This is a genomic window from Nonomuraea sp. NPDC047529 (genome assembly GCF_040642995.1).
In the GTDB taxonomy this organism is placed as follows: domain Bacteria; phylum Actinomycetota; class Actinomycetes; order Streptosporangiales; family Streptosporangiaceae; genus Nonomuraea.
Genome location: NZ_JBEYTJ010000002.1, coordinates 226,242 through 280,396, shown reverse-complemented (window position 1 = coordinate 280,396; position 54,155 = coordinate 226,242). Strand labels below are relative to the sequence as shown.

The window sequence follows — 54,155 nt, the reverse complement described above, 5'->3', positions numbered from 1 at the left end:
CGGTCAGCAGGGAACCCTCCCTGACCACCACGATCCGGACGGGTTCCGCCGAAGGGTCGTGGGTGAGCGCGTTGGTGGCCAGTTCCGAGACGAGCAGCTGCGCCGTCTCGACGGCCTCCATCAACGCTTCGTGGTCGGTGGCGAGGTCGCCGACGAACCGCCGGACGGACGAGACGCATCCGGGATGCCGGGGCATCCACCGCTCGCCGAGGACCGTGTCCGGCAGGGGCCGCCGGTCGGCGAGCGTCACGGCGGGACTTTCGGGTTTCATGTGGCCAGCGTGACGCCACTTGACTACGGTCGGTAGTGGCCCGGTCGCAAGGAGTGGACTTTGAAGTCCGGGCCGTCGGCGTTGAACTCGGGCGAGGGGAGGGCGAGATGGTCGACTTCTACGCGCCCCAGGCGATCTGGGGCAGAGAGCTACGGCACTACCGGAAGGCGGCGGGCCTGACGCAGGGGCAACTCGCTGAGCGCATCCATTTCAGCGAGGGCCTGATCAGCGGCGTCGAGACCGGCCAGCTCCCGGCCAGCCCCGAGTTCGCCGAGTCCTGCGACAAGGCCCTGGCCACCGGCGGAGCGCTGCGCCGCCTGCTCGACTGGCGCAAGGGCCAGATCTTCCCCTCCTGGTTCGGCAAGTGGCACGAGAAGGAGCAGGCGGCCCTCACCCTGCGGACCTACGAGCCGCTGCTGGTGCCGGGCTTGTTGCAGACCGAGCAGTACGCCCGCGCCGTGCTGCGCGGCAACGAGGCCGCGGTGGCCGCCCGTTTGGAAAGACAGGCGATCCTCGCCCGCGACGACCCGCCGTCGTTGCGCTGCGTCCTCGACGAGGCGGTGCTGTTCCGGCCCATCGGCGGCCCGGAGCTGATGAAGGGGCAACTACGACGGCTGCTCGACGTGGTCACCCCCCGGCTCAGCATCCAGGTCCTCCCGCACGGGTTGCACTCCGGCCTGACGGGTGGTTTCGTGATCGCGACCCTGGACGGAGGCTCCGAGGTGTTGTACGCGGAAACAGCGGTGCGCGGCATCACCACGAGCGATCATGAGGACGTCTCGGCGGCCGTGGAGCGGTTCGAGGCCATCCGTACCGAGGCGCTGCCCTTGAGCATGTCCCTTGAAACGATAAAGAAAGCCATGGTGGAACGATGGACCTGAGCTTCGCCCGGTGGCAGAAGTCCAGTTTTTCCGGTGACAACGGCGGCAATTGCGTCGAGATCGCCGAGCTCAAGAACGTTCATGGCGGCCCTGAGCACAAGGTCGGGCAGGACGAGCTGGTCGTCGTGCGTGACTCCAAGGACCCCGACGGACCCAAGCTGTTCTTCACGCCCGCCGAGTGGGACGCGTTCCTGGCGGGCGTGAAGGCGAGAGAGTTCGACCGCGCGTGACGGCGGGGTTCAGCAGGTGGCCGGACCGGCGTCCCGCTGGACCTCGATGGAGGGCGTCTCGCCCTCGTGCGGCGGCATCGCGGACGCGGCCACGAGTGGATCGCCCGGGGTGCCGCCGACCTTCTCCAGGAAGTCGCTCCACTCGGTCGGCACGGCGAGCGCGGTGATCGAATACCACTCCCCGGCCATCGCGGGGTCGCCGCCTTCGAGCGAGACGGGCACGTCCCACTGGCCGGAGGCCCGTACGGTGTCGACGCGGTAGAAGCGGGTGCGTCTGGTGCGCGGGGTGCCGGTCGTCCGGCGTACCCCGACCAGCAGGGACGTGCCCTCGGGCAGCGTCGCGGTGCCTCTCACCAGCGGGCAGGGCGGCGCGGTGGCCCCGGGGCCGGTGACGGGCGCGGTGATGGCGAGCCGGGGCGTCTCCCGCTCGCTCTGCGCCTGGCTGTACTTCGCCACGACGCCGGGCAGGCCCACCAGCGTCGTGGCCATGCCGACGATGGCGGTCGCCCACTTCCTTCTGGCGCTCCATACGCGTGGAGCGGACCCGGCGCTGTGGCCGAGCTTTCGGTTCTTGGCCATGTGCGATATTTCCCCCGATCGTGCGCCGCGAGATGGATACGCGGAAACGCGACGTGTCCCATTTTTTCGGGATAAACGTCGAATTGGAGTGTTTTACTCAACGGGGTGGAAGGGTGTCGGCCTGCACCCGATTTCGGGTGATGCCGTTTCCCCTGCTCATACCCTTGATCGTCCGCGTAACCCCCGGCCGAGGGTGTTTTTGAGATCAACTTGACGGTCGTTCACCAAGCGTGAATCAGGGTTTATTGGCCCAAATACGCGCTGACTGCACGATTTCCTCAAGGCTGTCGCTGTGCGCGCCCTTCCAGTAGACCTGGCCGCAGTCGCCGCACCGGCCGTAGGCGTCATAGCTGCGCCGGGTGCCCGCCTCCAGCAGCGGTTCGACCTCCTCCTTCGGCACCGGCACGAGCACGCCGTTGCAGGCCGTGCAGCGCGTCCAGGGGGCCAGCGGCGGCGCGAACCGTTCGAGCACGTCGCGCAATTGGTCGGCGGGGCGCGAGCCGCGGACGTAGGCCCCCAGCCACAACGCGCGGCGGCGCAGCAGGCCGCGGTCCTGGGTGAGCAGCACCCGCCGCTCCTCGTTGGCCTGGACCACCAGCGCCGGGTCGTCCATGTCGTTGTGGTAGGCGGTGTCCACGCCGAGCAGGCGCAGCCGCCGGGCCAGCGTGCCGAGGTGCACGTCGAGCAGGAACCGCGGCTCGGCGGGCAGCGGCTGCGGGCGGGGAATCGGCCGCACCTCGACCGCCTCGCCCGGCGCGAGCAGGTGGGAGGGGGGCACGCCGCGGCCGTCCGACACCATCGGGCCGACCTCGGTCAAGGGGATGCCGAGCGACTCCACGTGATGGCCGAGCGTCGAGGTGCCGTCGGTGGTCACCCGATGCCACTCGCGCCGGCGGCTCACGGGCAGGAACATCCTCAGCTCAGCGGCGATGCGCAGGCGTGCGTCCCGTTCGGTCACGCTGTCCATTCTGCGGGACCGGATACCGTGAAATCATGCCCATCTCCCGCCGAGCCTTCCTCGGGCTCGCCGCGCTCGCGGCCGGCTGCTCCACGGCCAGGCCCGCCGAGCTGCGGCTGGTCACCGGGCTGGCGGGCGGCCCGTACGGCGCGCTCGGGCAGCGGCTGGCGGGCGAGCTGCGGCACGACGGGCTGACCGTGCGGGTGGTGGAGACCGCGGCCAGCGTCCAGAACCTCACCATGATGGCCGGCGGCCGGGCCGACGTCGGGTTCGCGCTGGCCGACAGCGCCGACGACGCGGTCCGGGTGCGCCACCAGCCGGTCTCCGCGCTGGCCCGGATGTACATGAACTACGTGCATCTGGTCGTGCGCGAGGGCGCGCGGATCACCGGCGTCGGCGACCTGGCGGGGCGTCCGGTGTCGATCGGGGTCGAGGGGTCGGGCACGGCGGTGACCGCGACGCGCGTGTTGGCGGCCGCCGGGCTGCGCACCCCGCCGGAGATCACCAGGCTCGGGCTCGACGCCTCCGTCACCGAGCTGCGCGACGGCCGCATCGAGGCGTTCTTCTGGTCCGGCGGCGTGCCGACGCCCGCGCTCGCCGCGCTCGACGACATCGCGCTGGTCCCGCTGGAGTCGCTGGTGCCGGTGCTGCGCCGCCGCTACGGGCCGGTCTACGAGCACGCCGCCGTGCCCGCGGGCGCGTACGGGCTGGCCAGGCAGGTGCCGACCGTCGGCACGCCGAGCTACCTGATGTGCCGGACGACGCTCCCCGACGAGCTGGCCTACACCGTCACCGAGACGCTCTTCCGCGCCCGCGACCGCCTCCAGGCCCCGTCGGCCCCCGGCGGCCGACTCGACCGGCGCTACGCCATCGGCACCGGCGTCGTGCCCCTGCACCCGGGGGCGGCCCGCTACTACCGCTCGGTCTACGGCTGACCCGGCGCCAGCTCGACCACCAGCCCGTGCGGCACGGCGGGCAGCAGCCGCAGCGTGGCCCCGCACGCCTTGGCCAGCTCGGCGGCGATGGCGAGCCCGAGCCCGCTGCCCGGGACGTTCGCGTGCGCCCCCGACCGCCAGAACCGCCCGAGCGCCTCGGCCCGCTCCTCCTCGCCCAGCCCCGGCCCGTCGTCGGCGACGCGCAGGACCCCGCCGTCGAGCGTGACCGTCACCGTGCCGCCCTCGGGGACGAACTTCTGGGCGTTGTCCAGGGCGATGTCGGCGATCCTGGCCGCCGCCTCCGGCACCAGCGCGCCCGCGGGGACGTCGGCCACCAGGCACACCCCCTTGGCCGCGTAGACCTCGCGCCACACCGCCAGCCGCCCGCCGAGCGCGACCTCCTTGCCCGCCAGGCCCGCGCCCGCCTCGACCGTGGCCAGCGCCAGCAGGTCCTCCACCAGCAGCGCCAGCCGGTCGAGCTCGGACATCGCCTCGGCGTACTCGGCCGTGCCCTCCTCGCGCAGGTGCGGCTCCAGGTTCTCCAGCCGCAGCCCGAGCACGGTGAGCGGGGTGCGCAGCTCGTGCGAGGCGTCGGCCACGAACGCCCGCTGCCGTTCCATCGCCGCCGAGACCGCGTCGGCCATCGCGTTGAAGCGCTCCTCCAGCCGCCGCAGCTCCGACGGGCCCACCCCGGGATGCGCCCGCGCGTCGAGCTGACCCTGCGCGATGGCCCGCGTGGTGCGGTCGAGCTCGGTCACCGGCCGCAGGATCCAGCGGGCCAGCCGCCGGGCCGCCAGCGCCGAATAGGCCAGCGCGACCAGCGCCCCCGCCGCCAGCGCGCCCCACACCAGCGACACGTCCAGCCGGGCCTGGCCGGTCGGGGCCTCCAGCAGCACCACGCCGGACAACTGCGCGTCGCGTCCGGCGGGCTCGGCCAGCAGCACCGTGGCCGGGCCGAACGGGCTGACCGTGGGCAGGTCCTCGGTCGTGCGGCCGGACAGCGCGAGCCGGGTCGCCTCCCGGTCGTCGGCCTCGAAGCGGCCGGCCGAGACCAGGATCGAGCCGTCGCGGTCGCGCACCCGGACGGCCGCGCCGTACAGGTCGGCGTACCGGGAGACCTCGGTGATCAGGCCCGTACGGTCGTCGTCGCGGGCCGCCGCGTCGGCCAGCTCGGCGAACCGGGTGGCGTCGGCGCGCCGGTCGAGCAGCAGGCGGTTGGTCCGGTGGGAGGCGTAGGCCAGGCCGAGCGGCACCGCCAGCGCCGCGATCAGGAAGACGATCAACGTGGTGAACGTGACCACCAGACGCGTGTTCATCCCGTCGAGCCCAGCCGGTAGCCGGTGCCGCGCAACGTCTCCACCAGCCCCGGACGCCCGGTCTTGGACCGCAGCCCCGCCACGTGCACGTCGAGCGACCGGGACGCCGACAGCAGCGGGTCGCCCCAGACCTCGTCGAGGATCTCCTCCCGGCTGCGCACCACGCCCGGCTCGCGGGCCAGCAGCGCCAGCACGTCGAACTCGCGCCTGGTCAGCGTCACAGGCTCCCCGGCCACCGTGACCTGCCGCGACTCCAGGTCGATGCGCACGTCGCCGACGCACACCACGTGGTCGCGCACCGGCATCGGACGCGTGCCGCGCCGCATCACCGCCTCCATGCGGGCCATCAGCTCGACCGTGCGGAACGGCTTGACCAGGTAGTCGTCGGCCCCCGAACGCAGGCCGCGCAGCACCTCGCGCTCCTGCGTGCGCGCGGTGACCACGATGAGCGGCACCGCCGAGACGCGGCGCAGCCGGCGCAGCACGTCGAGCCCGTCCATGTCGGGCAGGCCCAGGTCGAGCAGCACGAAGTCGACGCCCCCCGCCAGGCGGAGGGCGTCGACGGCCAGGCCGGCGCGGGTGACCGAGTGGCCGTGCCGGGCCAGCGCCGTGGTGAGCGCGGAGGCGAGACGATCGTCGTCCTCGACCAGGAGAACCCGCATATGGCCAGGTTAGACGCGGGCGGTGACCGGATCCGACGGCTCGGCGCCTTCGCTGCGGGACAGCGCCACGTCGCGCGTCTCGCGCATGGTCAGGTAGACGACCAGGGACACTGCGGCGCAGGCGGAGACGTACCAGAAGTAACCGGACTCGATGTCGTGGCGCTTGAACCACAGGGCGACGTACTCGGCGGTGCCGCCGAACAGGGCGTTCGCGATCGCGTACGGCAGCGCCACCCCCAGGGCGCGCACGTGCGTCGGGAACAGCTCGGCCTTCACCACGGCGTTGATCGAGGTGTAACCGGTGACGATGACCAGGCCGGCCAGCGACAGGACGAGCGCGCCCCCGAAGCCGCTCGCCCCGCCCAGCGCGCTCATCAACGGCACGGTCCCCAGCATCGACCCGATCCCGAACGTGATCAGCAGCGGCCTGCGCCCGATCCGGTCCGACAACGCCCCGGCCAGCGGCTGGATGCACATGAAGATGAACAGCGCGCAGAAGCTGACCAGCGTCGCGGTCTCCTTCGCCAGACCCGCGGTGTTCGACAGGTACTTGGTGAGGTACGTCGTGTAGGTGTAGTACGCGACCGTCCCGCCCATGGTCAGGGCGATGACCAGCAGCGCCTCCTTCTTGTGCGCGAGGAGCTGCCTGATGGTGCCCTTGTCCCGGCGCTCCTCTTCCTCCTCGCCGTACACCTCCGTCTCCAGCAGGCTGCGGCGCAGGTAGAACACGACGGCGGCGGCCACGGCCCCGACCACGAACGGGATGCGCCAGCCGTAGGAGTTCAGGGCCTCCTTCGACATCGTGTTCTGCAGGATGATCTGCAGGCCGAGGCCGACGAGCTGGCCGGCGGTCATGGAGACGTACTGGAAGCTGGAGGCGAAGCCGCGCCGGCCGCGGGGGGTGGCCTCGGTCAGGTAGGTGGCGCTGGCGGCGTACTCGCCGCCGACCGACAGGCCCTGGAGCAGCCGCGCGACCACCAGGACCAGCGCGCCGGCGTAACCGACCGACTCGTACGTCGGGGCGACGGCGATGAGCAGCGCGCTGGCCGACATCAGCGTGACGGTGAGCGTGAGCGCCGCCTTGCGGCCCCGGCGGTCGGCGTAGCGGCCGAGCAGCCAGCCGCCGAGCGGGCGCATGAAGAAGCCGACGGCGAAGATGGCCGCGGTGTTGAGCAGTTTGGCCGTGTCGTCCCCGTCAGGGAAGAACGAAGCGGCGAAGTACACGGCGAAGCTGCTGTAGACGAACCAGTCGTACCACTCGACCAGATTGCCGACGGAGCCGCCGATCACTGCCTTCCACGGCACGCGCGCTTTGTTCATGTAGGACCTCCTGGGGGGAGTGGATGCAGGCCAGAGCCTCTCCCCAGAAGGTTGTTCGGACAAGGTCGGCGGCTCAGATCTAACGTGCGCTTAACATCGGGTTCTTCTCAGCGCAACGGAGGCTGCGCGTTCCTGGCGCGTTCGAGCGCCAGATCGGCCCACCACTCGCCGCTCTCCGGGGCCACCACGCCGCGCTCGGGGTCCTTGTCGCCGTTCGTGCCGCGCCGGCAGCGTCCGCCGGAGCTGCCCGCCCGGGTGATCCACAGGTAGGCGTCCGCGAGCTCCTCGCCGGTGTCGGTCGTGGGCCGTTCGCCGACGCCCCGGCCCGGCGGGTTGCACCAGACCTGCGGGTCGGCGTACTTCTTCGTCGGCGTCCACGAGCCCTGGCCGTTCCTGGCGGTGTCCACCACGAAGTGCGGCAGGTCGCCGCCGGGGTCGGCGTCCTTCGGGCAGGTCGTGCCGCCCGTCCTGCGCATGACGGCGACGCAGGCCGACAGCGACTTGCCGTACTCGACGGCCTTCGGGGTGCGCTGGAAGGAGGCGGTGTTGACGAAGAACCCGTCGGCCTGGTCGATCCCCGCGCCGATCAGGCGCCGGGCCATGATCTCGGTGCCGGGGTAGAGGTCCTGGCTGCCGTCGAGGTAGACGGCCGTGCCGGGGTGCCCGGTCCTGAGCGACCGCACGGCCTCGCGCAGGTCCCGGTAGCGCTGCTCGGCCGTGCCGGCCAGCTTGCAGTCCTTGGTGCCGGGGAGGTTGACCAGGCTGGAGGGCTCCAGGATGATCACGGCCTTGCGGTCGCCGATCTGGCGGGCGACGCCCTTGACCCACTCCTGGTAGACCCGCATCTCGCCCGCGCCGACGGCGGCGCAGTCGCCGCCGCCCGGCATGTAGTTGATCAGGAGCACGGGCACGCCGCCCGCGTCCTGGGCGGCGGTCACGGCGGTCTCGACCGTGGCCCTGACCTCGGGCTGGTTCAGGCGGACGGCGTGCGGGACGGCGGCCAGCCGGTCCATCAGGGCGGCGTCGGCCGGGCGGTCCTTCCGCCACACGGCGGCCTGGCGGGCGGCGGCCTTCTCCTTCTCGGAGTAGAAGGTGACGCCGTTCTCGCGGAGGGGGTTGCGGGGGGGCGTCGTTCGGGCGGGGGTTCCCTGGTCGGTGGTGGGCGTGGTCGTACGGGGGGTGGCGGTGTCGTGGCGGGTCCACAGGAGGGCCGTGGTGATGCCCGCGGCCAGCACGACGGCCGCGGAGGCCGCCAGCAGCCTCGTACGCCGCCTTCCCGCCGCCGTCCCGTCCGTCCCTTCGGGGGGAGCCGTCCCGTCCGTCCCTTCGGGGGGAGAAGGGGGAAGGGTGCGCCGCCCGTCGGTGGTGGGTGGGGGAAGGGGGTTCCGGGTCTCGGAGGGGGGTGGGGTGGGGAGGGCGGTTGCGGGGGTGGTGGTGCTGAGGTGGTCCATCAGTTGCTGGGCCGTGGGGCGGGTGGCGGGGTTCTTGGAGAGGGACGCCGTCACCAGGTCCAGCAGCGGCCCCGACAACCCGCGCAGCTCGGGAGCCTCGTTCACGATGCGTAACAGGATCGTCGGCACCGACCCCGCCCCGAACGGCGGCAGCCCCCCGGCGGCGAAGGCGACGGTGCAGCCCCACGAGAAGACGTCCGAGGCCGGCCCGACCGGCGAGCCCGCCACCTGCTCGGGCGACATGTACGACGGCGTCCCCACGATCGCGCTGCTCATCTCCGCGTCCGCCAGCCGCGCGATGCCGAAGTCGATGACCTTGGGTCCCACCTGGGACAGCAGCACGTTCGACGGCTTGAGGTCCCGGTGCACGACCCCGGCCCCGTGGATGGCGCGCAACGCCATCGCCATGGCCGCCGCGAGCCCGTCCAGCGCCGAGCCCTTCAGCGGCCCGGAGTCGCGCACGGCGTCGTCGAGGCTGGGCCCCTCGACGTACTCGGTGACCAGGTACGCCACGTCCGCCCGTACGTCGGCGTCGAGCACCGGGGCGGTGCAGAAACGGGCGACCCGCCGGGCGGCGGCCACCTCGCGGGCGAACCGCCGCCGGAAGTCGGGGTCGGAGGCCATCCTGGCGTGGATGAGCTTGACGGCCACCCGCGTGCCGCCGGGGTCCTCGCCCAGGTAGACGACGCCCATGCCGCCCTCGCCCAGCCGGCCCAGCAGGGCGTAGCGCCCCACCTGCCGCGGATCACCGTCCCTCAGCGCCTCCGACGTCATGACTCGTCAGGTTACTCGGCGCGGGGTCGGACCGTCAGCCGCCATTCGTCCCACTCGTCGAGCAACTCGAAGCCCATGGCCTCGTTGATGGCCAGCATGTGGGCGTTGGACGTGGCGTTCCAGGTGATGATCCGCTCCAGGTGGGGCTCGCGCTCGCGCAGCCACAGCAGGTTGGAGATCTTGAGCAGCAGGCCCAGGCGATGGCCGCGGTGCTCGCGCAGGACGGTGGTGTCGGTCTGGTGGCCCCAGCCGTCGGAGCGATCGGCGGCGAGGTAGATCCGCGTGTAACCGGCGGGCGCGCCGTCGGAGTCGCGCCTGGCGATCATCGTGTAACAGGTCTCGCCGCCGACCGTGACGCGCTCCTCGCGCAGGCGCAGGCGGTCGAGGCTGAAGGTCATGTCCTGGACGTCGGCGTCGCGCGGGGCGTCGTTCATGCCGCTCATCACCGTGGCGAGGTCGGCCAGCAGCTCCGGCCCGGCCGGACCGGCGAAGCGCTCGACGGTGTAGCCGGGGACCTCGGGCAGCATGCCGCGCAGCGCGTCCCAGTCGGTCGTGCGCAGGTCGAGCGTGCGGCGGGCCTCCTGGAGAGCGACCGTCATCCCGTGGGCGCGGGCGAAGCGGGCGCCGACGCCGGTGGTGGGGGTCTCGGTGAGCAGCAGGGTGCGGCCGTGGGCACGCATCCGGCCGAGCGCGTGCTCGAACAGCTGGGTCCCGAGGCCGCGGCCGCGCAGCTCGGGCCGGACCACGAGCGGGAAGATCCAGCCCATGTGCCGGTTGTCGTGCTGAGGGAGCGCCAGGCTGTAGCCGCCGGCGACCTCGCCGCCGTCGGTCAGGACCCAGGTCTCGACCCGGTCGCCGGGAGGGCCCAGGCGGGCGATGACGGACAGGCGGAGGAGTGACAACTTGGGGCCGGGCTCGTGCGCGTGGGCGGCCAGGTAGGCGTCGTACAGGCCCGTCATCAGCTCGCCCGGCCGGTCGAAGTCGATTGGCTGGATGTGCATCCGTCCAGCCAATCGCATCGGCGCCGCCTCCGGCCAGCCGTTTTACCGCCGGTGCCCCTACTGCCGGTAGTTCTCCACCTCGCCGGCAGGGCGGACGGCCGCGCCGTCGGGGTCGTCGCCCGCGCCGCGCCTGGCCCGGCGCTGCCGGAGCAGGTCCCAGCACTGGTCGAGCGCCACTTCCAGTTCCTTGACGCGCGCGTGCTCCTCGTCGGAGGTGACCTCGCCCGCCGACAGCCTGCCGCGCAGTTCGTGCTCTTCGGTGACCAGAGCGCTGATCCTGATGAGAATCTCGTCGTCCCGCATGCCCAAGACTCTAACGACTGCGTGATAGAACACGCCCTATGTCTGGTATCGCGCTGGTAAGGAAGCCCGGCCCCCGGATCGCCGAGGGCATCGTCACGCACATCGAGCGCGAACCCGTGGACCACGAGCGTGCACGTCACCAGCATGACGCCTACGTCGCGGCGCTGGCCGCCGCCGGATGGCGGCCCGTCTACGCCGAGGACGCCGACCACCTGCCCGACGCGCCGTTCGTGGAGGACGCCGTGGTGGTGTCGGGACGGCTGGCCGTGCTCACCCGGCCGGGCGCGCCGGACCGGCGTCCCGAGGTCGAGTCGGTGGAGCGGGCCGTACGGGAGCTCGGCCTGAAGGCCGTCAGGATCGCCCGCCCCGGCACCCTGGACGGCGGCGACGTGCTCCAGGTCGGCCCCACCGTGTACGTCGGCAGGTCGGGCCGGACCAACGACGAGGGCGTCGGCCAGCTCGCCGCCCTGCTGCCCGAGCGCCGGATCGTGCCGGTGGGCCTGCGCGGCGTGCTGCACCTGAAGTCGGCGGTGACCGCCCTGCCCGACGGGACGCTCATCGGCGATCCCGGTCGCGTCGAGCTGCCGGGCCTGCTGGAACCACCGGAGGAGCCGGGCGCGCACGTGGTGCCGCTGGGCGGCGACCGCGTCCTGCTGGCCGCCTCGGCGCCGGGGACGGCGGCGATGCTGGAGCGGCGCGGGCTCGCCGTGACGACGGTGGACATCTCGGAATTCGAGCGGCTGGAGGGCTGCGTCACCTGCCTGAGCGTGCTCATCCCGGACTAGAGGACAGGGCGAGCCGGAATTTCACGGCCCCCACCAGGCGTTTTCCCATTGGTTGACCGATCGGCTCTCATGATGTGAGATCAAGGGCGGCGTATCCCGAGACGTCTGGTAGCGTGCTTGGCATGCTGCGCGGGCTGCTTCTTAGCTGCCGCGGCGAGGGCCTGTAAGGCCGGCTCCCTCGTCGCGGAGCCAGTCATGCGCGTCGGCCGCTTTCACTCGACCGACGAGGAGCAGCAGACATGAACGCCCAGCAGCCCAGCCCCATGCCGGCCCATCGTTACGAGCCGTTCCAGCCGATCAGGCTGACCGATCGCACCTGGCCCGACCAGGTCATCACCAAGGCGCCCCGGTGGTGCGCGGTAGACCTGCGAGACGGCAACCAGGCCCTGATCGACCCGATGGACTCCCACCGCAAGCTCCAGATGTTCGAGCTGCTGGTGCGCCTGGGCTACAAGGAGATCGAGGTGGGCTTCCCGGCCGCCTCCCAGACCGACTTCGACTTCATCCGGCAGATCATCGACGAGGGCCGCGTCCCCGACGACGTCGCCATCCAGGTGCTGACCCAGGCCAGGCCCGAGCTGATCGAGCGCACCTTCGAGGCGATCGAGGGCGCCAAGCAGGCCATCGTCCACCTGTACAACTCGACCTCCACCCTCCAGCGCCGCGTCGTGTTCGGCCTGGACCGGGAGGGCATCACGGCCATCGCCGTCGAGGGCGCCAAGCTGGTCAAGAAGCTGGCCGACGCCACCGACGTCGACGTGCGCTTCCAGTACTCGCCCGAGTCGTTCACCGGCACCGAGCTGGAGTACGCCGTCGAGGTGTGCGACGCCGTCAACGAGGTGTGGCAGCCCACCCCCGACCGCAAGGTCATCATCAACCTGCCCGCCACGGTCGAGATGGCCACGCCCAACATCTACGCCGACCAGATCGAGTGGATGCACCGCAACCTCAAGCACCGCGACTCGATCGTGCTGTCCCTGCACCCGCACAACGACCGCGGCAGCGCCGTGGCCGCCGCCGAGCTGGGCTACATGGCGGGCGCCGACCGCATCGAGGGCTGCCTGTTCGGCAACGGCGAGCGCACCGGCAACGTCTGCCTGGTCACGCTGGGCATGAACCTGTTCTCCCAGGGCGTCGACCCCGAGATCGACTTCAGTGACATCGACGAGATCCGCCGCGTCACCGAATACTGCAACCAGCTGCCGGTGCACCCGCGTCACCCGTGGGGCGGCGAGCTGGTCTACACCGCCTTCTCCGGCTCCCACCAGGACGCCATCAAGAAGGGCTTCGAGCACCTGGAGCGCGACGCCGCGGCGGCCGGCACGCCGGTGGCCGAGTTCACCTGGGCGGTGCCCTACCTGCCCATCGACCCGAAGGACATCGGCCGCTCCTACGAGGCCGTCATCCGGGTCAACAGCCAGTCGGGCAAGGGCGGCGTGGCCTACATCATGAAGGCCGACCACCAGCTCGACCTGCCGCGCCGGCTGCAGATCGAGTTCTCCAAGGTCGTGCAGGCCCGTACCGACTCCGACGGCGGCGAGATCAGCCCCGCCGCCATGTACGAGATCTTCCGCGACGAATACCTGCCCAACCCCGCCAACCGCTGGGGCCGCCTGAGCCTCATGGCCCACCGCCACGAGTCGACCGTCGACGACAAAGACCGCATCGGCGCCGACGTGCGCCTCGACGGTGAGATCCGGGAGATCTCGGGCGTGGGCAACGGCCCGATCTCGGCGTTCATCGACGCCATCGCCGGGGTCGGCATCAAGGTGCGGGTCCTCGACTACGTCGAGCACGCGATGAGCGCGGGCAGCGACGCCAAGGCCGCCTCCTACCTGGAGTGCGAGGTCGACGGGCAGGTGCTGTGGGGTGTGGGCGTCGACGCCAACACCACGACGGCCTCGCTCAAGGCGATCATCTCGGCGGTCAACCGCGCCGCGCGCTGAACCGTCCGGTCGTGCGGAGAAGGGCAGGAGCACCGCGCTCCTGCCCTTCTCCGTGTCGTGGCGGCGTGCCGTTCACGTGGCGAGCCCGAACTCCCCGGCGGCCAGGCGCAGCGCGTGGTCGAAGGCCGCCCACCGGTGCTCGATCGTGTTGTTGAACTGGCCGAACACCTCGAAGTTGACCCAGCCGTAGAGCGTCGCCCAGGACGCCATCGCCCGCCACACCACGTCGTCGGGCACGCCGGACATCAGGGCGCGGATGTTGTCGGCGTCCGCGGCCACCTCGGCGGGCGGCTCGGGAGTGGCCGGCGGGTGCAGCGCGCCGGCGTTCCAGGCGTCGGCGACGATCGCGCCGAGCACGGTGACGTCGCGCAGGCGGGCCACGACGGTGTCCTGCGGCGCCTGGTAGCCGGGCACGGGCGAGCCGTAGATCAGCGCGTACTCGTGGGGGTGGGCCACCGCCCAGTCGCGTACGGCGTGGCCGGCGGCCAGCCAGCGGTCCAGGTGGGCCGTCCGCGAGCAGGCTGCCTCGGCCTGCTCGACGGCCTCGCCCAGCGCGTTGTAGCCGTCGATGATCAGGGCGGTCAGCAGGTCGTCGCGGCTCGGGAAGTAGCGGTAGATGGCCGAGGAGACCATGCCCATCTCCCGCGCCACGGCCCGCAGCGACAGGCCGCCGGCGCCGTCGGTGGCCAGTTGGCGGCGGGCGATGTCGGTGATCTCCCTGGTGAGCTCGGCTCTCACGCGTTCTCGCGCGGTACGGGTGGCTGTCATGGACAGCAGATTATCAGAGCACTAGCAAAAAACGAGAGCACTGCTCTTGACGATTGCCGCTCTCTTGAGAGAGCATTGCTCTCGTAAGCGAACAGCGCACCCCCACAGGAGACCCCCATGCTCGCCCTCGCCAAGAACGCCAACGCCGTCCTGATGTTCTTCCTGGAGCTCGGCGTGCTGGGCGCGGTGGCGTACTGGGGGTTCACGCTCAGCCCCAACTGGCCGATCAAGCTCCTCGCCGGGCTGGGCGGGCCGGCGCTGTTCATCGCCGCGTGGGCGCTGTTCGGCGCGGGGGGCGGCGCCAACGCCACGATCCCGCTGACCGGTCTGGCCCGCGCCGTGCTGGAGATCCTCTGGTTCGGCGGCGGCGCGCTCGCGCTCTACGCCGCCGGCCGGGTCACCCCGGCGATCGTCTTCGCCGCCGTCTTCGTCGTCAACGCGGTGCTCCGCGTCATCTGGAAGCAGGTCTGATCATGGGTAAGCACGTCGTCGTGGGGTCCGGCCAGGTCGGCACGCATCTGGCCACCAAGCTCGCCGCTCAGGGGCACGAGGTCGTCGTCGTGACCCGCTCGGGCCGCGGGCCCGAGGGGACGGTCAGGGTGGCCGCCGACGTCGCCGACAAGGCCCGGCTGTCCGAGCTGAGCAAGGGGGCCGACGTCCTGTACAACTGCGTCAACCCGGCCTACCACCGCTGGCTCACCGACTGGCCGCCGATGGCCGAGTCGTTCCTCGCCGCCGCGGAGTCGAGCGGGGCCGTGCTCGCCATCCTGGGCAACCTCTACCCGTACGGGCCCGTCACCGGCCCGATGACCGAGGACCTGCCGCTCGCCTCCACCACCCCGAAGGCCCAGGTGCGGGCGAAGATCTGGCACGACGCGCTGGCCGCCCACCGGGCCGGGCGCATCAGGGCGACCGAGGTGCGCGGCTCGGACTTCTTCGGCCCAGGCGCCACCGACCAGTCCCACCTGGGCACCCGCTTCATCCCGGCGCTCAGGGCGGGCAAGACCGTCCGGCTCGTCTTCCCGGCCGACGTGCCGCACAGCTGGACCTACCTGCCGGACGTGGCCGACGCCCTGATCACGGCGGGCGCCGACGAGCGGGCCTGGGGCCGCCCCTGGCACGTGCCCACCGACGACCCGATGACCTTCCGCGAGGTCGGCGCGCGGATGGCCGCCCTGCTGGACCTGCCGGCGCCGAAGATGAGCACGCTGCCGTGGCCGCTGCTGCGGGTGTCCGGGCTGTTCTCGCCCATGATCGGCGAGCTGCGGCACGTGCGCTACCAGTTCACCGCGCCGTTCGTGCTCGATTCCTCGGCGTTTCAGCAGGTCTTCGGCGTCGCGCCTACGCCGATGGAGGCCGCGCTGAGGGCTACGCTCGACGGATGAAGATAGCCATGATCGGCCTGGGCGACATCGCGGAGAAGGCGTACCTTCCCGTGCTCGCCGCCCAGTCCCTCGACCTCCACCTCTGCACCCGCAACACCGCGCGGCTCGACCGGCTCGGGGACGCCTACCGCGTCGCCGACCGGTCCACCAGCGTCGACGAGGTGATCAAGGCAGGGGTCGACGCCGCGTTCGTGCACGCCGCGACCGAGGCGCACGCGGAGATCGTCGAGCCGCTGCTCAGCGCCGGGATCCACGTCTACGTCGACAAGCCGATCGCCTACAGCCTCGCCGAGTCCGAGCGCCTGGTGCGCCTGGCCGAGTCCGAGGGCCGGTCGCTCATGGTCGGGTTCAACCGTCGCTTCGCCCCCGGCTACGCCGGGCTCCTCGCCCTTCCCCGCCACCTCGTGCTGATGGAGAAGAACCGCGACAACTACCCCGACGCGCCCCGGCGGGCCATCTTCGAGGACTTCATCCACGTCGTGGACACGCTCAGGTTCCTCGCCCCCGGCCCGGTCACCGAGACCAGGATCCGCACCCGCGTCCGCCGCGACCTGCTCGAACACATCGTCCTGGAGCTGTCGGGCGCCGGGTTCACCGCGATCGGCGTCATGAACCGGGTCAGCGGCGCCGGCGAGGAGACCTGCGAGGTCATGGGCGACGGCATCAAGCGGCGCGTGGTCAACCTCGGCGACGTCCTCGACTACGAGGGCGGCGAGACGCTCACCCGGCGGCCCGACTGGGTGCCGGTCGCCCGGCAGCGCGGCATCGAGCAGATCTGCCAGGAGTTCCTGCTCGCGGTCCGCGAGGGCCGGGTGATCGGCGCCGACGACGCCCTGATCACCCACGCGATCTGCGAGGAGGCCGTCAGCCTGGCTTCCTGACCCGCATCGACTCGTCGGCCCTGGCGAACATGCGGTCGAACGTCGTCCCGCCCAGCCGGGCGAGCACCGTGTAGCCGTCGGTGTCGCTCAACGGGCTGGAGGAGGAGACCACCCCCGCCACCGAGTCGCCGTACAGGACCGGGCCGCCGCTCCCCCCGGCGGCGGCGTGGCAGTTGCGGGTGACCATCACCCCGGGGCCCACCGTCGAGCCCTCCACCGCGTCGCCCAGGCATCGGTACATCTGCGTGCCCGGGTAGCGCTTGCCCGCCGGATAGCCGAGCAGTTCGAGCCCGCGCAGCCCGGCGCCCCGGCCCGTGCGCAGCGGCGGCAGGCCCTGGCCGACCACCGCCTCCAGCGGGCGCTTGCCCTTGACGACCCCGACCAGGCCGACGTCGTACGGGAGCACGTCGGGGGAGTCGGGGGCGGCCTTCCAGCGGTCGGGCACCCAGGTCCGCACCGCGGACCAGACGCCGAGCCGCGGGTTGCCCCGGTCGAAGCCGGGCATGAAGGCCAGCCGCCTGAGCGGCCGGCCGTCGTGGTAGAGACAGTGCGCGGCCGTCAGCACCAGGCTGCGGCTGCGCGAGCCGATGACCGCGCCCCCGCACCACACGTCGGTGCGGGTGACGGGATCATGGCCGAGCAGCACCCCGGTCAGCCGCCGTGCCCCCGTGTAGGGGCGCGGGACCGGCGCGTAGCCCAGGCGGTCGCCGTCCGGGGTCAGCACCTGGGGGACGGGGACGCTGCGCTGTGAGACATCGGTGACGCCAGCCGGATCGAGCAGGACCAGAGACAGTACCAACCTGAGCACCTTCCCACTCTACGGGGAAGATGATCAATGCTCTGACCTGCGACACCAAGGTTTACCTAAGTGGGGGATTGTCATGCGTCGTACTGGGCGCCCAGGGCCCGCAGGCGGGCGTGGACGTCCTCGTACACCGAAGGGGCTCCCAGGTAGGTCTTGGGCAGCTTGGCGACCATGGTGTAGTTGGTGTCGCACACGTTCCCGACCGGCGCCTGGCCCGCCTGGCTGACGAGCTGGTACGCGTCCAGCGTGTCGAGGCCGGTCAGCTCCGACGTCCAGGTCACCAGGTCGTGCTGGCTGATGCGGTAGGCGTCCTCCAGGGGCCTGGCCGAGCCGGTGGACATCAGGTGCAGGTCGTCCTCCAGCCGGGGCCACGGCGTGGCCACGCCCTTGATCAGCTCGACCGCGACCACGGTGTTCATGGCCGACTCCACGGCCGTGCCGCAGACCTCGCCGTGCCCCTGCAGACCATGGCCGTCACCGATCGAGAACATGCCGCCCTCGACGTTGACGCCCAGGTAGACGGTGACGCCCGCGCGCAGCTCCGGGGTGTCCATGTTGCCGCCGTGCGCGTCGGGGGTGATGGTCATGCGGGCCTCGTTCGCGCCCGGGGCCACGCCCACCGTGCCGTGCATCGGGTCGAGCGGCAACGCGACGCTGAAGTCGCTGTTGCGCGCGTGGTAGACCGCCACGCCCTTGTCCACGTCGATGTCGTAGCGCCACACCCGCTCCTCCAGCGGCGGCTGGAGCGTCGCCGTGGTGTGGGTGCCGGTCAGCGCGCCGAAGTGCGGGAACGTGGTCGAGACCGCCCAGTCGCGGGCGGGCGTGATCTTGACGAAGTGCAGCGCCAGCGTGTCGCCGGGCTCGGCCCCCTCCACGTGGAAGGGGCCGGTCACCGGGTTCAGGTACGGGAACTCGCAGACCCGCGACGGCAGGTCCTCCACGGTCCGCACCCGGCCGCCGAAGCAGTCCTCGGTGTACAGCTCCATCACCGTCCCGGGCCGCACCCTGCCCAGGGCGGCACGGCCGCCGAAGGTGTAGCTGAGCTCCTCCGGCGAGGGGTGGTAGGAGACGACGTTCACTTGACCTCCGAGGGAAGAACGGGCCTGCGGCCCATGCGGTAGGCGATGCCGAGGCCGAAGATACCGAGCAGCAGCCAGATGCCGCCTACCCACTGGGCGGCCACGTTCTGGTTGTACACGACGGCCACCAGGACGACGAACCCGATGACGGGCACCACGAGGTGCATCAGCAGGTTACGGCTGCGCCTGCGGAAGACGTAGTGCACGACCACGGCGATGTGCAGCAGCAGGAAGGCGGTCATGGCGCCGAAGTTGACCAGCGAGGCCAGCTCGCCGATGCCGTTCTTCCGCGTGCTCATCCAGATGCCGAGGGCCAGGGAGATCGCGGCCACCAGCAGGGTCGCGTTGACCGGGACCTTGTGCCGCGGGTCGACCTTGGACAGGAACGAGGGCAGCATGCGGTCGCGGGCCATCGCGAACAGCAGCCGGGAGGTGGCCGCCTGGGCGACCAGCGAGTTGGCGAAGCCCCACGCGACGGCGGTGGCCACGGCCGTGAGCACGGACAGCCAGTGGCCGCCGGCGAACTCCGCGGTGTCGTAGAACGCGTTGCCCGTCGTGTCGCCCGCGGAGATCAGGGTCTCCCGGTTGGGCGTGAGCAGTGCGGCCACCCAGGTCTGGACCACGAACAGGACGGCGGCCAGGCCGAGCGCGGCCAGCATGGACCGGCCGAGCCGGGCGCCGCCCTCGCGGTTCTCCTCGGCCAGCGTGGAAATGCCGTCGAAGCCCAGGAACGACAGCACCGCCACCGACGCGGCGCCGAAGACCACCGTCCAGGTGAACGAGGAGGACTCGAAGATCGGGGTGAACGCGCTGGTCTGGGCCTTGCCCTGGGCCAGGGCGATGACGCCGACCACCAGGAAGATCGCCAGCACGATCAGCTCGGCCACCAGCATGACCCTGGTGATCCTGGCCGTCATCTGGATGCCCAGGTAGTTCACCACCGTGTTGAGCAGCACGAACACGACCAGCCAGCCCCAGATGGGGATGCCGGGCACGAACGAGGTCATGGCCGTGCTGGCCACCAGGTAGAGCAGCGCGGGCACGAGGATGTAGTCGAGCAGGATCGCCCAGCCGGCGATGAACCCGACCGGCGCGGCGATGCCCCGCCCGGCGTAGGTGTAGACCGAGCCGGCCATCGGGAACGCGCGGGCCATCTGCGCGTACGACAGCGCGGTGAACCCCATCGCCACCAGGCCGATGATGTAGGCGAGCGCGACCATGCCGTGGGAGACGGCGAAGACGTTGCCGAAGATGCCGAACGGCGCGATCGGCACCATGAAGATCAGGCCGTAGATCATCAGGTCGGAGAAACCCAAGGATCTCTGGAGTTCCTGGCGATAGCCGAACTGCTCGATAGTGCTCATCTGGGGCTCCTCGAAGCGTGGGGGGCGATTGGCACCTTAGAGCCAAAGCTTTCTAGTGAAAAGGTTTCTCAAGCAAGAAATCCAGGCCGTCCGCCCTGCCGAGGTGCACCGTGCGCCGCACCTGGCGGTTCAGCAGCGTGAGCGGGCCGCGCGCGCTCACGATCGTGGTGCCGTCGGCGACCGCGTCGAGGGCGGGGACGGCCAGGCTGCCGGCCCGTCCGGACAGGGCGGCGAGCATCGCGACGGCCTCGTAGCAGCCCTGGCCGTGGGCGTTGAGCATGGGGGCGTGCGGGCCGAAGCGTTTGGCGTACCGCTCGGCGAAGTGCAGGCTGGCCTCGGTCGGCAGGTCGCGGAAGTAGCCCATCGAGGCGTAGAGCTCGCCGGTGCCGTCGCCGCCGATGCCGAGCAGGCCGTGCTCCTCCAGCGCCCCGCACAGCCGGGCCGCGCCGAGCCCGCTCGCCGCGTAGGCCCGGTTGAAGGCCACCAGGTCGCTGCCGATCAGCGTGAGCAGGATCGCGTCGGGGCGGGCGTCGGCGATCCGGTCGAGCCAGGAGGCCGCCTCGCCGTACCGGACGAACGTCTCGCCGACGACGGTCGCGCCGCGCGCGCGCAGCCGGCGCCGGGCGCCCGCGTGCACCAGGCGCGGCCAGACGTAGTCGTTGCCCAGCAGGTACCAGCGGCGTGCCCGGTGGGCGCGGACCAGCCATTCGATGCCGGGTTCGAGCTGCCTGCCGGGGGTCTCGCCGAGGAAGTAGACGCCCGGCGCGTGCCCCCCGCCCTCGTACGGCGGCGCGTACACGAACGGGACCCGCCCGCCGATCGCGGCGACCACGTCGACCCGGACGTCGCTCGCGTGCGTGCCCACCACGGCCTCGACCGTGCCGGACGCCACCAGGCCGGCCACCTCGGCGGCCACCTCGCGCCCCGGCCGCCCGCCGTCGACGAGTACCAGCTCGACCTGCCTGCCCAGGACGCCGCCCCGGGCGTTGACCTCTTCGGCGGCCAGCACCGCGCAGTTGATCGCGCACGGTCCCACCAGCCCGAGCACCCCGGACACGGGCACGACGAGGCCGATCCTGACCGCGTCTGAGGGGAGGAGCCGGGCCTCGAAAGGATCGACGATCGCCGCCACGCCGACGAGTATCCTCCGAACTAGCTCTCCGGTGAAAGGACCTGATCTTCCATGGCTAAATCCGGGCTGGGGTCCTCACTCGCGTACGTGCTCAGCCGCGCCGAACGCGAGGTCACGCGCGGTCTGGCGGCGACCCTGGCCGGTGAGGACGTCACCGTCGAGCAGTGGCGCATCCTGCGCGCGCTGGCCGACGGGCGCGGCCACTCGATGGGGGAGCTGGCCGAGGCGGTGCTCATGCCGCACCCGACGCTCACCAAGGCGGTCGACCGGCTGATCGACCGGGCGCTGGTCCACCGGGGCGCGTCGGCGGGCGACCGGCGGCGGGTGGCGGTGTTCCTGGCCGACCGGGGGCGCGACCTGCTGGCCCGCGTGGACGGCGCGGTGGCCGAGCACCACCGGGCCGTCGCCGCCGCGTTCGGCCAGGAGCGCACCGAGCGGCTGATGCGCGAGCTGGAGGACCTGGCGGCGGCCCTCGACCGCGCCTCGGCCGAAGCCGTGGCCCCCGCTAGCCCAGCCAGTACGTGTCGTGGCGGATGAAGAACTCGGCCTTCTCCTCCTCGCTCTTGCCCGCCAGCTCCGGCAGCCCCTCGAAGTAGCCCTCGCGAGGGGCGCCGGGGGCGAAGTGCAGCAGCATGGTCGCGGGCTCGCCCGACTCGTTGCGGAAGGCGTGCACGCCGCCCTCGGGCACGTGGACCCAGTCGCCGGGCCGCGTGTCGATCCAGCGGCTGCCGTCGTAGATCCGCACCGAGCCTTCGAGGATGTAGAACGACTCGGAGATCGACTTGTGGAAGTGGGGGCTCGGCCCGGACGGCTCGGGCCCCATGACCCAGCGGTAGAGCCCGAACTGGCCGTTGGTGGTGGCTCCGGTGGCCAGGTAGTGGACGGTGTTGCCGTTCTGGTAGGTCAGCTCGGGGCCGTGGGCGTAGGGGCGGTACGTGGCCGACAGCTCGCCGGTGTCGCCCGAATAGCGCGGTTCCGGATAGGTCATGAGGCCATCCTGCCCGAACCGCCGGCGGTCAGCTCTCGCGGTTCCTCCTGTCGTGGTCGCCCCACACCAGAAGGGCCACGCCGACGGCCGCGAGCCCCAGATACGCCGCGAGGGGCAGCTCCACGAGCCGCCCCACGAACCCCCACTCCGTGTCGAACCAGACGCGCCCGACGAACCCGCCGAGCCCCTGGAGCACGGCCATGATCCCGAAGAAACCCCTCATGGCCTCGACAGTGGCAGAACGGGACCCGCCCCGGCATCCGACCTTGGGCGGGTCACGTGCGACCAAAGTCGGTCAGGGGTAGAGCCCGCGCATGCTGTGCGCCTCGGCGACCCGGCCCACGCCGATCACGTGCGCCGCCTCCCGCAGCGTCAGCCCGCGTTCGGCGGACATCGACCTGACCTCGGCGAAGGCGCTCTCCATCAGGTCGCGCAGCTTCACCTCGACCTCACGCGAGCTCCAGGAGAAGGCCTGCATGTTCTGCACCCACTCCAGGTAGGACACGATCACCCCGCCCGCGTTGGCCAGGATGTCCGGCACGACGGTGGTGCCGTTGGCGGCCAGGATCTCGTCGGCCTCCGGCGTGGTGGGGCCGTTGGCGCCCTCCACGATCAGCCGGGCGCGCACGCGGGGCGCGTTCGCCTCGGTGATCACGCCTTCGAGCGCGGCCGGGACGAGCACGTCCACGTCCAGCTCGAAGAGGTCGTCGTGGGCCATCGCGTCGGCGTGCGGGTAGCCGGACACGCCGCCGGTCTCGGCCACCCAGGCGCGCACGCGGGCGACGTCGAGGCCGCCGGGCGCGTAGAGCGCGCCGGTCACGTCCGAGACGGCGACCACCTTGCAGCCCTCGTCGGACAGGTACTGCGCGGCCAGCGCGCCCACCTTGCCGAAGCCCTGCACGGCCACCGTGACGCCCTCGGGTGAGCGCCCGAGCGCGGCCAGCGCCGCGATCTGCACGCCGCGCGAGGTCGAGCCGGTGCGGCCGAGCGAGCCGCCGAGCGTCATCGGCTTGCCGGTGACCACGCCGGGCACCGAGTAGCCGGCGTTGACGCTGTAGGTGTCCATGATCCAGGCCATGGTCTGCTCGTCGGTGCCGACGTCGGGGGCCGGGATGTCCTTCTCCGGGCCGATCAGCGGCAGGATCTCGTTGACGTAGCGGCGGGTGAGCCGTTCGAGCTCGATCGTGGTCAGCGCGCCCGGGTCCACGGCCACGCCGCCCTTGGCGCCGCCGTACGGGATGCCGACCAGTGCGCACTTCCACGTCATCCACATCGCCAGGGCGGTGACCTCGTGGATGTCGGTGCCGGGATGAAAGCGGATACCGCCCTTGGCGGGGCCGCGCGAGACGTTGTGCTGGACGCGGAAGCCCTGGACGACGTCCATGCGCCCGTCCTCGCGGCGCACCGGGACCGAGACGGTCAGCGAGCGGCGCGGCGTGGCCAGCATCGTGCGGAGGCCGTCGTCGAGCCCGAGGTGGGCGGCGGCCTGATGGAGTTGGTGGAGAGCGGAGTCGAGCGCCTGTTGACCAGGTGTGATCAGCGCCGGCGTCTTTGACGGCACCATGATGCTCATGGTCGAGTTTCCTCCTGTATGCGCGCCCAGTTTGCGGGAGAAGGCGCCATTGCCTTCCCTCTTGGGCGTGTTGTCTCGATCATCCTAGGCCGGGCTGTTTGACCTTGCCTAGGTTATGAAGGGATATCCAAGCCGTTGATCAACGTGCTGGGAACGTGCCACTCTGGCAGGCTGTCGATCGAGAGTTTGCCGAATCGTCGAAAACCGGAGGGTTGGATGCCCGCACTCGTGGTTGGGCCGATGTTGCGTCACGTCGACTCGGTCAGCGCCTCGATCTGGGTGGAGACCAGCGAGCCCTGCACGGTCACCGTCGAGACGGCAGGCGGGGCTTATCGGTCGCCCACCTTCACCGTGCACGGTCACCACTACGCGATCGTGGATCTCGTCGGCCTGTCCCAGGATATCGCCTCCTATTCCGTCAGCCTCGACGGGGACCAGGTCTGGCCCCTGGCGGGTCGCCCGGCCAGCCGGGTCCGGCTGCTGCCCGCAGAAGGGCCGCGCAGGCTGGCGTTCGGGTCGTGCCGGACGAGCGTGCCGCACGACTCCGCCCACGTCCGCACCCACGGCGACGACGTGCTGCGCGCGTACGGTGTGAGCCTCATGCGCGCCGACGAGCAGGAGTGGCCCGACCTGTTGCTGCTCCTCGGCGACCAGGTCTACGCCGACAGCCCCTCGCCCCAGATGCTCGACTACATCCACGCCCGCCGCACCACCGAGCCGCAGGGCGAGATCGCCGACTTCGAGGAGTACGCCGAGCTCTACCGCCAGGCGTGGACCGACCCGGAGATCCGCTGGCTGCTGTCCACCGTGCCCACCGCCATGATCTTCGACGACCACGACCTGCGCGACGACTGGAACACCTCGCAGTCCTGGCGGGAGAAGATGGCCCTGACGAGCTGGTGGCCGCGGCGGGTGGTCGCGGGGCTGGGGGCGTACTTCGTCTACCAGCACCTCGGCAACCTGACTCCGGCCGAGCGCGCGGCCGACCCGCTGGTGCGCGAGCTCACCGAGGGCGGCGGCGACGGCGGCCCGGCCCTCGACGCGTTCGCCGCCAAGGCCGACGCCGAGCCGAGCAGCAACCGCTGGAGCTACACCCGCGACCTCGGGCACACGCGGCTCATCATGATCGACACCAGGTGCGCCAGGCAGCTCACCCCCGGCGACCGGCGCATGCTCGACCCCGACGAGTGGGCCTGGCTCCAGGAGCAGGCCGCCACGCCGGCCGAGCGGCTGGTCATCGGCTCCTCGATCCCGTTCCTGCTGCCCGAGGGCGTCCACGGCGTCCAGAACTGGAACGAGGCGCTGTGCGACGGCAAGTGGGGCCGTACGGCCCAGCGGCTGTCGGAGCAGCTGCGTCAGGCCGTCGACCTGGAGCACTGGGCGGCCTTCCGGCGCTCGTTCGAGGACCTGGGCAGGATGCTGGTCAAGCTCGGCAAACCGGCCGTGATCCTGTCCGGCGACGTCCACTACTCCTACCTGGCCAAGGCGTCGGCCGGGCAGATCTACCAGGTCGTCTGCTCGCCGATCCGCAACCCGCTCAGCCGGCTGCTGCGCTGGGCCAACGTGCTCACCCAGTTCGGGCTGGCGACGCTGGTGGGCAGCCTGCTGGCGCGGCTGGCCGGCATCCCGCGGCCGCCGTTCCGCTGGCGGGTGACCAAGGGGCCGCTGTTCCAGAACGCGCTGGCCACGCTGACCTTCCCCGACACGATCACCTGGTACGAGTCGGTGGGCGACGGCGTCCGGCCGATCGACTCGGCCCGGCTGGCGTAGAAAGGACCCATGAACGACGACCAGTACTCCAGGGCGGTGCCCTTCTACGACCTGTGGCACGAGGACGGGCACGTCCCCGAGATCCGCGAGTCGCTGCCGCCCCTGCTGAAGGGCGTGCGGGGCGGCGTCATGGAGATCGGCGCGGGCACCGGCCTGATCACCGAGCTGATCGTGCGCGAGACGCGCGGCGAGGTGTTCGCCGTCGAGCCGGCGCTCGCCATGCGGTCGGTGCTGCTGTCGCGGCTGGCCGGTGACGAGGAGGCGCGCCGCCGCGTCACCGTGCTGGCCTGCGGGGCGCTCGACGTCGACGTCGACGTACCGGTCGAGGCGGTCGTGATGATCTCGGTGCTCCAGGCGTTCCCGGCCGGGCGGCGGGAGGAGCTGTGGCGGGTGCTGGCCAGGCAGCTCGAACCGGGCGGGCTGCTGCTGTTCAACTGGCGCGAGCGGCCCGCGCCCACGCCGGGTGAGCTGGAGCTCATGGGGTCGTACCAGGTCGGGCGGCACGCCTACGAGGTCTGGGGCCAGGTGCTCGGCGTCTCCGGCGAGACCGTGCGCTCCCGCTTCCTCTACCGGGTCAGGCAGCGCGGCGTGGTGATCGGCGAGGACGAGGTGACCAGCGAGGCCCACCGGCCGGGCGGCGAGCGGCTGGCCGCGGAGCTGACGGCGGCCGGGTTCGTCAGGGACGAGGCCCCCGACGGGCTGGCGGCCTGGCGGAAGGCGGCGTAACCCGAAAAAGGTGGAACCGGGCTTCCGTGTGCGGCCAACAACAGGGTGACCGCATGAGAGAGGACCGGATGTGGTGAGTGTCGAGGACACAACCGAAACGCTGGATGACTCGACCCTGATCGGGCATTCCATGGGCGACCCTGAGCGTTTCGCCGCACTGTTCGACCGGCACGCCGACGAGATCCACCGGTACGCCGCCCGCCGCCTGGGCGCGGAGCTGGCCGACGACGTGACGGGGGAGGTGTTCCTCGTCGCCTTCCGCGGGCGCGGCCGCTACGACCGCACCCTGCCCGACGCCCGGCCCTGGCTGTACGGCATCGCCACCAAGGTCGTGTCCCAGCACCGCAGGGCCGAACGGCGGCGCACCGCGGCCATGGCCAGGGTCGGCGCCGACCGTCCCGGCACGTTCGACGAGCGCAGCGCCGACCGGGTCACCGCAGAGCAGCTCCAGCCGCGCCTGGCCAGGGCGCTGACCAGGCTCAGCGCGAGCGAGCGCGACCTGCTGCTGCTCGTGGCGTGGGCCGACCTGACCTACGAGGACGCCGCCCGCGCCCTCGGGGTGCCGGTCGGCACCGTCCGGTCCAGGCTGCACCGGCTCCGCGTCAAGGTACGCAGGGCGCTCGGCGGCATCGACCCCTTCGCAGCAGAGGAGCCCCAGCATGGATGACGAGATCCGGACGTTCGCCGACGGCAGGCCGTCCGCGCCGCCGTACGAGCCGCAGGCCCGCGCGCGGGCACGGGAACGGCTGCTGGCCGAGGCGCACGGCGGGCGACGCCTGCGGCTGCCGAGGCTCGGCTGGCAGACGGCCGCCGCGTTCGGCGTCACGGTCGTCCTGGTCGGCGGCGTGGCGGTGGCGCTGTCCGGCCAGGGCGGGACGGAGATCCGCCCGGCCACCTCCGTGGTCCTCTCGGGCGGAGAGCTGAACCCCAGGCCGGACCAGTTCATCCTGATCGAGTCCGACACCATGTACGGCTCGCACTCGGTCGACGCGTCCGGAGGACAGACCCGCTACCTCTACCGCCAGCACCGCAAGATCTGGAAGTCGGTGGACGGCAGCAAGGACGGCCTGCTGCTGACCGAGGGGCAGGAGCCGCGCCCCTGGCCGGGCGAGCCGCTGCCGGCGGACGCCAAGAACTGGCAGGGCAGCGAGTGGAACCAGCTCGCCTCCTGCCCCGACCTGCGCGGCCCCTACCGCGACGACTACGCCTTCCTGAGCACGCTCCCGACCGACGCCACGGCCATGCGCGACCGCCTCTACCAGCCGGTCCCCAAGGGCAAGGACGTCAACGCCGACGCCGCCGCCTTCACCCGCGCAGGAGACCTCGTCAGGGAGAACTACCTGCCCAAGCCGCAGCGGGACGCCCTGTTCGAGGCGGTCAAGACGATCCCCGGCGTCGAGGCGGCCGAGGGCGTGGCCGACTCCTCGGGACGCGTGGGCGTGGCGCTGGGCCGGGTCGCCGACTGGGGCGTGCGTGAAGAGCTGATCTTCGACCCGGCCGCGCACACGTTCCTGGGCGAGCGGCAGGTCGCGGTGGACGCCAAGGCCGGGGCGCCGAAGGACAGCGTCCTGGCGCTCACGGCCCAGCTCGACGTCTCCGTGGTGGACGCCCTGCCGGACGCCCCCGACGCCGGTGCCGACGCGAGCTGCACGCCGGAGACCCAGGCCCCCACACCCATTCCCTCGGAGTCCGGCCCGACGACGGCGGAGCTGCCGGCGGCCGAGGCGACGTTCACGTTCACCCCGGAGCCGACCAGCGCGTTCGCGGTCGAGTCGACCCGCGAGCCGGAGACCGGGCCGACCGGCACCCCGGAGCCGACGGTGACGCGTACCGTCACCCCCACCCCGGGTTCGTGACCTCCACCGGCGGCCGGCGGCCGGCCACCCGGTAGACCCACCCAGCAGGCCCACAGGGCGCGCCGCCACGGCGGCGTGCCCGTGCGGGGTCAGCGGCCGTTTCCCGGAGGGCCGCCGGCCGAAGTACGGCGGGTGGCGTGACCAGGCGAAGCCATGAAGACCTATAGGTCTTCGAGGACGGCGGCGAGCTGGTCGACCGCCCAGACCAGGTCCTCCTCGGAGATCACGATCGGCGGCGCGAGCCGGATCGTGGACCCGTGGGTGTCCTTGGCGAGCACGCCGCGCGCCATCAGCGCCTTGGAGACCTCGCGCCCGGTGCCGAGGGCCGGGTCGATGTCCACGCCCGCCCACAGCCCGCGCCCGCGCACCGCCACCACGCCCTTGCCGGCCAGCTCGCGCAGCCGCGCGTGCAGCACCTCGCCGAGCCGGGCGGCCCTGGCCTGGAACTCGCCGGTGTTCAGGATGTCGATGACGGCGATGCCGACCGCGCAGGCCAGCGGGTTGCCGCCGAACGTGGACCCGTGCTGGCCCGGCTTGATCACCCCGAGGACGTCCTCGTCCGCGGCGATGGCCGACACCGGCACCACGCCGCCGCCGAGCGCCTTGCCCAGGATGTAGATGTCGGGGACGACGTTCTCGTGGTCGCAGGCGAACGTGCGGCCGGTGCGGCCGAGCCCCGACTGGATTTCGTCGGCGATCATCAGCACGTTGTTCTCGGTGCAGATGCGCCTGACCTCGGTGAGGTAGCCGTCCGGCGGCACCAGCACGCCCGCCTCGCCCTGGATCGGCTCGACGAGGACGGCGACGGTGTTGTCGTCGATCGCCTCCCTGATCGCCTCGGCGGACCCGTAACGGACGATCGTGAAGCCGGGCGTGTACGGGCCGAACCCGTCGTGCGCGTCGGGGTCGGTCGAGAAGCTGATGATCGTGGTGGTGCGGCCGTGGAAGTTGTCCTCCATCACGATGATGTTGGCCTGCTCCGGCGCGACGCCCTTGACCTCGTAGCCCCACTTGCGGGCCACCTTGATCGCGGTCTCGACGGCCTCGGCGCCGGTGTTCATCGGAAGGATCATGTCCTTGCCGGTGAGGTCGCCGAGCCCGGCGCAGAATCGGGCGAACTGGTCGTGGTAGAAGGCCCGGCTGGTCAGCGTGAGGTTCTTCAGCTGCTCCTGGGCGGCCTCGATGATCTTCGGGTTGCCGTGGCCGAAGTTCAGTGACGAGTAGCCCGACAGGCAGTCGAGATAGCGCTTGCCCTCGACGTCGGTGACCCACGCGCCGTGCGCCTCGTGGATGACCACGGGCAGCGGATGGTAGTTGTGCGCGCTGCGGCGCTCGCTTACTTCGATCAGCTCTGCGCTGGTGCTCATGTTACTTCTCCCCCCTGATCTCCAGTGTGCAGCACTTGGGACCGCCGCCCGCCTTGCGCAGCTCCGACAGCTCGACCGGGATGACCTCGTAGCCGTGCCGCTTGAGCTCCAGCTGGAGCCCGGACGCCTCGGAGTTGATCACCACGTTCCTGCCGTCGCTGACCGCGTTGAGGCCGAGCACTTCGGCGTCATCGGCGGTCGCGATCACCGCGTCGGGGAACATCGAGCGCAGCACCTCCTGGCTGCCCTTGGAGAAGGCGCCGGGGTAGTAGGCGACGTTGCGGCCGTCGAGCGGGAACAGCGCGGTGTCGAGGTGGTAGAAGCGCGGGTCCACCAGCTTCAGCGAGACGACCGGGCGGCCCAGGTACTCCTGCGCCTCCTGGTGGGCGACCACGTCGGTGCGGAAGCCGGTGCCGGCGAGGATGACCTCGTCGAGGGTGAGGAAGTCGCCCTCGCCCTCGTTGACGTACGTGGGCTCCAGGGTCGGGTAGCCGCGCTCGACGAACCAGCGCAGGTAGGCCGGGCCCTCGGGGCCGCGCTCGGGGAAGGTGAAGCGGGCGCCGTAGACCCGGCCGCCGACGACCAGCGCGCCGTTGGCGGCGAACACCATGTCGGGCAGGCCCTCGATCGGGTCGATCAGGCTGACCTTGTGCCCGAGCTCCTCGTACGCCGACTTCAGCCCTTCCCACTGCCGGATCGCCACCTCACGGTCGGCGCCGGCCTCGGGGTCCATCCACGGGTTGATCGCGTACTCGACCGCGAAGTGGTCCGGGCGGCACATGAGGAAGTGTTTGGGCATGCAGGGCTCCGTCGTCATTGCAGGGGAAGTTCCCGTGTCGGGGGAGACGAGCACAGCCTAAGAATTGACGTTTGCGCAGGCCAAGCGGTGCGCATTGCGCGTTGGCGCAGGTCTGTTGCGTCTATCGGCTGACCACGTGCGATCCGTTGCGCGCGTCCGTGAGAGCGGCTCCCGGAGGCGTGTCGACCAGCCGTGACAGCACGATCGAGCTCTTCGTCCGGACCACGAAAGCCTCGGCCGCGATGCGCTCGATGACCCGCTCGACGTGCCGCACGTCGGTGGCCCTGATGTGCAGCAGCGCGTCGGCCTCGCCGGTGATCGTGGCCGCCGCCACCACCTCGGGGAACTTGGCCACCGCCAGCGCGATGTCCGACGGCTTGGTCTTGCCCTGGCAGAACAGCTCGACGTACGCCTCGGTGGTCCAGCCGAGCGCCTGCGGCGCCACCCGCGCGCTGAAACCGGTGATCGCCCCGCTCTTCTGCAGCCGGTCGACCCGCCGCTTGACGGCCGACGCGCTCAGCCCCACCTGATGGCCGATGTCCGCGTAGGTCGCGCGGGCGTCGTCGACGAGCGCCGCGATGATGTCACGATCGAGCCGGTCCAGTTCCACGCGCTCTGTATACCGCCTGGCCAGGCTGGCGCGCGACGAGCGCCGCGCGGGAGACTGGGCGCTCGGTCCACTGCCGGAGGATTGACGCCACATGAATATCGCACGCTTTCCCGAGGGTTTCGTCTGGGGGGTCTCGACGTCGGCCTTCCAGATCGAGGGCGGCACGGCCGCCGACGGCCGCGGGCCGTCCATTTGGGACGCCTTCGCCGGCGGCCCGGCCGACGCCTGCGACCATTACCACCGATATCGCGACGACGTCCGGCTGATGAAAGACCTGGGAATGGCGGCGTACCGATTCTCGGTGAGCTGGCCGCGCATTCTTCCCGAGGGCGCGGGAAAGGTGAACGCGGCCGGTCTCGACTTTTACCAGCGGCTGGTCGACGCGCTGCTGGAGGCGGGCATCACGCCGTACGCCACGCTTTATCACTGGGACCTGCCGCAGGCGCTGGAGGAGCGCGGCGGCTGGCCGTCCCGCGACACCGCCCGCTGCTTCGCGGACTACGCGGCGATCGTCGCCGACCGGCTCGGCGACCGGGTCGGCACCTGGTTCACCGTCAACGAGCCGTGGGTGGCGGCCTTCGTCGGCCACGGCTCGGGGGTGCACGCGCCGGGCCGCCGGTCGGCCGCCGACGCGTTCCGGGCCGCCCACCACCTGCTGCTCGCCCACGGCCTGGGCACCCAGGCCCTGCGCGCCGCCGGGGCCGCCGAGGTGGGGGCCGTGCTCAACTTCTCGCCCGTCCTGACGCCCGCCCAGGTCGGCGACTTCGACCGGCCGCTGTCGGAGGAGGACGCCGAGGCCGTGACCAGGATCGACGCCCTGGTCCACCGGCAGTTCCTGGACCCGATGCTGCGCGGCGCCTACCCCGCCGACCTGCTGCCGGTCATCGAGGAGCACGCCGGGCTCGGGCACGTCCACGACGGCGACCTGGCCGACATCGCCCAGCCGCTCGACCTGCTCGGCGTCAATTACTACGCGCCCGCCGTCGTCCAGGCGCAGCCCGGCGAACCGGCCGACCCGGCCTATCCGGGAAGCACGGGCGTGCTTTTCAGCACCATTCCCACGGCGGTCACCGCGATGGGCTGGCCGATCGTTCCGAACGCCCTCTCCCTGTTACTGCGGCGGCTCTCCAGGGAATATCCCGGCCTCGAACTCATGGTCACCGAGAACGGCGCCGACTTCGTCGACACGGTCACCCCCGACGGCATTCACGACGTCGACCGCGTGCATTTCGTCGAGGAACACCTGAGGGCTCTGCGTTCCTCGGTCGAGGAGGGCGCGAACGTCCGCGGATATCTCGTCTGGACGCTGCTGGACAATCTCGAATGGGCCGACGGCTACCGGCGCAAGTTCGGCCTCGTGCACGTCGACTTCGACACCCAGCGCAGGCGGCCCAAGGACAGCGCGCTGTGGTACCGCGACGTGATCAGGCGCAACGGCCTGACCGAGGCCCCGCCCAGACGGCCCACGCTGGAGACCGTGGCCGCCCGCGCCCGCGTCTCCCGGGCCACGGTCTCCCGCGTGGTCAACGGCGAGGCGTCGGTCAGCCCCGAGGTGCGCTCCACGGTCCTCCAGGCCGTCAAGGAGCTCGGTTACGTGCCCAACGCCGCCGCCCGCAGCCTGGTGACCCGGCGCACCGACACCGTCGCGCTCGTGCTGTCGGTGCCCAGGCACGCCGCCGACCCGATGGTCCCGGCCGTCGTCCAGTACGTGACGAGCCTGCTGGAGGGCGCGGGCAAGCAGATCACCCTCATGCTCGCCGACACCGCCGAGAGCCACCGCCGCATCGTCCGGCACGCCGAGGCCCGCCTGGTGGACGGCGTCGTCCTGCTGCCGCCCGAGCGGGGCGACACACTGGCCGAACGCCTCTCGCGCACCGGCGTGCCCCTCGTGCTGCTGGGCCGGCCGCCGGTCAGCTCGCTGGTGCCGTACGTGGACGCCGACAACGCCGCGGGCGCGGCGGCGGCCACCGAGCACCTGCTGGCCACCGGCCGCCGCCGCATCGGCGTGATCTGCGGCCCGATGGACCTGGTCGCCACCCAGGACCGGCTCGCCGGCCACCGCGCGGCCATGGAGCGCGCCGGGCTGCGGGTCCGGCCGGCGATCGGCGACCTGACCCGCGCCTCCGGCACGGCGGCCGCCGGGCAGCTCCTCGGCGACGCCCCCGACCTGGACGCGATCTTCGCGGCCGACGACCGGATGGCGATCGGCGCGCTGCTGGCCGCCCGCGCCGCGGGCCGGCGGGTGCCCGAGGACCTGGCGATCGTCGGCTTCGACGACATCGACGCCGCCTCGGCCACCACCCCCGCGCTCACCACCGTGCGGGTGCCGGTCACCGAGCAGGCGCTGGCGCTCGCGCGGCTGCTGCTGTCGCGGCTGGAGGGCAGGAGCACCACGCCGGTCGTGCTGCCCACCCGGCTGGTGGTGCGGGAGTCGGCCTAGATCTGCCGTTCGAACAGGCGCGGGAAGACCTTGGACACCTTCGACAGCAGGTACTGGCCGTAGGTTCCGGTGAAGTCGACCTGCCCGTCCCAGCGCTCGCCGGCGGCGTAGGGGAGGGGCGGGACCTCGCTGTCCCAGCCGGGGTCGAAGAAGAACGGGTAGCTCAGGCGCTCGTTGCCGCTGCGGTTGCGTACGCGGTGCGGGGTCGAGCGGTAGCGGCCGCCGGTGAGCTTGTCGAGCATGTCGCCGATGTTGCAGACGAACGTGCCCGCCAGCGGCGGCGCCTCGATCCAGCCGTCCGCGGTGCGGACCTGGAGGCCGCCGTTGGAGTCCTGGAGGAGGAGGGTGAGCAGGCCGTAGTCGGTGTGCTCGCCCACGCCCCAGGTCTCGTCGTCGTCCGGCGGCGCGGGCGGGTAGTGGAAGATCCGGAACAGGACGGTCGGGTCGGCGGTGTAGCCGGTGCTGAAGTAGCCCTCGTCGAGGCCCAGGCTGAGCGCTACGCCGGACATGACCGCCTGTGCGACCCCCGTCATCGTGTCCAGGTAGGCGAGCACGGCCTCCCGCAGCTCGGGCACCTGGACGGGGAACTGGTTGGGGCCGTGCAGCGGGAGCGGGCCGGGCGGCTGCTCGGCGCCGAAGTAGACGCCCTCCTTCAGGTCGGGCCGGCCCGAGGTGAGCTCGCCGCCCACCGGGAAGAAGCCGCGCCAGGCCGGGCCGCCCCGGTCCATGGAGATCTCGTTCTTGACCTCCTCCGGCAGCGCGAAGAAACGCCTGGCGGCCGCGTCGAGCCGGTCGAGGAGCTCCTGCGGCACGCCGTGCCCGGAGACGTAGAAGAACCCGTTGTCCCGGCAGGCCGCGCCGATCGCCGCGCCGGCGGCCTGCCTGTCACCGCCCGTGGCACCGTCGAGCAGCGGGGAGATGTCGATCACCGGCAATTCGCGCACCGTGCCATTGTTCCCCGGCCCGGCCGCGGCGTACCGGAGGCGCCGAGCCGGGCCTGAGGGGAACCCTGAGGGAGGTCAGGCCGTCGAGAAGGTGAACCAGTTGACGTTGACGAAGTCGGCGGGCTGGCCGCTGCTGAAGGTCAGGTAGACGGTGTGCGTGCCGGTCACCCCGCCTATGTTGGCCGGAACCGTGCGCCAGCTCTGCCAGCCGCCCGTGTTCGCCAGCGCGAAGTCGCCGATCGGCGGCGCGGACGGGCTGTCCAGCCGCACCTGCACCAGCCCGCTCACACCGGCCGCGGCCCCCGACGCCACCCTGGCCTTGAACTGGAGGGCGGGCTCGGAGCCGAAGTTCACGCCGTCGTAGCGCAGCCAGTCGCCGTTGGCGATCGCGCCGACGTTCTGGCCGCCGCCGGTGTCGGTGGTGGTCTCGACGATGGTGCCCGACTGGCCCTGGTAGCGCTCGGCCTGGATGGTGGAGCGCGCGTCCACGCCGCCCGGGACGGTGGGGGTCACGGTCGGGGTCGCGGTCGGGGTGGAGACCGTGCCGCTCTGCCAGACGGCCACGTAGTCCACCAGCATCGGATGCCCCGGGACGGTCGCCGCCGTCGGCGTGCCCGTGCCGGCCAGGGCGTTGGGGAACGCGCCGCCCATCGCCAGGTTGAGCAGCAGGAAGTAGCCGCCGTGCCCGGTCATGTTGTTCCAGGTGGTGGCGTCGAGCTGGTTCTGGCTCACGCTGTGGAACTGCTGGCCGTCGACGTACCAGCGCAGCTGGTTCGGGCTGGCGGCGCGGTCCCACTCGAAGCGGTAGGTGTGGAAGGCCGACTGGCAGGTGGAGCCTGGGCAGGCCCGGCTCGCGCCGAGGCCGGTCGTCTCGTTGCAGGGCCCGCCGGGGTTGACGCCGCAGTGGAGCACGCCCCACACGGAGTTGAGGCCGTTGACGTTCTCCATGATGTCGAACTCGCCGATGCCCGGCCAGTTCCAGTAGTTCCCCCGGTACGGCGCCCCGAGCGCCCAGAACGCCGGCCAGTAGCCGAGCGCCGCCTGACCGGTCACGTTCGGCATCTGGATCCTGCCCTCGATCCGCAGGACGCGTCCGGCGGCCGGCTTGAAGTCGGCCCGCCTGGTCTCGATGCGGGCCGAGGTCCACTCGCCCGAGCCGCTGCGCAGGGGCGTGATGCGCAGGTTGCCGGAGCCGTCGAGGCCGAGGTTGGACGTGCCGGCGGTGTAGTTCTGGACCTCGCCGGTGCCCCAGTTGCCCGGCCCGCCGGGGTAGCCGTGCCCGGTGTCGACGATCCACTCGGCGGACGAGGGCGGCGTGCCCGCCGAGCCGTTGAAGTCGTCGGACCAGACCAGCGACCAGCCGGACGGCGTGGACGGCACGGACGCCGAGGCGCTGACGGCCACTTTGACGAGCAGGCCGGTGAGTGCCACGAGCACCACCGTCACGGCCACCAGGCGGCGCCGGTGCCGGATCTCTGTTGTCATCCCAGCTCCATGGGGGGTGTGGAGTCGAGCGAGAGAGCGCTCTCTTGACGCGACGTAAACACGCCTTTGACCGCGTGTCAATACGGGAGAGCGCTCCAGGATCGGGCGTCGCGGCCGGTTCCGGGCGCGGACGCGAAACGGCGGCCACCGGCGCCCTGGTCGGGAGCCCGTGACCGCCGTCGTGCCCGGCGTCGTGTCCGGAGGGGGAGGTGGCCGCTCAGCCCTTCTCCGCCTCGCCGGTGGCCTGTTCGAGCGCGTCCTCGGGCGAGGCCTCAAGGTCCTGCTCGGCGTCGGCGCCGGCCTGCGCAGAGGCCTTGTCCAGACGCACCCAGCTCGTCACGCTCTCCACCGCGAACAGCACGAACAGGTACGCCGTCAGCACCGCGAGCACCGGCGTCAGCCAGCCCAGCGCCGCGCCCGCACCGATGATCAGCAGGCGCAGCTCCCAGCCGAGCCCCGCGTGGAACACCCACGCGGGCGGCCAGATGCTCTGCCGGGTGCGGTAGACGGTGTCGTAGGTGTGGTAGCCCACCACGTAGACCAGCACGAACAGCAGCCACTTCGGCGCGCCGGCGGCCAGGCCGATCGCGATCATGGCGAGGAACTCGGTGCCGCGCAGCAGCGGCGGGGTGAGCCAGTCGAAGCGGCCCAGGTGGTCGCGCGGCGCGGTCGGCAGCACGAGCAGCAGCGTGATCGCCACCGGCACGAGCAGCAGCGGCCCCTTGTCGGGCAGCCCGACGACGGTGACGGCGACGACGGCGAGCAGCGCCACGAGCGTGGCGGGCACGGGCGGCAGGCCCTTGCCCAGCTTGCCCGCCAGGGCGTGCACGAGCGGGCCGTCGTCGCGGTAGGCGAGCAGGCGGGCGGTCTGGATGCGGCGGCGTTCCTCGTCGGGGTCCGGCGTGGGGGTGGCCATGGCCTGCGGTTGAGTGATCATACGAGCGACCTCATGAGGCGTCCGGTGAGGGTGTAGGCGGCGGCGACGGAGCCCCAGATCACGAGGGTGAGGAAAGTGATCCGGGCGTCGAAGAGGGCGGCGGTGATCGCGATGGCCGCGAACCGCTCGCCGATGGGGAACACGATCATCTTCCGCGCCCAGTGGACCGCGCGGAACTTGCCCGCCCTGGTCCACATCTTGAGCACACCGCGCAGGCCCTGGCTGCGCTCTGCCTTGCGCCGCTCCAGCGCCTTGCGCAGGTCGCGGTCGTCGGGGGCGTCGAGCGGGAGGGTGGGGAGCTGCCCGGGCGGCTTGCGCCGGTTGGAGATGCCGAAGGAGAAGTCGAGCAGGTGGCGTACGGACTGGAGCCCGATGGCGGCCAGCGCCAGGATCCAGATGTCGTCGCCGTTGCCCGAGACGACCCAGCCGACGGCCAGACCGGCGAAGACCACGTATTCCTTGAAGCGGTCGAAGGTGGCGTCGAGCCAGGCCCCCAGCACGCCGAACTTTCGGGCGTAGCGGGCCACCTGGCCGTCGACGCAGTCGAAGACGAAGGCGAAGTAGATCAGCAGGCCGCCGGCGACCATCCACGGACGGTCGCCGGTGGCGAAGCAGGCGGCCGCGGCCACGCCGAGCGTGATCGAGATCAGCGTCACCTGGTTGGGCGTCAGCCCGCGCCGCGCCGCCCAGCGGGCGATGAAGCGCGAGTAGGTGGAGACGAAGTAGGTGGTGAAGAAGCCGTCGGCGCCCTTGACCGCGTTGTTGAGCCGGGCGCGGTCCTCGTTCATGCCGGCCATCTCGGAGCCGGCCTCGTTGACCTCCTCCTGCGTGCTCACCCGGCGGTAGAACAGGTCGCGGCGGCCGCGCACGCCGACCGACACGCCGTTGCGCACCAGGCCGAACACGAGGAGCTGGACGAGGTCGTCGTCCTTGCCGAAGCGGCCGGCCATCTGGGCCAGCTCGCGGCAGGTCTGCGCGAGCACGGGGGCGTTGCGGGCGCTGATGTGCAGCGGGCCGAGCACCACCGCGTTGGGCCTGGTCACCGCGTGGTTGGCGGTGCCGACCGACACGACGCGGGACTTGCCGACGCGGGCGCGCACCGGCAGCCCTTCGAGGCGGCCGTAGCCGATCTCCGGATCGGCCTCGTCGATCGGTACGGTGTCCTCCTGCGCCTCCTCGGTCACCTCCAGCCGCGGCTCCTTGGCCACGAGCGCCAGCGCGCCGCGCTTGGCCTTGCTGATCTGGTAGATCAGCTCGTCGTGGACGACCGAGTTCTGGGGGATGATGAAGAGGTTCTCCGTTGCCGAATCTGCGACGTCGGCCAGGGCGCGCAGGGCGGCGGCCACGTCGCCGGTCTCGATCGTGGCCGGCCGCGGGTCATAGGAAGCGAGCTGGCTTCGCAGCCGCTCGGCCACGGTGGGATTGCCGGGCAGCGCGGCCAGCCTCAGGCCGGTCGGAGAGGTGTCGGGGCCGGGCGAAGAGCCCAGCAGGACCACGCGGGTCATGACTCCCTTTCGAGGCAGTAGCGGGGGGTTGAACAACGGGTGATGCGGGGACAGACGTCAAAGTCTAGTGACGGCAGGGCAAAGTCGCGTCACAAGAGCATGCCCGGAACATGCCTCGCGTGCGGCCGTAAGATGGGCAAGTGAGTCTCTACCGCGACGAAGGCGTCGTCCTGCGGACGCAGAAACTCGGTGAGGCCGATCGCATCGTCACCGTTCTGGCCAAGCGCACCGGCAAGATCCGGGCGGTGGCGAGGGGCGTGCGCCGCACCAAGTCCCGCTTCGGCGCGCGGCTGGAGCCGTTCACGCACGTCGACCTCCAGCTCCACACCGGCCGCACGCTCGACGTGGTCACGCAGGCGGAGACCATCAGGCCCTATGGCGAGGCGCTGGCCGTCGACTATCCCCGTTACACCGCGGGCAGCGCCATGCTGGAGACGGCCGACCGGCTGACCCACGGCGAGAAGGAGCCGGCGCTGCGGCAGTTCCTGCTGCTGGTCGGCGGGCTGCGCACGCTGTCCGAGCGCGTCCACGAGGCCAGGCTGGTGCTCGACGCGTACTTCCTGCGCTCGCTGGCGGTGGCCGGCTACGCGCCCGCGCTGGAGGCGTGCGCCAAGTGCCAGGCCCCGGCGGTCAGGGCCTTCGCCATCGTCGCGGGCGGCGTGGTGTGCGGGGCGTGCCGCCCGGCGGGCTCGGCGGTGCCGGCGGGGGAGACGATCGGGCTCATGACGGCGCTGCTGCGCGGCGACTGGGCCACCGCCGACGCCTCGGAGTCGCGTCACCGCAGCGAGTGCAGCGGTCTGGTCGCCGCATATCTGCAATGGCATCTCGAACACGGAATACGCTCTCTGCGACACGTCGAAAGGGAGCATGCGTGAACGTCCGGCCTCCGACCCCTCATCCGTCAGGCGCGACCCCGCCGCCGATCCCGCGTGACCTCGTGCCCCGGCACGTCGCCGTCGTGATGGACGGCAACGGCCGCTGGGCCAAGGCGCGCGGCCTGCCCCGCACCGAGGGCCACAAGGCGGGCGAGTCCTCGCTGTTCGACGTCATCGAGGGGGCTCTTGAGCTGGGCGTGCCCTACCTGAGCGCCTACGCCTTCTCCACGGAGAACTGGAAGCGCTCGCCCGACGAGGTGCGCTTCCTCATGGGCTTCAACCGCGACGTGATCAGGCGGCGGCGCGACGAGCTCAACGCCATGGGCGTGCGGGTGCGCTGGGCGGGCCGTCCGGGGCGGTTGTGGAAGAGCGTGATCTCCGAGTTGCAGACCGCCGAGCAGATGACCGTCGGCAACAGCAAGCTGACGTTGCAGTTCTGCGTCAACTACGGCGGCCAGGCCGAGATCGTCGATGCGGCGGTCAAGCTGGCGGCCGACATCGCGGCGGGGCGGGTCAAGCCGTCCAAGGTGAACGAGAAGGTGTTCGCCCGCTACCTCGACGAGCCGGAGATCCCGCCGGTCGACCTGTTCCTGCGCTCCTCCGGCGAGCAGCGCTTCTCCAACTTCCTGCTGTGGCAGTCGGCCTACGCCGAGATGGTCTTCCTCGACCGGCTCTGGCCCGACTTCGACCGCCGCGACCTGTGGGAGGCGTGCGAGACGTACGCCAAGCGCGACCGCCGCTACGGCGGCGCGATCCCCAACCAGGTCCCCGGCGCCTAGGAAAACCCCGAGTGCACCTCCGCTGAGCTGCCGCACTGGACGGCGACTATACGCTGATATAGCGTCCTACTCGTTCGGGTAGTCAACTGTACGAGCGAATAGTCATGAGGCAGATCATGAGCGACGCCATCTCGGTGGCCGGACTCGTCAAGGCGTACGGCCGGACCAGGGCCCTCGACGGCCTCGACCTGACCGTGCGCACCGGCGAGGTGCACGGTTTCCTGGGCCCCAACGGCGCGGGCAAGAGCACCACGATCCGCATCCTGCTCGGCCTCGCGCGGGCCGACGCGGGCAGTGTCCGCCTGCTCGGCGGCGACCCCTGGCGCGAGGCCGCCGAGCTGCACCGTCGCCTGGCGTACGTGCCGGGCGACGTCACGCTCTGGCCGGACCTGTCCGGCGGCGAGGTCATCGACCTGCTGGGCCGGCTGCGCGGCGGCCTCGACCGCGGGCGCAGGAACGACCTGCTCGACCGGTTCGGCCTCGACCCGCGCAAGAAGGGCCGGGCCTACTCCAAGGGCAACCGGCAGAAGGTCGCGCTGGTCGCGGCGCTCGCCTCCGACGCCGAGCTGCTGCTGCTCGACGAGCCGACCTCCGGGCTCGACCCGCTCATGGAGGAGACGTTCCGGGAGGTCGTCAGGGAGGAGCGGCGGCGCGGCGACCGTACCGTGCTGCTGTCCAGCCACGTCCTGTCCGAGGTCGAGGCCCTGTGCGACCGGGTCACGATCATCCGCGACGGGCGCGCGGTCGAGAGCGGCACCCTGGCCGGCCTGCGCCACCTGACCCGCACCACCGTCCACGCCGAGCTCGACCGGCCCGCCGAAGGGCTGGCCGGGCTGCCCGGCGTGCACGACCTGCGCGCGGAGGACGGCCGGGTGCGGTTCGACGTGGACGCGGACGCGCTCGGCGCGGCGCTGCGCAGCCTGACCGCGGCGGGCGTGCGCACCCTGGACAGCCGCCCGCCCACGCTGGAGGAGCTGTTCCTGCGCCACTACGAGGGCGGCCGGCGGGCGGAGGCCGTGCGATGAGCGGCACCGGGACGCTCGTCCGCCTGGCGCTGCGCCGCGAGCGTGCCGTCGCCCCCTGGTGGTTCCTGCTGCTCGTGGCCCTGAGCCTGGCGATGGTCGGCTACATCAACCGGAACATGGGCACCTACGAGCTGAAGCTCGCCTACACCGACGTCGTCCGCCATTACGCCTTCTTCCGGGCGCTCGGCGGTGGGGTCGTCGAACCGCGCCTGGAGGTGCTGGCGACCTGGCGCAGCGGCGGCTTCCTCTACGTGATCAACGCGTTCGCCGCCCTGATGACGGTCGTGCGGCACACCCGCAGGGAGGAGGACGCGGGCCGGACCGAACTGGTGCGTGCGGGCGTGGTCGGCCGCCGGGCGCCGCTCGGCGCGGCCCTGCTGGTCGCCGGGGCGACCAGCCTGACCGGCGGGGCGCTGACCGCCGCCGCCCTGCTCGCCGCCGGCCTCGAACCCGTCGGCACGCTCGCCTACGGCGCCGCCGTCGTGGTGGCGGGCTGGGTGTTCGCGGGCGTCGCCGCCGTCGCGGCGCAACTGGCGCGCGACGCCCGTACCGCCACGGTCATCGGCCTGTACGCCCTCGGCCTCGCCTACGTCCTGCGCTACGCCGCCGACGCGAGCGACCGGCCCTGGCTCAAGGCCCTGTCACCGCTCGGCTGGAGCCACCTGGTGGACGCCTACCGGGACGAGCGGTGGTGGCTGCTCGGCGTGTCCACGCTGGCCGCCGGGGCGCTGTGCGCGGTGGCGTACGCGCTGCTCGGCCGCCGCGACCTCGGCTCGGGCCTGCTGCCGGAACGTCCGGGCAAGGAGGAGGCCCCCGGGCTGCGCGGCCCGGTCTCGCTGGCCTGGCGGCTGCACCGCGGCCTGCTGCTGAAGTGGGCGGCCGGGACGGCGGCGTTCGCGGCGGTGGGCGGCGCGATGGGCCCGCTGGCCAAGGACGTCCTGGCCCGCCCGAGCGTCGTGGTCACCAACATCACGACCCTGCTCGGCGTCCCGGCGGCCGACGCCCTCGACGGGTACATGTGGTACTACCTGCTGATCCTCGCCTACGGCATCGCGCTCTACCCGGTGCTCATGATCATGCGGCTGCGCGCCGAGGAGACCTCGGGCCGCGCCGACCACGTGCAGTCCACGCCCCTGACCCGGGTCCGCTGGGCGGCCGGGCACCTGGCGGTGGCCGCGCTCGGCACGGTCGCGCTGCTGGCGCTGGCCGCCCTCGTCTTCAGTGCCGTGTACGCCGCGCTCCTCGGCGACCTCGCGGGCACCGCGCCGCGCTTCCTGGCCGCCGCGCTCAGCCAGGCTCCGGCGGCCTGGTGCGTCGGCGCGGTCTGCCTGACGGCCTACGGGCTGCTGCCGCGGGCGAGCGTGCCGCTGTGCTGGGCGGCCTGGGTCCTGACCGCCCTGCTTGGCCAGGTCGTCGCCCCCTTCTACGGGGTGTGGGGCGGCACGCCGTTCGAGCCGTTCCACTACCTGCCGAACATCATGGCGGGGCAGGCGTTCGGCACGGCGCCCGAGCTGACGCTGCTCGCCCTGACGGCCGCGCTCACGGCCGGCGGGCTGTTCGCCCTGCGGCGGCGCGACGTCGGCTGAGGAACGTGGCTCGACGGCGGGATTGGGAATTCTGTCACGCGGGTCAGGCTGAGAGCGGGTGAAGGCGGGTACAACCCGTTCCCCCACGAAGAAGGAGGGCCGATGATCCCAGGTTGCGGCTCGTGCAACTGCTCCGACGTCTTCGCCACCGCCAAGCCGCCGTGGTGGCAGACGTCCAGCGAAGCGCCCTGAATCCGGCGCGGCTGCCGCCCGCCCCCGGTCATCGCGGGGGCGGGCGGTTCGCGTGATCGGGGACGGTCAGGCGCGGCGGCGGGCGCGGTAGGCGGCGACGTGCATGCGGTTGCCGCAGGTGCGGCTGTCGCAGTAGACCCGGGAGCGGTTGCGGGACTCGTCCACGAACACGCGGTCGCAGTCGGGGGCCGAGCACGTGCGCAGGCGTTCCATCTCGCCCTCCACCAGCAGGTGCGCCAGCGCCACGCCGCAGTCGGCGGCCATGTGCTCGGCCAGTGTGGCGTCGGTGGCGAAGTAGTGGACGTGCAGCGGATGGCCGTCGTGCTCGGTCAGCCTGGGCGTGATGCGCGTCTCGGCGAGCAGCGCGTTGAGGGTGCGCACGGCGCTCGCCACGTCGGAGGCCGTGAACACCCGGTGGAACGCCTCGCGCACCATGCGGACCTGGCCGAGGTCGCGGGCCGTCAGCGCGCCGATGCCGCTGATCTGCCGGGACTCCACGAAGGTTTGCAGCTCGGCCAGGCTGGCCAGGTCGTCGTCGCCGCCGGTGGACGGCGAGGTGTTGACCAGGTCGACAACGGTCGCCAAAGAATGCACCATGTCATGGCCAAACGGCATGTTGACTCCTGTCGGGGCCGGTTCTAGCGTGGTCGCAGCGTATCTCTCCCATGGGGCTCGGGGGGTTTCCATGAGTGCATATCGGCGTATCGTCCTGATCGCGATCGCCGGAGCACTGATCATCTCCACCTCCGCGCCGCTGGTGCGCATGTCCGGGGTGTCGCCCGCGACGTCGGCGTTGTTCCGCTGCGCGTACGCGGTGCCGCCCATGCTCCTGCTCGCCTGGCTCGAACGGCGGAAGCTGGGGCCCCTGCCTTGGAAGAGCGCGTGGCGGGCCTGGGCCGCGGGCGCGCTGTTCTCGCTCGACCTGCTGTTCTGGCACCAGTCGATCAAGTGGGTCGGCGCGGGCCTGGCGACCGTGCTGGGCAACCTTCAGGTGTTCATCGTGGCCTTCGCCGCCTGGGGCATCTTCCGCGAGCGCCCCTCCAACCGGCTCATGGCGAGCACGCCGATCGTCTTCGGCGGGGTCGTGCTGATCTCCGGCGTGTTCGACGGCGCGGCGTACGGGCTCGACCCCGTCATGGGGGCGGCCACCGGGATGGCGACCTCGGTCGTGTACGCCGCGTACCTGCTGCTCATGAAGGCCGGCCCGGGACGGACGGCGGGTCCGCTGGCGCAGGCGACCGTCGTGGCCACCGTGCTGATCGCGGCGCTCAGCCCGCTGTTCGGCGGGGCCGACCTGGCGCCGGCATGGCCGGCGCACGGGTGGCTGCTGCTGCTCGCCCTGGGGCCGCAGGTGGTGGGGTGGCTGCTGATCACGTACTCGCTGCCCAGGCAGCCCGCGGCGCTCACCGCGCTGCTGCTGCTCGTGCAGCCGATGACCACCGTCGCCGTCTCCACCCTCACGCTGGGGGAGCGGCCCTCGGCGCTGCAACTGGCCGGATGCGCCGCGGTCGTGCTCGGCGTCCTGTACGGCTCCCGCGGCCCTCAGCCCACCCGGGCCGGCGCCGAGCAGGACGAGCAGGTGCCGAAGACCTCGACCGTGTGAGTGATCTCGGTGAAGCCGTGGTCGCTGCCCACCGCCTCGGCCCAGCGCTCGACGGCCGGCCCGGCCACCTCGACCGTGTGGCCGCAACGACGGCACACCAGGTGATGGTGATGGTCGTCGCTGGCGCACGCGCGGTAGACGGACTCGCCCTCGTCGGTGCGCAGCACGTCGACCTGGCCGCAGTCGGCCAGCGCCTGCAGCGCCCGGTAGACGGTGGTCAGCCCGATCTTGGCGCCGTGCAGGCGCATCTCGGCATAGACGTCCTGGGCGCTGCGGAACCCCTCGCTCCCGCGAAGGGTGTCGTGCACGGCATCGCGCCTCGTCGTCATGCGACCTCCTCGACACGGACTTGTGGTCGCCGGCTCACTGGGGACTCCTGGATACGGCCTCGCCGTACGAATTTACCGACAGCGAGGGCCAGGACGAAGCCGGCGAGGGCGAGAAGCACGATCGCCGCGCCCGGAGGCACCCGCGACGACATCGTCGAGGCGAGCAGCCCGCCCACCGAGGCGAGCACGCCGAACAGCATCGCCAGCCCCATCGTGGCCCGGAAACCCCGGGTGAGCTGCTGGCTCGTGGCCACCGGGATCACCATCAGCGCGCTGACCAGCAGCAGGCCGACCACCCGCATGGCGATGACCACGGTGAGCGCGGCGGTGACCGCGATCAGCAGGCTGAGGAAGCGCACCGGCAGGCCGCTGGCCCTGGCCATCTCCTCGTCCTGGCAGAGCACGAACAGCTCCCTGCCGAAGACGACGACCACGCCGATCACCGCCACGGCCAGCGCGCCGATGATCCAGATGTCCTGCTGGGTGACGCTGGCGATGGCGCCGAACAGGTAGGAGTTGAGCTTGGCGTTGCTGCCGCCGGGCGCGATGCCCATGAGCATGACGCCGCCCGCGATGCCGCCGTAGAACAGCAGGGCGAGCGCGACGTCGCCGCTGGTCCGGCCCCGGGCCCTGACCAGCTCGATCGCCACCGCGCCCAGCACGGAGACGACCACGGCCGTCAGCACCGGCGCCGTGCCGGTCAGGAAGCCCAGCGCCACGCCGGTCAGCGCGACGTGCCCGATGCCGTCGCCGAGCAGCGACAGCCTGCGCTGCACGATGAACGTGCCCACCGCGGGCGCGCACAGCCCCACCAGCAGCGCGGCGATCAGCGCGAGCTGGAAGAGGTTCTCCTGCAGAAGCTCGATCATCGTGGTTCTCCCTGCCGTCCGGTCGGCGGTCCGGCGTGCGGATGTCGGTGCTCGTGTCCCGGCCCGGCGTGCTCGCCGCCGGTCCGCGGCGGCTCGCCGTCGTGCGCGACGCGGCCCTCCCGGACCACGACGCCGCGCGTGATCAGCGGCTCCAGCGGGCCTAGCTCGTGGGCGACCAGGACGATCGTCTTGCCGTCGCGGACCAGGCCTGTCAGCGTGCCGGCCAGGAGTTGCTGGGTCTCGGCGTCCACGCCCGCGGTGGGCTCGTCCATCACGTACGTGTCGGGCTCGCCGGCCAGGGCGCGGGCGATGAGCACGCGCTGCTGCTGGCCGCCCGAGAGCGACTGCACGGGGTCGCCGGCCCGGCCGGTCAGGTCGACCGCGTCCAGGGCGTGGGCGACCGCCGCCCGGTCGGCCGCGCTGGTCCTGCGCAGCCGGCTCTGCCGGGCGACGCGGCCCGAGGCCACGACCTCGCGGACCGTGGCGGGCACGCCGCCGCCGACCTGGAGGCGCTGGGGCACGTAGCCGATGCGCCACCAGTCGCGGAACCTGGCGGGCGGGGAGCCGTACAGGAGGGTCCGGCCGCCGGACAGCGGGGTGAGGCCGAGCAGCGCGCGGACCAGGGTGGACTTGCCCGAGCCGTTGGCGCCCAGGAGCGCCACGACCTCGCCGGGACGGACGGTCAGGTCGATGCCGCGCAGGATCTGCCGGCCGTCGAAGCCGACCCGGCCGTCGGTCATCGCGAAGGCCGTCTCGCTCATGCCGCACACCCCAGCGCCGTCCGGAGGGTCTCCAGGTTGCCGCGCATGGCCGTCAGGTAGTCGCCGGCGGGCTTGCTCTCCAGCGGGTCGAGCACGGCCGTCTTCGCGCCGACCTCGCCGGCCAGCACCTCGGCCACCTTCGGGCTGACCAGGGACTCGGTGAAGATCGTGGTGGCGCCCTCGGACCTGGCCAGCGCGGCCACCTCCGACAGGCGCTTCGGCGACGGCTCGGTCTCGGGGTCGAGCGTGATGCCCACCTGCTTGAGCTTGTAGCGGTCGGCCAGGTAGCCGAACGCCTCGTGCGCGGTGATCAGGGTCTTTCCCGCGCAGGCGGCCAGGCCCTTGGCGAACTCCTGGTCGAGGCCGCCCAGCACGCCCGCCGCCTTGGCGGCGCGGTCCTCGTACGCCTGCGCGTGGGCGGGGTCGGCGGCGGCCAGGCGCTCGCCCAGCTTGCCGGCGACCGTGGCCAGCCGGGACGGGTCGAGCCAGATGTGCGGGTCGTAGGAGACGTTGTGCTCCGCTGCGTGCTCTTCCGCGTGCCCCTCCTCACCGGCGTGCCCGCCCGCCGGGATCGTCGTGACGACGGCGGCGGCGTCGAAGGCCGTGTCGCCGGAGACGGCGTCGTCGACGGCGGGCTGCACGCCCTTGACGTAGACCGTGAGCGCGGCGTCCTGGAGCTTGGTCATCTGCTGGATGCCCAGCTCCAGGTCGTGCGGCTCGACGCCGGGCGCGGTCAGGACGGTCACGTTCGCGTCGGGCCCGGCCACCTGCTCCGTGAGCCACTGGAGCGGGTAGAAGGCGGCGATCACTTCGGGCCTGCCGTCCGCGGCGGTCTCCGCCGACCCGGCGCCGCAGGCGGACGTGGCCAGCAGGGCTGCTCCGGCGAGGAAGGTTACGGCGCGCATTGGGGGCGTACGGGACATCACGCCCTCAAGTATGGAGGAAAATGAAAATGATTGTCAAAATCTCCGGCGGGCCGGACTAGAACGCCCCAAACCGGTCAGCCGCCAGGATCGCCAGGAAGACCACCATCGCGACCCGCAGCAGCCGCCCGCCGACGCCCAGCGACGGCCACGACAGGTACGCCAGCCAGCCGACGAACGCCAGCGCCGCCAGCGCCGCCACGCCGCCCAGCCAGTTGCCCACCGCGAAGGCGGCCAGCAGCAGGATCACCAGCACGGCGGGCGTCGCCCACCTGGGCACCTGCGTGAACAGGAACGTCATCGGGATCGCGCTGCGCCGCTCGACGGCCTTGCGGACGCCGCTCGCGCCCGGCGTGAAGAACTGCTCGCCCTGGGGCAGCGGGCGCTTGTTTTTGGAGGCCACGTCGAGAGCCTATGGGAGTTCGCGTGACAGCAGGGTGCGCACCTCTAGGCTGGGCTGGTGCTCGCCGTGATCCGATACACCGTGCCAGAGTCCCAGTCTCAGGACTTCCTCAAGCAGGGCCACGCCATCCTCGACACCTTCGCCGCCCAGCCGGGCTACCGGCGCGGGCGGCTGGCCCGTTCGGTCGACGAGCCCAATCTGTGGGCGCTGATCAGCGAATGGGAGGGCGCGGGGTTCTACCGGAGGGCGCTGTCGGCCTCCAGGATGGTCATGTACCCGTTGATGATCCTCATGGTCAACGAACCCAGCGCGTACGAGGACGTGTACACGCAAGAGGGTGCGTAGCGTTACTCGCGCGCGAGACCGGGTGAGCGTCCCCTAAGCTGGGATCTCATCGAATTCACTCGCCGACCTCCAGCCGGAAAGAGACGCAACCAAAATGGCACGACGCACCGACGTCATGGACACCATCGTCAGCCTCGCCAAGCGCCGCGGGCTCGTTTACCCGTCGAGCGAGATCTACGGCGGACTTCGCGCGTCGTGGGACTACGGTCCTCTGGGCATCGAGCTGAAGAACAACGTCAAGCGGCAGTGGTGGCTGTCGATGGTCCAGTCGCGCGACGACGTGGTGGGCCTCGACTCCTGCGTCATCCTGGCCCCCGAGGTCTGGCGGGCCAGCGGCCACGTCGAGACCTTCACCGACCCGCTGACCGAGTGCCAGTCGTGCCACAAGCGTTTCCGCGCCGACCATCTCGTCGAGGCGTACGAGGAGAAGAACGGCAAGGAGCCCGACAACGGCCTGGCCGACGTCACCTGCCCCAACTGCGGCAACAAGGGCACCTTCACCGAGCCCCGGCAGTTCAGCGGCCTGCTCAAGACCTTCCTCGGCCCGGTCGAGGACGAGTCGGGCCTGGCCTACCTCCGTCCGGAGACCGCGCAGGGCATCTTCATCAACTACCTCAACGTGCAGCAGTCGGCGCGCAAGAAGGTCCCGTTCGGCATCGGCCAGGTCGGCAAGTCCTTCCGCAACGAGATCACCCCGGGCAACTTCATCTTCCGCACCCGCGAGTTCGAGCAGATGGAGATGGAGTTCTTCGTCAAGCCCGGCACCGACGAGGAGTGGCACCAGTACTGGATCGACGAGCGCTTCCGCTGGTACTCCGACCTGGGCATCAACAAGGACAACCTGCGCCTGTACGAGCACCCGCAGGAGAAGCTGTCCCACTACGCCAAGCGCACCGTCGACGTCGAGTACCGCTTCAACTTCCAGGGCTCGGAGTGGGGCGAGCTGGAGGGCATCGCCAACCGCACCGACTTCGACCTCACCGCCCACTCCAAGGCGTCGGGCGTCGACCTGAGCTTCTTCGAGCAGGACACCGGTGAGCGTTATGTCCCCTACGTCATCGAGCCGGCCGCCGGCGTCGACCGGGCCACGCTGACCTTCCTGCTCGACGCCTACACCGAGGACGAGGCGCCCAACGCCAAGGGCGTCCTGGAGAAGCGCACGGTGCTGCGGCTCGACCACCGGCTTGCGCCGGTCAAGGCCGCGGTGCTGCCGCTGTCGCGCAACGCCGACCTGTCGCCGAAGGCCCGCGACCTGGCCGCGCAGCTGCGCAGGCGGTGGAACGTCGAGTTCGACGACGCGGGCGCGATCGGCCGCCGCTACCGCCGCCAGGACGAGATCGGCACCCCGTTCTGCATCACCGTCGACTTCGACACCCTCGAAGACCACGCGGTGACGATCCGCGAGCGCGACAGCATGGCCCAGGAGCGCATCGCCATCGACCAGGTCGACTCCTACCTGCGTCAGCGCCTCAACGACTGACCTCGGCACCACCAGCGCCGCCCCGGCTTCGGCCGCGGGCGGCGCTCGCCGTTTGAGGCCCCGCCGGTTCAGGACAGGTGGCGGCCGAACCAGGTCAGCACGTAGTCGTAGGCCTGCGCGGCGGCCCGCGCGTCGTAGCGGGCGCCGGTGTCGTTGAAGAAGGCGTGGCCGACGCCCGGGACGGTCACCAGCTCGTGGGTGAGCCCGGCCTTCGTCAGCGCCGTCTCGGCCGCGTCCCTGGTGGCGTTGACGCGGTCGTCCTGCTCGGCGTAGATCGCCAGGACGGACGCCCGCGCGCCGGTCAGATCGGCGTCGTCGGGCAGCGGGCCGTAGAAGGGCGCGGCGGCGGCCAGCCGGTCCTCCCCGGACGACAGCAGCAGCCACGTCATCCCGCCGCCGAAGCAGAAGCCGATCATGCCCAGCCGGACGCCCTCGGCCCGGTTCCGCAGCTCGCCGACGGCCGCCTTCATGTCGGCCACGAACCGTTCCTGCGGGATCTCGCCCAGCTTGGCCGTGACCTGCGCGGTGTCGGCGAACGCGGCCGTGCCGCCCTCGTGGGAGAGCAGGTCGGGCGCGAGGGCCGAGTAGCCGCTCGCGGCCAGGCGGCCGGCGACCGAGCGGATGTGGTCGGTCAGGCCGCGGTTCTCGTGCATGACCAGCACCGCGCCCTTGGGGTCGGCGGCCGGGGACCAGGCGGCCCGCAACGTGGTCCCGTCCGGGCCGGGGAAGGTGATCGCCTGTGTGGGGAGCGGCGGCGGGCCCGCGGGGGAGGCCGCGCCGGGCGGCGAGGCCGTCTGCGGCCCCGGGGGGCTCGCCGGGTCGGTGTCCGGGGTGGCGCCGCAGGCGGCGAGGAGAGCAGTGGCGGCGGGGAGGGCGAGCCCGAGAAGGCCCAGGCGGCGCAGGGCCTCGCGCCGCGAGATCAGGCCCTCAACGTGATCGAGTGCCACTTCTTCTGCCAAATATCGCTGGAAGGGCGTCATGGTCGAAAGATCTAACTGTCAACACCGAAAAATCGTGTAAAGGCGATAGTTATGTGGTTTTTCGCGGGTGTTTGGTGCAGTGTTGCCGGGCCGGGAAGGCCGATCCGACCCATGGCGTGACACCCCATCCGGAACTAGGGTCAAGATCATGCGACTGCTGGTGGTCGAGGACGAGGAAGACCTGGTCGACGCGTTACGGGTGGGTCTGGTCCGGGCGGGCTACGCGGTGGACGTGGCCTACGACGCGCCGTCGGCGCACGAGAAGCTGGAGGTCAACACCTACGACCTGGTCCTGCTCGACCTGAACCTGCCCGGCGGCGACGGCTTCCAGCTCTGCCGCTCGGTACGTGCCGCCGGCCGCGGCGTGCGGATCATCATGGTGACCGCCCGCGACCGCCTCGACGACCGGGTACGCGGCCTCGACGAGGGCGCCGACGACTACCTGGTCAAGCCGTTCGCCTTCCCCGAGCTGCTGGCCCGGGTACGGGCGCTGCTGCGCAGGGACACCGGCGGCACCGCCGTGCTCCAGGTGGGCGGGCTGCGCATCGACACCGCCCGCATGGAGGTCTCCCTCGACGGCCGCTCCCTGGCCCTGACCCCCAAGGAGTACGGCGTGCTGCACTACCTGATGACCCGTCCCGGCCACGTCGTCTCCACCGAGGAGCTGCTCGAACACGTCTGGGACGAGCACGCCGACCCGTTCACCAACACCGTCCGGGTCACCGTCGGCAACCTGCGCCGCAAGCTCCAGGAGGACGGCCTCATCGAGACGGTGATCAGCCGCGGCTACCGGCTCAAGGAGCCGGCGTGATCCACACCATCCGCTTCCGGCTCACCGTGCTCTACTCGGGGCTGCTGTTCGTGCTGGCCGCGCTGGTGCTCGGCGGCATCTACGCGGCCGTCTCCAAGACCACCGAGGAACGCCCGTACTCCACCGAGTACGCCAAGGCGTACCGCGGCAACCAGTACGTGGGCAAGCAGGAGGTCGTCTTCATCGAGGAGGTCGAGAACGAGGTCAACATCAGGACGCTGGCCACGCTGCGCGACTATTCGCTGGCCACCCTGGCCGGGCTCTACCTGGCGTCCCTGGGCATCGGATGGGTGCTGTCGGGGCGGGTGCTGCGTCCGGTGCGGTCGATCACGCGTACGACGGAGGAGATCCAGGCGACCGACCTGACCCGGCGGATCAGGCTGGGGGGCTCGCGCGACGAGCTCAAGGACCTGGCCGACACCATCGACACCATGCTCGACCGGCTGGAGGAGGCGTTCAGCGCGCAGCGCCGGCTCATCGACGACGCCTCGCACGAGCTGCGCAGCCCCCTGACGATCATCCGGGCCAACGTGGACGCCGTGCTCGCCTCGCCGGAGGCCAGCGACGAGGAGCGGGCCAGGGCCGTGCAGATCGTGGACCGGGCGACCACCCGCATGACCAGGCTCGTGGAGGACCTGCTGGCCAGCGCCCGGCGGCAGGCGACCGCATTCGCCGACACCGACCTCGACCTGGGCAGGGTGGCGCGGGAGGCGTGCGAGGAGTACGCGGCGCCGGCCGCCGCCCGCGGCCTGACGATCACCCGCGCGCTGGACCGGGACCTGGAGATGACCGGCGACCAGGACGCGCTGCGCCGCGCCGTGGCCAACCTGCTGTCCAACGCGGTGCGGCTGACCCCGCCGGGCGGCCGCGTCCGGGTCGGGGCCGGCCGGTCGGACGGCTGGTTGTGGGTCGCGGTCAGGGACGACGGCCCCGGGCTCGGCGCGGCGGAGCAGGAGCGGGTGTTCGACCGGTTCTGGCGCGGCGAGGCCAGCAGGCGCGACCGGCACACCGGCCTGGGCCTGGCCATCGTCCGGCAGATCGTGGAGTCGCACGGGGGGCGGGTGGCGGTGTTCTCCGCGCCCGGGCAGGGGGCCACGTTCGTGCTGTGGCTGCCGCCGCGCGACGGCGCGCCGGGCCCGTCGCCCGAGACCAACCCGATCCTCGCGTGACCCGGCCCCCACGCCTGCTCCAGGACGCGCCCGAGGCCCTCGTGCCTACTCCAGGACGCGCCCGACGAGCTGCCCCCGCCGGGCCACCGCCACGCAGTACGCCGTGCGGTGACGCGGCCACTCGGCCTCCAGCGGCGGCAGCGCGGTCACCTCGACGTCGCTCAGCCGTTCCTGCTTGACCCGCAGCCGCGGCGCGCAGAAGCTCTTGGCCTGCCGCCTGGCCTGCTCGGTGCCCGGCCACGGACCCTCCGGCACGACGTAGATCATGCCGAACTCGGCCCTGTGCGGGTTGCCGCACGGGACGAGCGTCGCGATCAGGTCGTCGGGGATCGACACCAGGCAGTCTCCAGGCCTGAGCTGGGTCGCGTGTCGCTGCTCCGCCCCCGGTAGCAGCGACCCTGCGGCGGGCTCGGGCGTTCCCGAGCCGCAGGCGGACAGCGCCAAAGCCAGGCAGGCGGCCATCAGGCCTCGTGGCGTCGTGCGGGGCATGCGAGCAGAGTGTCATGTCCCGATCACGTCCATATCGCGGAACGAGCCGAGCTGGGTCACGTTGAGCGATCATGCCGCCGGCGCCCCGGGCGGGGCCGCCCAGGTGCGTCACCGTGCCCATCGGCGGCCTTGGCGGGGCCCTGCACGACGCTTGGGCTCGGCGGGAGACGGCCGTGGCGACCTCCTGGCGCAGGTGTGATCCGATTCTGCGGCCCGGCTCCTCTTTCTCAAGAATTGGTGTAAACCAATTGGTATAAACCAATTTATCGGGTAGTGGTCCCTATAATTGGATTAGACCTGTGGTAGGCGTTTGACCTGCATAAACGATGACTTAACCGAGGAGTGCAGTTTCATCATCAATTTCGCCGGTAGAGTCCGGGACAGAAGCGTTGGATTGGAGCTGTGGTGGCCAAGTACGTTTACGACTTCACCGAGGGCAACAGGAATCTCAAGGATCTTCTCGGTGGAAAGGGCGCGAATCTCGCCGAGATGATGAATCTCGGGCTGCCCGTCCCCCCCGGATTCACGATCACCACTGAAGCCTGCCGTCACTACCTGGCGGAAGGCGCTCTTCCCGACGGCCTGGAGCGCGAGGTCGCCGAGCACCTGGACGCCCTGGAGGCCCAGATGGGCCGCCGCCTCGGGCAGGCCGACGACCCCCTCCTGGTCAGCGTACGGTCGGGCGCGAAGTTCTCCATGCCGGGCATGATGGAGACGGTCCTCAACATCGGGCTCAACGACGAGTCGGTCCACGGCCTGGCCAAGCAGGCCGGCGGCAACGACCGCTTCGCCTGGGACTCCTACCGGCGGCTGATCCAGATGTTCGGCAAGACCGTCCTCGGCCTCGACGGCGACCTGTTCGAGCACGCGCTCGACGAGCTGAAGGGCCGCCGCCAGGACACCGACCTCGACGCCGGCGAGCTGCAGGGCCTCGTGGAGACCTACAAGGGCATCGTCCGGGAGCAGACCGGCAAGGACTTCCCCGCCGACCCCCGCGAGCAGATGCGGCTGGCCGTCATGGCGGTCTTCGACTCCTGGAACGCCCCGCGCGCCATCCTCTACCGCCGCCAGGAGCGCATCCCCGCCGACCTCGGCACCGCCGTCAACATCGTGGCCATGGTCTTCGGCAACGTCGGCAACGACTCCGGCACCGGCGTCGCCTTCACCCGCGACCCCGGCTCCGGCCAGCAGGGCATCTACGGCGACTACCTGCAGAACGCCCAGGGCGAGGACGTCGTCGCCGGCATCCGCAACACCATCCCGCTGCAAGAGCTCGAACGCCTCGACAAGCCCTCCTACGACGAGCTGCTGCAGATCATGGAGACGCTGGAGAACCACTACAAGGACCTGTGCGACATCGAGTTCACGATCGAGCGCGGCAAGCTGTGGATGCTCCAGACCCGCGTCGGCAAGCGCACCGCCGCGGCCGCGTTCTGCATCGCCACCCAGCTCGTCGACCAGGGCCTGATCACCCTGGACGAGGCCGTCACCCGCGTCACCGGCGACCAGCTCGCCCAGCTCATGTTCCCCCGCTTCGACGGCGGCGCCGAGAAGAAGAAGATCGCCAAGGGCATGAACGCCTCGCCGGGCGCCGCCGTCGGCAAGGTCGTCTTCTCCTCCGAGCGCGCCGTCGAGCTGGCCGGCCGGGGCGAGGACGTCATCCTCGTCCGCCGCGAGACCAACCCCGACGACCTGGCCGGCATGATCGCC

General features: G+C 71.6%; 56 protein-coding genes (2 of these 56 cut by a window edge). 24 read left to right on the top strand and 32 right to left on the bottom strand.

What is annotated here, in order from left to right:
- Positions 1 to 271, bottom strand: partial view of an ATP-binding protein gene (locus tag ABZ815_RS04910; RefSeq protein WP_357694067.1) — the 5' portion only. 170 nt of this gene lie to the left of the window's left edge; the window shows 271 of its 441 coding nt (coding positions 1–271); the start codon lies at positions 269 to 271; its stop codon lies off the left edge, out of view.
- A 107-nt stretch (positions 272 to 378) separates the two neighbouring features.
- Here ABZ815_RS04910 and ABZ815_RS04905 point away from each other — a divergent pair, with 107 nt between their 5' ends.
- Complete coding sequence (locus tag ABZ815_RS04905; protein WP_357694064.1) at positions 379 to 1,152, top strand: helix-turn-helix transcriptional regulator; 774 nt, start codon at positions 379 to 381, stop codon at positions 1,150 to 1,152.
- Positions 1,143 to 1,382, top strand: coding sequence for a DUF397 domain-containing protein (locus tag ABZ815_RS04900; protein ID WP_357694061.1), 240 nt, complete (start codon positions 1,143 to 1,145; stop codon positions 1,380 to 1,382). The genes ABZ815_RS04905 and ABZ815_RS04900 overlap by 10 nt, the downstream gene beginning before the upstream one ends.
- Positions 1,383 to 1,391: 9 nt before the next feature.
- Here the strand turns inward: ABZ815_RS04900 and ABZ815_RS04895 are convergent, their stop codons facing one another.
- Both ABZ815_RS04895 and ABZ815_RS04890 read right to left on the bottom strand, forming a co-directional pair.
- Entirely contained in the window at positions 1,392 to 1,961 is a 570-nt protein-coding gene (locus ABZ815_RS04895) for a hypothetical protein (RefSeq protein WP_357694059.1), read from the bottom strand.
- 235 nt (positions 1,962 to 2,196) lie between these two features.
- Positions 2,197 to 2,928 (bottom strand): Mut7-C RNAse domain-containing protein, encoded by a 732-nt coding sequence (locus ABZ815_RS04890; protein WP_357694057.1) that lies wholly within the window; start codon positions 2,926 to 2,928, stop codon positions 2,197 to 2,199.
- A gap of 26 nt (positions 2,929 to 2,954) precedes the next feature.
- Between ABZ815_RS04890 and ABZ815_RS04885 the strand changes: the two genes are divergently transcribed.
- Positions 2,955 to 3,854 carry a TAXI family TRAP transporter solute-binding subunit gene (locus tag ABZ815_RS04885; RefSeq protein ID WP_357694055.1) on the top strand — a complete coding sequence of 300 codons (900 nt, stop codon included), beginning with the start codon at positions 2,955 to 2,957 and terminating at the stop codon, positions 3,852 to 3,854.
- Here ABZ815_RS04885 and ABZ815_RS04880 read toward each other — a convergent pair.
- From ABZ815_RS04880 to ABZ815_RS04855, 6 genes are all read right to left on the bottom strand, one after another.
- Entirely contained in the window at positions 3,845 to 5,170 is a 1,326-nt protein-coding gene (locus ABZ815_RS04880) for a HAMP domain-containing sensor histidine kinase (RefSeq protein ID WP_357694052.1), read from the bottom strand. The genes ABZ815_RS04885 and ABZ815_RS04880 overlap by 10 nt on opposite strands.
- On the bottom strand, positions 5,167 to 5,832 hold the full coding sequence (locus ABZ815_RS04875) for a response regulator transcription factor (protein WP_357694051.1): 666 nt from the start codon (positions 5,830 to 5,832) through the stop codon (positions 5,167 to 5,169). Before ABZ815_RS04875 ends, ABZ815_RS04880 begins: the two co-directional genes overlap by 4 nt.
- 9 nt (positions 5,833 to 5,841) lie before the next feature.
- A complete protein-coding gene (locus ABZ815_RS04870) occupies positions 5,842 to 7,152 on the bottom strand; it encodes an MFS transporter (protein ID WP_357694049.1) in 1,311 nt (436 codons plus the stop codon).
- A gap of 107 nt (positions 7,153 to 7,259) precedes the next feature.
- Positions 7,260 to 9,377, bottom strand: a complete 2,118-nt coding sequence (locus ABZ815_RS04865) for a glycoside hydrolase family 6 protein (RefSeq protein WP_357694047.1) — start codon at positions 9,375 to 9,377, stop codon at positions 7,260 to 7,262.
- 11 nt (positions 9,378 to 9,388) lie between these two features.
- Entirely contained in the window at positions 9,389 to 10,378 is a 990-nt protein-coding gene (locus tag ABZ815_RS04860) for a GNAT family N-acetyltransferase (protein ID WP_357694044.1), read from the bottom strand.
- 57 nt (positions 10,379 to 10,435) lie between these two features.
- On the bottom strand, positions 10,436 to 10,681 hold the full coding sequence (locus ABZ815_RS04855; protein ID WP_357694043.1) for a DUF2630 family protein: 246 nt from the start codon (positions 10,679 to 10,681) through the stop codon (positions 10,436 to 10,438).
- Between the two features lie 38 nt (positions 10,682 to 10,719).
- Here ABZ815_RS04855 and ddaH (ABZ815_RS04850) point away from each other — a divergent pair, with 38 nt between their 5' ends.
- Positions 10,720 to 11,466 carry a dimethylargininase gene (gene ddaH, locus ABZ815_RS04850; RefSeq protein WP_357694040.1) on the top strand — a complete coding sequence of 249 codons (747 nt, stop codon included), beginning with the start codon at positions 10,720 to 10,722 and terminating at the stop codon, positions 11,464 to 11,466.
- 239 nt (positions 11,467 to 11,705) lie between these two features.
- Positions 11,706 to 13,412 carry a 2-isopropylmalate synthase gene (gene leuA, locus ABZ815_RS04845; protein ID WP_357694038.1) on the top strand — a complete coding sequence of 569 codons (1,707 nt, stop codon included), beginning with the start codon at positions 11,706 to 11,708 and terminating at the stop codon, positions 13,410 to 13,412.
- Between the two features lie 72 nt (positions 13,413 to 13,484).
- On the opposite strand, the gene ABZ815_RS04840 is transcribed toward leuA, so the two are convergent.
- On the bottom strand, positions 13,485 to 14,180 hold the full coding sequence (locus ABZ815_RS04840; RefSeq protein ID WP_357694035.1) for a TetR/AcrR family transcriptional regulator: 696 nt from the start codon (positions 14,178 to 14,180) through the stop codon (positions 13,485 to 13,487).
- A 117-nt stretch (positions 14,181 to 14,297) separates the two neighbouring features.
- Here ABZ815_RS04840 and ABZ815_RS04835 point away from each other — a divergent pair, with 117 nt between their 5' ends.
- From ABZ815_RS04835 to ABZ815_RS04825, 3 genes are read left to right on the top strand one after another with little or no spacing between them, the layout of a single operon-like run.
- Entirely contained in the window at positions 14,298 to 14,651 is a 354-nt protein-coding gene (locus ABZ815_RS04835; RefSeq protein ID WP_357694033.1) for a YrdB family protein, read from the top strand.
- A gap of 2 nt (positions 14,652 to 14,653) precedes the next feature.
- A complete protein-coding gene (locus ABZ815_RS04830) occupies positions 14,654 to 15,565 on the top strand; it encodes an NAD-dependent epimerase/dehydratase family protein (protein ID WP_357694031.1) in 912 nt (303 codons plus the stop codon).
- The gene (locus ABZ815_RS04825; RefSeq protein WP_357694028.1) at positions 15,562 to 16,446 is read left to right on the top strand and encodes a Gfo/Idh/MocA family oxidoreductase; all 885 of its coding nucleotides are present in this window, start codon (positions 15,562 to 15,564) and stop codon (positions 16,444 to 16,446) included. Before ABZ815_RS04830 ends, ABZ815_RS04825 begins: the two co-directional genes overlap by 4 nt.
- On the opposite strand, the gene ABZ815_RS04820 is transcribed toward ABZ815_RS04825, so the two are convergent.
- The 4 genes from ABZ815_RS04820 to ABZ815_RS04805 all read right to left on the bottom strand — a co-directional run bounded on the left by ABZ815_RS04820 (position 16,430) and on the right by ABZ815_RS04805 (position 20,826).
- Positions 16,430 to 17,254: a hypothetical protein gene (locus ABZ815_RS04820; protein ID WP_357694025.1), complete on the bottom strand. Its 825-nt coding sequence runs from the start codon at positions 17,252 to 17,254 to the stop codon at positions 16,430 to 16,432. The genes ABZ815_RS04825 and ABZ815_RS04820 overlap by 17 nt on opposite strands.
- A gap of 71 nt (positions 17,255 to 17,325) precedes the next feature.
- The gene (locus ABZ815_RS04815) at positions 17,326 to 18,330 is read right to left on the bottom strand and encodes an acetamidase/formamidase family protein (RefSeq protein ID WP_357694022.1); all 1,005 of its coding nucleotides are present in this window, start codon (positions 18,328 to 18,330) and stop codon (positions 17,326 to 17,328) included.
- The gene (locus tag ABZ815_RS04810; RefSeq protein ID WP_357694020.1) at positions 18,327 to 19,694 is read right to left on the bottom strand and encodes an APC family permease; all 1,368 of its coding nucleotides are present in this window, start codon (positions 19,692 to 19,694) and stop codon (positions 18,327 to 18,329) included. The genes ABZ815_RS04815 and ABZ815_RS04810 overlap by 4 nt, the downstream gene beginning before the upstream one ends.
- Positions 19,695 to 19,746: 52 nt before the next feature.
- Positions 19,747 to 20,826, bottom strand: coding sequence for a substrate-binding domain-containing protein (locus ABZ815_RS04805; protein ID WP_357694017.1), 1,080 nt, complete (start codon positions 20,824 to 20,826; stop codon positions 19,747 to 19,749).
- Between the two features lie 51 nt (positions 20,827 to 20,877).
- Here ABZ815_RS04805 and ABZ815_RS04800 point away from each other — a divergent pair, with 51 nt between their 5' ends.
- Positions 20,878 to 21,363 (top strand): MarR family transcriptional regulator, encoded by a 486-nt coding sequence (locus ABZ815_RS04800; protein ID WP_357694015.1) that lies wholly within the window; start codon positions 20,878 to 20,880, stop codon positions 21,361 to 21,363.
- Here the strand turns inward: ABZ815_RS04800 and ABZ815_RS04795 are convergent.
- The 3 genes from ABZ815_RS04795 to ABZ815_RS04785 form a co-directional block, all read right to left on the bottom strand.
- Entirely contained in the window at positions 21,332 to 21,814 is a 483-nt protein-coding gene (locus ABZ815_RS04795) for a cupin domain-containing protein (protein WP_357694012.1), read from the bottom strand. The genes ABZ815_RS04800 and ABZ815_RS04795 overlap by 32 nt on opposite strands.
- A gap of 28 nt (positions 21,815 to 21,842) precedes the next feature.
- A complete protein-coding gene (locus ABZ815_RS04790; RefSeq protein WP_357694010.1) occupies positions 21,843 to 22,037 on the bottom strand; it encodes a hypothetical protein in 195 nt (64 codons plus the stop codon).
- Positions 22,038 to 22,109: 72 nt separating this feature from the next.
- Complete coding sequence (locus ABZ815_RS04785; RefSeq protein ID WP_357694008.1) at positions 22,110 to 23,387, bottom strand: Glu/Leu/Phe/Val dehydrogenase; 1,278 nt, start codon at positions 23,385 to 23,387, stop codon at positions 22,110 to 22,112.
- Positions 23,388 to 23,603: 216 nt separating this feature from the next.
- On the opposite strand from ABZ815_RS04785, the gene ABZ815_RS04780 reads away from it, so the two are divergent.
- From ABZ815_RS04780 to ABZ815_RS04765, 4 genes are all read left to right on the top strand, one after another.
- Positions 23,604 to 25,157 carry an alkaline phosphatase D family protein gene (locus ABZ815_RS04780; RefSeq protein WP_357694006.1) on the top strand — a complete coding sequence of 518 codons (1,554 nt, stop codon included), beginning with the start codon at positions 23,604 to 23,606 and terminating at the stop codon, positions 25,155 to 25,157.
- Positions 25,158 to 25,166: 9 nt separating this feature from the next.
- Entirely contained in the window at positions 25,167 to 25,883 is a 717-nt protein-coding gene (locus ABZ815_RS04775; protein WP_357694004.1) for a class I SAM-dependent methyltransferase, read from the top strand.
- A 130-nt stretch (positions 25,884 to 26,013) separates the two neighbouring features.
- On the top strand, positions 26,014 to 26,550 hold the full coding sequence (locus ABZ815_RS04770; protein WP_357694002.1) for an RNA polymerase sigma factor: 537 nt from the start codon (positions 26,014 to 26,016) through the stop codon (positions 26,548 to 26,550).
- Complete coding sequence (locus ABZ815_RS04765; RefSeq protein WP_357694000.1) at positions 26,543 to 27,739, top strand: CU044_5270 family protein; 1,197 nt, start codon at positions 26,543 to 26,545, stop codon at positions 27,737 to 27,739. The genes ABZ815_RS04770 and ABZ815_RS04765 overlap by 8 nt, the downstream gene beginning before the upstream one ends.
- A 161-nt stretch (positions 27,740 to 27,900) precedes the next feature.
- Here ABZ815_RS04765 and rocD read toward each other — a convergent pair whose 3' ends face one another.
- From rocD to ABZ815_RS04750, 3 genes are all read right to left on the bottom strand, one after another.
- Positions 27,901 to 29,106, bottom strand: a complete 1,206-nt coding sequence (gene rocD / locus ABZ815_RS04760; protein WP_357693997.1) for an ornithine--oxo-acid transaminase — start codon at positions 29,104 to 29,106, stop codon at positions 27,901 to 27,903.
- Between the two features lies 1 nt (position 29,107).
- A complete protein-coding gene (gene ddaH, locus ABZ815_RS04755) occupies positions 29,108 to 29,905 on the bottom strand; it encodes a dimethylargininase (RefSeq protein WP_357693995.1) in 798 nt (265 codons plus the stop codon).
- A 121-nt stretch (positions 29,906 to 30,026) separates the two neighbouring features.
- Positions 30,027 to 30,515, bottom strand: coding sequence for an Lrp/AsnC family transcriptional regulator (locus ABZ815_RS04750; protein WP_357693992.1), 489 nt, complete (start codon positions 30,513 to 30,515; stop codon positions 30,027 to 30,029).
- A 91-nt stretch (positions 30,516 to 30,606) separates the two neighbouring features.
- Here ABZ815_RS04750 and ABZ815_RS04745 point away from each other — a divergent pair, with 91 nt between their 5' ends.
- Positions 30,607 to 32,955, top strand: a complete 2,349-nt coding sequence (locus ABZ815_RS04745; protein WP_357693990.1) for a GH1 family beta-glucosidase — start codon at positions 30,607 to 30,609, stop codon at positions 32,953 to 32,955.
- Here ABZ815_RS04745 and ABZ815_RS04740 read toward each other — a convergent pair.
- The 4 genes from ABZ815_RS04740 to ABZ815_RS04725 form a co-directional block, all read right to left on the bottom strand.
- Positions 32,952 to 33,899 (bottom strand): 2-oxoglutarate and iron-dependent oxygenase domain-containing protein, encoded by a 948-nt coding sequence (locus ABZ815_RS04740; protein WP_357693987.1) that lies wholly within the window; start codon positions 33,897 to 33,899, stop codon positions 32,952 to 32,954. The two genes, ABZ815_RS04745 and ABZ815_RS04740, sit on opposite strands and share 4 nt — an antisense overlap.
- A 75-nt stretch (positions 33,900 to 33,974) precedes the next feature.
- Positions 33,975 to 35,384, bottom strand: a complete 1,410-nt coding sequence (locus ABZ815_RS04735; RefSeq protein WP_357693984.1) for a glycoside hydrolase family 16 protein — start codon at positions 35,382 to 35,384, stop codon at positions 33,975 to 33,977.
- A 217-nt stretch (positions 35,385 to 35,601) separates the two neighbouring features.
- Complete coding sequence (locus ABZ815_RS04730; protein WP_352323408.1) at positions 35,602 to 36,321, bottom strand: DUF5941 domain-containing protein; 720 nt, start codon at positions 36,319 to 36,321, stop codon at positions 35,602 to 35,604.
- The gene (locus ABZ815_RS04725) at positions 36,318 to 37,826 is read right to left on the bottom strand and encodes a CDP-alcohol phosphatidyltransferase family protein (RefSeq protein WP_357693980.1); all 1,509 of its coding nucleotides are present in this window, start codon (positions 37,824 to 37,826) and stop codon (positions 36,318 to 36,320) included. The genes ABZ815_RS04730 and ABZ815_RS04725 overlap by 4 nt, the downstream gene beginning before the upstream one ends.
- Positions 37,827 to 37,966: 140 nt before the next feature.
- Between ABZ815_RS04725 and recO the strand changes: the two genes are divergently transcribed.
- The 4 genes from recO to ABZ815_RS04705 all read left to right on the top strand — a co-directional run bounded on the left by recO (position 37,967) and on the right by ABZ815_RS04705 (position 42,091).
- Complete coding sequence (recO, locus tag ABZ815_RS04720) at positions 37,967 to 38,701, top strand: DNA repair protein RecO (RefSeq protein ID WP_357693977.1); 735 nt, start codon at positions 37,967 to 37,969, stop codon at positions 38,699 to 38,701.
- The gene (locus ABZ815_RS04715) at positions 38,698 to 39,480 is read left to right on the top strand and encodes an isoprenyl transferase (RefSeq protein ID WP_357693975.1); all 783 of its coding nucleotides are present in this window, start codon (positions 38,698 to 38,700) and stop codon (positions 39,478 to 39,480) included. The genes recO and ABZ815_RS04715 overlap by 4 nt, the downstream gene beginning before the upstream one ends.
- Before the next feature lie 116 nt (positions 39,481 to 39,596).
- A complete protein-coding gene (locus tag ABZ815_RS04710) occupies positions 39,597 to 40,505 on the top strand; it encodes an ABC transporter ATP-binding protein (RefSeq protein ID WP_357693972.1) in 909 nt (302 codons plus the stop codon).
- Entirely contained in the window at positions 40,502 to 42,091 is a 1,590-nt protein-coding gene (locus tag ABZ815_RS04705) for a polyketide antibiotic transporter (RefSeq protein ID WP_357693970.1), read from the top strand. Before ABZ815_RS04710 ends, ABZ815_RS04705 begins: the two co-directional genes overlap by 4 nt.
- A 258-nt stretch (positions 42,092 to 42,349) precedes the next feature.
- Here ABZ815_RS04705 and ABZ815_RS04700 read toward each other — a convergent pair whose 3' ends face one another.
- Positions 42,350 to 42,877, bottom strand: a complete 528-nt coding sequence (locus ABZ815_RS04700; protein WP_357694645.1) for a CGNR zinc finger domain-containing protein — start codon at positions 42,875 to 42,877, stop codon at positions 42,350 to 42,352.
- 91 nt (positions 42,878 to 42,968) lie between these two features.
- On the opposite strand from ABZ815_RS04700, the gene ABZ815_RS04695 reads away from it, so the two are divergent.
- Positions 42,969 to 43,886 carry a DMT family transporter gene (locus ABZ815_RS04695; RefSeq protein WP_357693967.1) on the top strand — a complete coding sequence of 306 codons (918 nt, stop codon included), beginning with the start codon at positions 42,969 to 42,971 and terminating at the stop codon, positions 43,884 to 43,886.
- On the opposite strand, the gene ABZ815_RS04690 is transcribed toward ABZ815_RS04695, so the two are convergent.
- The 5 genes from ABZ815_RS04690 to ABZ815_RS04670 all read right to left on the bottom strand — a co-directional run bounded on the left by ABZ815_RS04690 (position 43,826) and on the right by ABZ815_RS04670 (position 47,171).
- On the bottom strand, positions 43,826 to 44,215 hold the full coding sequence (locus ABZ815_RS04690; protein WP_357693965.1) for a transcriptional repressor: 390 nt from the start codon (positions 44,213 to 44,215) through the stop codon (positions 43,826 to 43,828). The two genes, ABZ815_RS04695 and ABZ815_RS04690, sit on opposite strands and share 61 nt — an antisense overlap.
- Complete coding sequence (locus tag ABZ815_RS04685; protein WP_357693962.1) at positions 44,212 to 45,084, bottom strand: metal ABC transporter permease; 873 nt, start codon at positions 45,082 to 45,084, stop codon at positions 44,212 to 44,214. The genes ABZ815_RS04690 and ABZ815_RS04685 overlap by 4 nt, the downstream gene beginning before the upstream one ends.
- Positions 45,081 to 45,845: a metal ABC transporter ATP-binding protein gene (locus ABZ815_RS04680; protein ID WP_357693959.1), complete on the bottom strand. Its 765-nt coding sequence runs from the start codon at positions 45,843 to 45,845 to the stop codon at positions 45,081 to 45,083. The genes ABZ815_RS04685 and ABZ815_RS04680 overlap by 4 nt, the downstream gene beginning before the upstream one ends.
- On the bottom strand, positions 45,842 to 46,750 hold the full coding sequence (locus ABZ815_RS04675; RefSeq protein ID WP_357693957.1) for a zinc ABC transporter substrate-binding protein: 909 nt from the start codon (positions 46,748 to 46,750) through the stop codon (positions 45,842 to 45,844). The genes ABZ815_RS04680 and ABZ815_RS04675 overlap by 4 nt, the downstream gene beginning before the upstream one ends.
- A 76-nt stretch (positions 46,751 to 46,826) precedes the next feature.
- Complete coding sequence (locus ABZ815_RS04670; protein WP_357693954.1) at positions 46,827 to 47,171, bottom strand: DUF6703 family protein; 345 nt, start codon at positions 47,169 to 47,171, stop codon at positions 46,827 to 46,829.
- Positions 47,172 to 47,228: 57 nt separating this feature from the next.
- On the opposite strand from ABZ815_RS04670, the gene ABZ815_RS04665 reads away from it, so the two are divergent.
- Both ABZ815_RS04665 and ABZ815_RS04660 read left to right on the top strand, forming a co-directional pair.
- Positions 47,229 to 47,516 carry an antibiotic biosynthesis monooxygenase gene (locus tag ABZ815_RS04665; RefSeq protein WP_357693952.1) on the top strand — a complete coding sequence of 96 codons (288 nt, stop codon included), beginning with the start codon at positions 47,229 to 47,231 and terminating at the stop codon, positions 47,514 to 47,516.
- A 94-nt stretch (positions 47,517 to 47,610) separates the two neighbouring features.
- Positions 47,611 to 48,996 carry a glycine--tRNA ligase gene (locus tag ABZ815_RS04660; protein ID WP_357693950.1) on the top strand — a complete coding sequence of 462 codons (1,386 nt, stop codon included), beginning with the start codon at positions 47,611 to 47,613 and terminating at the stop codon, positions 48,994 to 48,996.
- A 68-nt stretch (positions 48,997 to 49,064) separates the two neighbouring features.
- On the opposite strand, the gene ABZ815_RS04655 is transcribed toward ABZ815_RS04660, so the two are convergent.
- On the bottom strand, positions 49,065 to 49,943 hold the full coding sequence (locus tag ABZ815_RS04655) for a dienelactone hydrolase family protein (RefSeq protein ID WP_357693949.1): 879 nt from the start codon (positions 49,941 to 49,943) through the stop codon (positions 49,065 to 49,067).
- 181 nt (positions 49,944 to 50,124) lie between these two features.
- On the opposite strand from ABZ815_RS04655, the gene ABZ815_RS04650 reads away from it, so the two are divergent.
- Positions 50,125 to 50,787, top strand: coding sequence for a response regulator transcription factor (locus tag ABZ815_RS04650; protein ID WP_357693948.1), 663 nt, complete (start codon positions 50,125 to 50,127; stop codon positions 50,785 to 50,787).
- A complete protein-coding gene (locus ABZ815_RS04645; RefSeq protein WP_357693946.1) occupies positions 50,784 to 51,956 on the top strand; it encodes a HAMP domain-containing sensor histidine kinase in 1,173 nt (390 codons plus the stop codon). The genes ABZ815_RS04650 and ABZ815_RS04645 overlap by 4 nt, the downstream gene beginning before the upstream one ends.
- Positions 51,957 to 52,001: 45 nt before the next feature.
- Here ABZ815_RS04645 and ABZ815_RS04640 read toward each other — a convergent pair whose 3' ends face one another.
- Positions 52,002 to 52,445 carry a hypothetical protein gene (locus tag ABZ815_RS04640; RefSeq protein ID WP_357693944.1) on the bottom strand — a complete coding sequence of 148 codons (444 nt, stop codon included), beginning with the start codon at positions 52,443 to 52,445 and terminating at the stop codon, positions 52,002 to 52,004.
- A gap of 405 nt (positions 52,446 to 52,850) precedes the next feature.
- On the opposite strand from ABZ815_RS04640, the gene ppdK reads away from it, so the two are divergent.
- Positions 52,851 to 54,155, top strand: the start of a protein-coding gene (ppdK, locus tag ABZ815_RS04635) for a pyruvate, phosphate dikinase (protein WP_357693942.1). 1,332 nt of this gene lie beyond the right edge of the window; 1,305 of the gene's 2,637 nt are visible here — the first part of the coding sequence; its start codon is at positions 52,851 to 52,853; the stop codon falls past the right edge of the window.

Excerpts from the sequence above, each read along its gene's own strand:
- rocD (WP_357693997.1), bottom strand. The coding sequence starts at position 29,106 with ATGAGCACCAGCGCAGAGCTGATCGAAGTAAGCGAGCGCCGCAGCGCG.
- ddaH (WP_357693995.1), bottom strand. The coding sequence starts at position 29,905 with ATGCCCAAACACTTCCTCATGTGCCGCCCGGACCACTTCGCGGTCGAG.
- ABZ815_RS04780 (WP_357694006.1), top strand. The coding sequence starts at position 23,604 with ATGCCCGCACTCGTGGTTGGGCCGATGTTGCGTCACGTCGACTCGGTC.
- ABZ815_RS04830 (WP_357694031.1), top strand. The coding sequence starts at position 14,654 with ATGGGTAAGCACGTCGTCGTGGGGTCCGGCCAGGTCGGCACGCATCTG.
- ABZ815_RS04680 (WP_357693959.1), bottom strand. The coding sequence starts at position 45,845 with ATGAGCGAGACGGCCTTCGCGATGACCGACGGCCGGGTCGGCTTCGAC.
- ABZ815_RS04735 (WP_357693984.1), bottom strand. The coding sequence starts at position 35,384 with ATGACAACAGAGATCCGGCACCGGCGCCGCCTGGTGGCCGTGACGGTG.
- ABZ815_RS04855 (WP_357694043.1), bottom strand. The coding sequence starts at position 10,681 with ATGCGGGACGACGAGATTCTCATCAGGATCAGCGCTCTGGTCACCGAA.
- ABZ815_RS04895 (WP_357694059.1), bottom strand. The coding sequence starts at position 1,961 with ATGGCCAAGAACCGAAAGCTCGGCCACAGCGCCGGGTCCGCTCCACGC.
- ABZ815_RS04810 (WP_357694020.1), bottom strand. The coding sequence starts at position 19,694 with ATGAGCACTATCGAGCAGTTCGGCTATCGCCAGGAACTCCAGAGATCC.
- ABZ815_RS04690 (WP_357693965.1), bottom strand. The coding sequence starts at position 44,215 with ATGACGACGAGGCGCGATGCCGTGCACGACACCCTTCGCGGGAGCGAG.
- ABZ815_RS04790 (WP_357694010.1), bottom strand. The coding sequence starts at position 22,037 with ATGAGGGGTTTCTTCGGGATCATGGCCGTGCTCCAGGGGCTCGGCGGG.
- ABZ815_RS04905 (WP_357694064.1), top strand. The coding sequence starts at position 379 with ATGGTCGACTTCTACGCGCCCCAGGCGATCTGGGGCAGAGAGCTACGG.
- ABZ815_RS04900 (WP_357694061.1), top strand. The coding sequence starts at position 1,143 with ATGGACCTGAGCTTCGCCCGGTGGCAGAAGTCCAGTTTTTCCGGTGAC.
- ABZ815_RS04800 (WP_357694015.1), top strand. The coding sequence starts at position 20,878 with ATGGCTAAATCCGGGCTGGGGTCCTCACTCGCGTACGTGCTCAGCCGC.
- ABZ815_RS04870 (WP_357694049.1), bottom strand. The coding sequence starts at position 7,152 with ATGAACAAAGCGCGCGTGCCGTGGAAGGCAGTGATCGGCGGCTCCGTC.
- ABZ815_RS04825 (WP_357694028.1), top strand. The coding sequence starts at position 15,562 with ATGAAGATAGCCATGATCGGCCTGGGCGACATCGCGGAGAAGGCGTAC.
- ABZ815_RS04770 (WP_357694002.1), top strand. The coding sequence starts at position 26,014 with ATGGGCGACCCTGAGCGTTTCGCCGCACTGTTCGACCGGCACGCCGAC.
- ABZ815_RS04865 (WP_357694047.1), bottom strand. The coding sequence starts at position 9,377 with ATGACGTCGGAGGCGCTGAGGGACGGTGATCCGCGGCAGGTGGGGCGC.
- ABZ815_RS04775 (WP_357694004.1), top strand. The coding sequence starts at position 25,167 with ATGAACGACGACCAGTACTCCAGGGCGGTGCCCTTCTACGACCTGTGG.
- ABZ815_RS04875 (WP_357694051.1), bottom strand. The coding sequence starts at position 5,832 with ATGCGGGTTCTCCTGGTCGAGGACGACGATCGTCTCGCCTCCGCGCTC.
- ABZ815_RS04660 (WP_357693950.1), top strand. The coding sequence starts at position 47,611 with ATGGCACGACGCACCGACGTCATGGACACCATCGTCAGCCTCGCCAAG.
- ABZ815_RS04685 (WP_357693962.1), bottom strand. The coding sequence starts at position 45,084 with ATGATCGAGCTTCTGCAGGAGAACCTCTTCCAGCTCGCGCTGATCGCC.
- ABZ815_RS04885 (WP_357694055.1), top strand. The coding sequence starts at position 2,955 with ATGCCCATCTCCCGCCGAGCCTTCCTCGGGCTCGCCGCGCTCGCGGCC.
- ABZ815_RS04840 (WP_357694035.1), bottom strand. The coding sequence starts at position 14,180 with ATGACAGCCACCCGTACCGCGCGAGAACGCGTGAGAGCCGAGCTCACC.
- ABZ815_RS04785 (WP_357694008.1), bottom strand. The coding sequence starts at position 23,387 with ATGAGCATCATGGTGCCGTCAAAGACGCCGGCGCTGATCACACCTGGT.
- ABZ815_RS04835 (WP_357694033.1), top strand. The coding sequence starts at position 14,298 with ATGCTCGCCCTCGCCAAGAACGCCAACGCCGTCCTGATGTTCTTCCTG.
- ABZ815_RS04795 (WP_357694012.1), bottom strand. The coding sequence starts at position 21,814 with ATGACCTATCCGGAACCGCGCTATTCGGGCGACACCGGCGAGCTGTCG.
- ABZ815_RS04745 (WP_357693990.1), top strand. The coding sequence starts at position 30,607 with ATGAATATCGCACGCTTTCCCGAGGGTTTCGTCTGGGGGGTCTCGACG.
- leuA (WP_357694038.1), top strand. The coding sequence starts at position 11,706 with ATGAACGCCCAGCAGCCCAGCCCCATGCCGGCCCATCGTTACGAGCCG.
- ddaH (WP_357694040.1), top strand. The coding sequence starts at position 10,720 with ATGTCTGGTATCGCGCTGGTAAGGAAGCCCGGCCCCCGGATCGCCGAG.
- ABZ815_RS04705 (WP_357693970.1), top strand. The coding sequence starts at position 40,502 with ATGAGCGGCACCGGGACGCTCGTCCGCCTGGCGCTGCGCCGCGAGCGT.
- ABZ815_RS04725 (WP_357693980.1), bottom strand. The coding sequence starts at position 37,826 with ATGACCCGCGTGGTCCTGCTGGGCTCTTCGCCCGGCCCCGACACCTCT.
- ABZ815_RS04765 (WP_357694000.1), top strand. The coding sequence starts at position 26,543 with ATGGATGACGAGATCCGGACGTTCGCCGACGGCAGGCCGTCCGCGCCG.
- ABZ815_RS04650 (WP_357693948.1), top strand. The coding sequence starts at position 50,125 with ATGCGACTGCTGGTGGTCGAGGACGAGGAAGACCTGGTCGACGCGTTA.
- ABZ815_RS04640 (WP_357693944.1), bottom strand. The coding sequence starts at position 52,445 with ATGCCCCGCACGACGCCACGAGGCCTGATGGCCGCCTGCCTGGCTTTG.
- ABZ815_RS04730 (WP_352323408.1), bottom strand. The coding sequence starts at position 36,321 with ATGATCACTCAACCGCAGGCCATGGCCACCCCCACGCCGGACCCCGAC.
- ABZ815_RS04675 (WP_357693957.1), bottom strand. The coding sequence starts at position 46,750 with ATGCGCGCCGTAACCTTCCTCGCCGGAGCAGCCCTGCTGGCCACGTCC.
- ABZ815_RS04695 (WP_357693967.1), top strand. The coding sequence starts at position 42,969 with ATGAGTGCATATCGGCGTATCGTCCTGATCGCGATCGCCGGAGCACTG.
- ABZ815_RS04890 (WP_357694057.1), bottom strand. The coding sequence starts at position 2,928 with ATGGACAGCGTGACCGAACGGGACGCACGCCTGCGCATCGCCGCTGAG.
- ABZ815_RS04880 (WP_357694052.1), bottom strand. The coding sequence starts at position 5,170 with ATGAACACGCGTCTGGTGGTCACGTTCACCACGTTGATCGTCTTCCTG.
- ABZ815_RS04860 (WP_357694044.1), bottom strand. The coding sequence starts at position 10,378 with ATGCACATCCAGCCAATCGACTTCGACCGGCCGGGCGAGCTGATGACG.
- ABZ815_RS04710 (WP_357693972.1), top strand. The coding sequence starts at position 39,597 with ATGAGCGACGCCATCTCGGTGGCCGGACTCGTCAAGGCGTACGGCCGG.